The organism is Bartonella sp. bp_1 (genome assembly GCF_055808085.1).
Genome location: NZ_CM147851.1, coordinates 57,672 through 115,342 on the forward strand (window position 1 = coordinate 57,672; position 57,671 = coordinate 115,342).

Here is a 57,671-nt window from a genome sequence, read left to right on the forward strand (position 1 = left end):
ATTTCTTGTGTTTTCTGTGCCATGGTTGTTTCAATTTTGGCTTTGGCTTCATTATGGGCAGCCATGATCAGGTCTTCGAGAATTTCAGTCTCTTCCGGTTTGATTAGCGATGGATCAATTTTAATAGCACTGATTGTGCCCTGACCGCTCAGGGTTACGCTGACAAGGCCGCCGCCTGCTGTACCGGTGATTTCCATATTGGCCATTTCTTCTTGCATAGCCTGCATCTTGGCTTGCATTTCCTTGGCCTTTTTCATCATACCCATCATGTCGCGCATGCATTTCTCCTATTCATTATCGTTATCGTCATCACTCTCATCCATGACAAGAGCGTCGTTATGAGAATTTTCTTCGACTATAGTGCCTTGTTCATCGGCACGTAATCGAACATCAACAACTTTGGCGCCGGGAAAGGCATTGATGATGGCTTGGACCTCGGGATCGGCCCGCGCATCATCAAACAAGGCATCGCGCGCTTCGATTTCCTGTTCAGCAATCGTTTTGCCGCCGCCTTCATTGACAACGGAAATGGTCCAGCGCTCGCCGGTCCATTCGCGTAGATATTTGCCCATTTGTTGCGCAATATCCCGTGGTGCCCCTTCGGTTATTTCAATTTCAATGCGATCTGCACCAAAAGAAACCGGCCGAATAAATTCTTTTAACATGATCTTGAATTGGATTTCACGTTTTTCATCGGCAAGTTGCACCATGTCTATAATAGAATGGATGGCCGGGCCTGTGCTTGTTTGGACCCTTGCAGACGGCTCAACCGGTATTCCAGCTATGGCTGTATCGGTTTGTTGAGGAGAGATTGCATCAAGGTTACCATTGTCAATCACGCTGTCAGCCATATCAGTCGGCTCAGGTGGTGGAACGTCTTCGAAACGTGCCATTGGTGTCGGATCCATGGCCGGTTCGGCTGTTTCGTTGATGGCAAGATGCGGTTCTGTTTGAACCTGAGGTTGGAACTGGCTTTGACTGACCAGTTGCATAACCGGTTGCTGGGAGGAGGTTGCTGATGGTGTTATGTCATGATGTGGTGCATGGGAGGCCGCCCCGTCATTTTGTGTTGTCGAGGGCGTATGGTGGCTTGTCCCTACTCCGGATGTCTGTGAGGTTGTAGGGGGCGTCTGGGGCGCCATAATGGTCTGTTCCCCGTCCTTTAGACTTTTCAAGGCCTCGTCAAGGGTTGGAAGATCGGCGGCGTGGGCCAACCGGATCAACAGCATTTCGGCAGCCTGCATGGGGTTATTGGCGCTTTCGACTTCCTTGATGCCTTTAAGCAGCATTTGCCAATTGCGGGATAAAACCCGGATAGAGAGCTTCTGGGAGAATGTCAGGCCACGGCTTCTTTCTTCTTCGGATAAAGAAACATCATCGGCCATTTCAGGCGTAAAGCGCAGCCTTGTGATAAAATGGTTGAATTGTGCCAGCTCGTTTAACACGATCAGCGGATCAGCACCGCAATCATATTGGCTTTTGAATTCATGCAAGGTAGCAGCGATGTCGCCCTTCATAACCAGTTCGAAAAGATCGATAATGCGTGCACGATCAGCAAGACCAAGCATCGAGCGTACAACTTCGGCATCGACGCGGCCATCACCATGGGCGATAGCCTGATCAAGAATAGAGAGTGCATCACGCACAGAGCCTTCACCGGCACGCGCAATCATTGCCAACGCCTGATTGTCGGCTTCGACCTTTTCATTGTCGACGATAAATCGCAGATGCTTTGCCATGGTGGGCGATTCAATCCGGCGCAGATCGAAACGTTGACATCGTGACAGGACAGTAATTGGAACTTTACGGATTTCAGTTGTGGCAAAGATGAATTTGACGTGTGTCGGCGGCTCTTCCAATGTTTTCAGCAGGCCGTTAAAGGCCTGTGTTGAAAGCATGTGCACTTCATCGATAATATAAACTTTATAACGGGCCGAAACCGGTTTGTAACGGACCTGCTCTATAATTTCGCGAATATCATCAATGCCGGTGTGCGAGGCGGCGTCCATTTCGACAACATCCACGTGGCGGCCTTCCATAATGGCCTGACAATGTTCGCCGAGTTCTTTAAGATCCACTGTCGGCCGGTCGATTGTCGGTGTTTTATAGTTCAGAGCGCGCGCCAGAATGCGGGCTGTTGTGGTTTTGCCGACCCCGCGTACGCCTGTCAGCATCCATGCTTGCGCGATTCGGCCCGCTTCAAACGCATTGGTAAGCGTACGCACCATCGGTTCCTGACCGATCAGGTCATCAAAACTCTGTGGGCGGTATTTGCGGGCAAGAACGCGATAGGCTTTCTCTGCCGGGATGGTATCCATTAGAAATTATCCAGTCTTAATCAAGATCGTACAACATTGAACGGCTTAAAGCGCGGCGTCAATGATCTGTATGGATCAGACAGGGCTTATGCCCAAAAAGCGCGCTTGAATTTTTTTTCAAGATAGAATGTACCTCAATGTAGATTGCCATTCAGATCAGACTTGAGTGGCAAAAAGGTGGGAGGCTGGCACAATGACCCGTGCCGAGCTCGTTAGGGCTGCTTCCTTCCGGACCTGACCCGGTTGGCGAGTGGCGCGTCCACCACCAACCTCCCGCTCTCCATATCGTCAATTGCGCATAAAAAAGCAAGGGCATAGAGTAAAGAAACGTAAAAAGGAGAAAAATCCATGTCTTTCAAGCTTGATCCAAGATTGCAAAAGGATACTGTGCCGGTTGCAACACTTGCACTTTGTGAGCTACGTATGATGAATGACAGTCGGTGGCCTTGGCTTGTACTTGTTCCGCGAATTGCCGGAGCGGAAGAAATCCATCATTTGGAAACCGATGACCAGATCGAGGTGTTCAAGGAAATTGGCGATGTCGCCCATGGGCTTGAAGCCATTACGGGCTGTTACAAGATCAATATTGCTGCATTGGGTAATCAGGTACGCCAGCTTCATATCCACATTATTGCCCGCAATGAGGGTGATCCGAATTGGCCAGCACCGGTTTGGGGATTTGAAAAGGCGTTACCTTACGCGATAGACCAGCAGAAAAAATGGATTGAAATCCTTAAAAAAAGGTTCGACATCTGATGACATTTGAAAAAATTGCCTTTACGGGCAACAGGATCAACCGGCAATCGGAAAAACGCAGCGATGACTGTGTCGAAACGGCTTTGCAGAATCCATATGCATTTTTTATTGCCATCGGTCAGGGCGAGACGGTTTCTTATCAAAGGAAAACAATCGGCAGTACGCTTTTTTTAAATCGGGAATCCATAGAAGCTTTGTCTGGGGATTTGGATCAGGCTGTCTTGCTCGGCGATTATTCTCAAATGCCTGTTCTAGCCGTGCCTGTACCATTGGAAAAGGCGCTGCCTGATGGCTATAGCCGCAATGGTTTCCGTGATATTTATATCAATAATCTTTTTACGCCTGATGAAACAGGTGCTTTGGCTCAGGCGGCAGCCTTGTTGTCATGGCATCAAAACAATAGGTTTTGTTCGCGCTGCGGAAACAAAAGCCGGATGGCTGGCGGTGGCATCAAAAGGGTTTGTGACCAGTGCCAGACAGAGTATTTTCCGCGTACCGATCCGGTAGCAATCATGCTGGTGCATTATCAAGATAAATGCTTGCTGGCCAGAACGCCTAGTTTTCCCGCGGGACGTTATTCCTGTCTTGCTGGCTTTATTGAGCAGGGCGAGACATTTGAAGCGGCGGTGCGCCGTGAGAGTATGGAAGAAATGGGTGTTAAAGTGGGGCCGGTTACCTATCTTGCTTCCCAGCCATGGCCTTTTCCACATTCGCTTATGTTGGGGGCGCATGCACAGGCTTTATCGGATGAAATCAAAATTGATCATGACGAAATGGAAGATGGCCGCTGGTTTTCGAATTATGAAGTGCGTTTGATGATGCAAAATCACCATCCCGGTGGTTTACATCTCCCGCCGTCAGGGGCTATTGCGCATTATCTGATCAAAAGTTGGTTGGATAAATGACAATGCGCGAAGTCACTTTGTTATTATTTATATTTTGTTTTTTTCCATCAACTGTTTTAGCAGAAAACGCCAAGAATTCGGCAGAAGGTATCTCGATCGATTTCATTCAGTCGAGCGATGGCAATAATTTGTTTTGCAGCAACGATATGGCCGGCGAAATCAGGTTCGACGTCTATGGTGAAGGCGGCAAAATGCAGACGATAGTCCGTATTGAAGGTCGTTACCTGACAATCGAGACACAGACGGCGCGGTATGAATTGCCGTATTATATGAATTATGAAGCCCCTCAAAATGCTTATGAAGAACGCCATAAATATTATTATCATCGTACGGGTCTTTTCATTTGCACGGCATGTCAGGATGAACAAAAGAAAAAGGCTGATCGGGAATATGACCAATTGCTTAAAATATTAGATGCCGCCCATAAGCAGAATTATTGCCAGGGGTGGCAGGGGTTGTAGGCTGCTTTGGTCTGCGATAGAAGATAGGTCCTGTTTATAACGGGACAGTATTCCAGCATCATACAGAATTGGGATAAAATTTGGGGTCGCCATGATGATGATGGTCGAAACATTATGTGATTCTGCCCTATCTTGAAAAAATAGTTCTTTCCCGTTGCATACTTTAAAAAGTGCAATGCCGAAAAGCGATGCTTTCTGTTCTATATCTTGAGACAGAACATATTTTTTGTTCTATGTCGCAAGGGATTTTCTATGACTGTCGATTTTTCTGCATTGGCTGATAAGCTTAATAGCCAATTTTTAAATCTTTCTGTACTGCAAAGGCTGGCGCTTGCCGTCACTGAAATTCCCGGACGTGTTGTTTTTACGACGAGCTTCGGTCTTGAAGACCAGATGATAACCCATGTGCTGCTTACAGCACAGATTGATGTTGAAATTGTCACCCTTGATACAGGACGCCTTTTTCCGGAGACATATAAACTTTGGCATGAGACCGAACAGCGTTATGGTAAGCGTATCCGCGCCAAATATCCGCAAGCGGATGCGATTGAAAGCCTTGTTGAGGATCAGGGAATTGACGGTTTCTATTTTGGATTCGATATGCGTAAGGCATGTTGCAATATTCGTAAAGTCGAGCCGCTTGGACGTGCGCTAAAGGATGCGAGTGGCTGGATTACGGGGTTGCGTCAGGATCAGTCTGCCGCACGTCATGGCGGGGCTTTTGTCACTTATGATTCCGGTTATGATCTGCTCAAAATCAATCCGCTATATGATTTTGAGCGTGATGCGATTGTGCGTTTTACGCATGATCATGATGTGCCGGTCAATCGTCTGCATGATGAGGGATTTTTATCGATCGGATGCGCGCCTTGTACCCGTGCTGTCAAGCAGGGTGAACCCGAACGCGCTGGTCGATGGTGGTGGGAAAGTGAAAACGGCAAAGAATGCGGCCTTCACGTGGAAGGCAACGTTATAACATCGTTACGCGGCAAAGCAGAACACACTACAACCAAAACGGAATATAAATCATGACGGCCCGTACACACCTTCAGCGCCTTGAGGCCGAATCCATATTTATTATTCGAGAAGTGGCTGCAACGGCACAAAATCCGGTCATGCTTTATTCAATCGGCAAAGATTCTGCGGTTATGTTGCATCTTGCGGTAAAAGCATTCGCGCCGGGTAAAATGCCTTTTCCTTTGTTGCATGTCGATACAACATGGAAATTCCGTGAAATGATAGAGTTTCGCGATCGTGAGGTTGCCAGACTTGGACTTGATCTTATTGTCCATGTCAATCAGGACGGCATTGAGCAAGGGATCAATCCTTTTGTTTCCGGGTCACGCCTACATACAGATATCATGAAAACAGCTGCTTTAAAGCAGGCATTGGATAAATATAAGTTTGATGCAGCTTTTGGCGGGGCGCGTCGGGATGAAGAAAAAAGTCGTGCGAAAGAACGTGTTTTTTCTTTACGCAGTGCCGAACATCGCTGGGAACCTAAAAATCAACGTCCTGAACCATGGAAGCTGTTTAATACACGTAAAAATGCAGGCGAGAGTTTTCGCGTTTTTCCGCTTTCCAATTGGACCGAAAGCGACATATGGGAATATATTGCGCAAGAAGAAATTCCCGTTGTTCCTTTATATTTTGCAGCCAAGAGACCGGTCGTACGCCGTGATGGCATGATTATCATGCGCGATGATGAGCGTATGACATTGAAGGATAATGAACAGATTGAATATCTCAATATCCGATTTCGCACGCTTGGTTGTTATCCCTTGACCGGTGCCGTCCAGTCAGATGCCAGTGACCTCGCCTCTATTCGCGAAGAAATGCGTCTGTCTAGGACATCGGAACGTGAAGGCCGTGCCATTGATAAGGATGGCGGCGCATCCATGGAGCAAAAAAAGCAGGAAGGGTATTTTTGATGTCTGCTGTGGCATATGATCATAAGGCTTATGGATCGGTTGAAGATTCAAAGCCCAATACACTGCTGCGTTTTATTACTTGCGGCTCGGTGGACGATGGAAAATCTACGCTGATCGGTCGTATTCTCCATGATACAGGCTCGATTTATGCCGATCAGATGGATGGCTTCGAACAGGATTCAAAAAGGTTTGGTACAACCGGCGGTGATCTGGATTTCGCACTATTGGTTGACGGTCTTTCGGCTGAACGTGAGCAAGGTATTACGATTGATGTTGCCTATCGCTATTTCTCAACAAGCAGACGCTCGTTCATCATAGCGGATACGCCAGGACACGAACAATATACACGCAATATGGCAACCGGCGCTTCTCAAGCCGAATTGGCCATTATTCTTATCGATGCACGAAAAGGTGTTTTGCCACAAACGCGGCGGCATTCTTTTATCACTTCGCTGGTTGGTATCCGTTCTGTTGTCGTTGCTGTTAACAAGATGGACTTAGTGGACTATAGCGAGGATGCCTTTAACAAAATTGTCGAGGATTATCGCCAACTTTTACCGGCACTGGCATTCATTGATGTAAAATTCATTCCATGCAGTGCAAAACTGGGTGACAATCTGGCGAGTCTTTCGCTTAAAATGCCTTGGTATCAGGGGCCGTCACTGCTTGATTATCTCGAGACGGTTACCATTCCGACAGCCGATAAAAGCGATCAATCCTTTTCTTTGCCGGTTCAATGGGTTAATCGCCCCAATCTCGATTTTCGCGGATTTTGCGGTACTATTGCGAGTGGTGAAGTTCATACGGGAATGGATGTCATCTCGTTGCCAAGTGGAAGAAAAAGCAGGATCAAAGCGATTTATAATCCTGACGGTCTTATCGATAAGGCAGAATACGGCGATGCCGTTACGGTGACATTGGAAGATGAAATTGATGCCTCTCGTGGCGATGTTCTAGTTGCGGCTAATGATCAAGCAGAGGCTTCACGGCAAATTTGTGCCGATATATTATGGCTGGTCGAGCGTCCGGCCGTGCTGGATAAGCGGTTGCTGATAAAGCTTGCAAGTGCTGAGGTGGCGACCAAGCTTGTTCGTTTCAATTATAAAGTCGATATCCATTCATATGCGCATATTGAATCGCAAACGCTTGAAATGAACGAGATCGGCAATGTTGTCCTCAATGTTGAGCGTCCTGTCATTGCCCGCACATTTGAGCAGAATAAGGATCTCGGCGCTTTCATATTGATAGATCCTGTGACAAACGAGACGATAGCACTGGGATTGGTGCGTCATTATGCAGCCACCCCTCTTTTGGATGAGCAGCATAGTCAAAATGAACAGACATCTTTCACATCCAGACTGCTTGAACATTGGTTAGCCAAAGATATACAAAATCGCGCTTCAGTTTCTGCAATTGTGGCGGCACGCTTATTATCATCCGTATTGATAGGGGGTGCCATAGCAGCGACAGGAGCGGTGTTGGCCGGTGTCGGTATTGCTGCCGCCGATTTTTTCATACGCCCTTTTATTCAGCGCCTATTTTCCCGTTCCAAACAAGCTGATGATGAGGATTTGCATTCGGGTGCCGGTATTTAGACATAAGTTCCCTGTTTGCATGAATGGGCGTATGCGGTGTTCATGATGAATATGGCTTTTGCATATTCGTTATGACACGCTATCGTAAATAGGTGTCGATTACACGTCTCGACAAGCTGATTTAAGGGGCTCGATAAGCGGTGTCTTTTGCTTTATATCGCGCGGTCAGGGCTTGCCGGATAAACACCGACAATTCTGACTTCGGCAGAAAAGAAAGCCAGTTCTTCCAACGCCAATTTTACCATACGATCATCGGGATGTCCTTCAATGTCAGCAAAAAACTGGGTTGCATTGAATGAACCGCCTATTTGATAGCTTTCCAGTTTTGTCATGTTGACGCCATTGGTAGCAAAGCCGCCCATGGCTTTATAAAGTGCGGCAGGTACATTGCGGACGCGGAAGAGAAAACTGGTCATAATCTTTTCACCATTTTTAGGTGGTGGCGCATGCTGTTTGGTTCGTGAAAGAACAATAAAGCGTGTTATGTTGTTTTCTGCATCTTCGACATTGCGTTCGATAATATCAAGGCCGTAAAGTTTGGCGGCCAGTTCTGGCGCCAATGCCGCCATTGTGCGGTTTTTTTCTTCTGCGATATATTTGGCCGATCCGGCCGTATCGCCGCCAATAACGCCTTTCCATTTATTGTCACGTATGATTTTGCGGCACTGCCCCAAAGCATGGATATGGCTGATAACGGTGGTGATTTCTTCACGTTTGACACCGGGCAGTACCATGAGTTGAAAATGGATCGGCAGGAAATATTCGCCGATAATATGCAACTTTGATTGTGGCAGGAGATGATGGATGTCGGCAACACGGCCAGCCAATGTGTTCTCAATCGGAATCATGCCGAGATCGGCCTCGCCGGATTCCACTGCGTTTAAGGCATCTTCGAATGTCGCACAGGGTAAAGGCTCCATGTCGGGAAACATATTGCGACAGGCTGTATCGGAATTGGCGCCGAAGTCTCCTTGAAAAGAAATTTTATTGGTCTTTTTCATTTTGTTTTTCCTGCCAAAATTTCACGTGCGCGTTCAAGGTCCTCAGCCGTGTCGACACCCAATGGAACCGTGTCGACAATTTCTACATCAATACGCATATTGTTTTCCAATGCGCGTAACTGCTCAAGTTTTTCACGTTGTTCGAGTATTGAAGGCTTAAGCGAGACAAAACGTTCTAGAGCTTGTCGGCGATAGGCGTATAAGCCGATATGGTGATAGAGCGGGCCTTCGCCATAAGGTGCGGTTGCGCGGGTAAAATAGAGGGCACGAAGACGGTTGTCGCCCAGAGGCGTACCGACAATCTTGACCACATTGGGATTGTTTTTTTCTTCTTCACGTGTAATCAGCGCACCAAGCGTTGCAATGTCGGCTTCTCCCTCAATCAAGGGGGTAAGTGATTTTTTTATTGCTTGAGGATCAATGGTGGGCAGATCACCCTGTACATTGATAATGGCCTCAATTTTTTCTTGCGGGTCAATCATCTGTAGGGCTTCAAAAATACGGTCCGAGCCTGATTCATGGGCTTTCCCGGTCATAACTGCTTCAAAGCCGTGATTGATAACGCATGTGTGGATGGCTTCATCATCGGTCGCCACAACAATACGGCCAAGGCCGGCTTCGACTGCACGGGTGGCAACTTGCACAATCATCGGCTTGCCTGCAATATCGGCTAAAGGTTTGCCAGGCAGACGGGTAGACGCCATGCGGGCAGGAATGAGAATGACAGTTTCAAGCGCCATGAGAAAATCCGAACGTGACAATATGTGTCTGTTATAATTATTGCTTCATATAAACAAAAGCCCTAAGTTTCGGTGTAATTGGATTATTCTTCTCTGTCGGCGTATTTCATGAAACCTGCAACGATCAACCGGCTGATTTTATTGTGTCTCACGGCTCTCGTCATTGTGTTGGCGTTGCGGTATATGGGCGATGCCGTTTATGATAATCCACCGCCTGATACGCCAGCTTATGATATTGCGGGGGGCGCTGTGAGTGCATCGGCTGTGCCTGTTACGATCCATACGCTTGAAGAACGGTTGGCAAAAGCCGACATAACGCGCGGCAAGAAAATTTTCGGACAATGTACGCTTTGTCATACCGCGGATAAAGGAGGCATCAACCGCGTTGGTCCCAATCTTTGGGGTATTATAGACCGCACCCCTGCAGCGGTTGTCGGTTTCAATTATTCCAAAGCCATGCATGCTTTTGCGGCCAGCCATATTTGGAATGAAGCGATATTGGATTCCTATCTTCGCAGTCCTCAAACTGAGGTACGCGGTACGATTATGTCTTTTGCCGGAGTCAAAAAGGATAGTGACCGTGCCGATCTTATTTTGTATCTTCGTTCACTTTCCGATAAGAAGTGATCCTTAGGCTTTTTCGTGATTCGGTTACGATTGGGATGGGTGATTGAGATTATCGGTATTTGTTTTATTTGTTTTCATCTTGACCGGCTCGGCGCTGGCGCAGAATGCAACACAAGTGCCGGAGCCGCAGTGGCAGACATGGAATACATTAGCCGAACCATCCAAATATGGTGATAATTTTCGCCATTACGATTATGTCAATCCGGATGCTCCCAAGGGAGGGCGTCTCAATCTTGCAGCAACCGGCAGTTTCGATTCATTCAATCCTTATATTATTGGCGGTAATCCACCTGCCGGCCTACAGCCTTTTGGCGGCGGATTGCTTTATGATACATTGACGGATCAGTCGATGGATCAGGGGAGTGTGGCCTATGCCAATCTGGCGGAAGCCGAGATGGCGGCCAATGACCAGTCGTGGGTTAAATATCGTCTTAACCCCAAAGCGCATTGGCATGACGGGATGCCGATAACCGTTGAAGATGTTATCTGGTCATTTGAAACATTACGCAAGATTTCTCCTTATTATCGCCCCTATTATGAAGCCGTCGACCGGGTCGAGGTAAGCGGTGATAGAGAGGTAACATTTTTCTTTAAGGCCAAAGGAAATCGCGAATTGCCCAAGATTGTCGGTGATCTGGTAATCTTGCCAAAACATTGGTGGGAAGGGACAGATCCACAAGGGAACAAGCGTGATATTACCAAGCCGACACTGGAAATACCGCTCGGCTCGGGTGCCTATAAAATTGTAGGCTTTAATCCCGGCAAGACAATAGTCTGGAAACGGGTTGATGATTATTGGGGCAAAAATCTGCCGCAAAATGTCGGACGTAACAATTTTGACGAGATACGTTATAGTTATCTTCTTGATGCCAATTCGCAATGGGAAGCATTCAAAAAAGGCGGTATTGTCGATTTCCGTGCTGAAAACCAGATCCAGCGGTGGGTACAGGACTATACATTTCCTGCGGTCAAACGTGGCGCTGTGCTGCAAAAATCTTTCAAGGCGATTAATGGCACCTATCAAGCCTATTTCATGAATACACGATTGAAGAAATTTGCTGATATCCGCACAAGAAAGGCTCTTTTTTTGGCGCTTGATTTTTATAATATCAATCGTGCCCTTTATTTTGACCGTTATCAGCGTACCATGAGCTATTATGGGAATCAGGATATTTCAGCACGTGGCGTGCCGACAGGACGCGAGCTCGAAATTTTGAATGAATACCGCAAAACCCTGCCAGTAGAGGTTTTTGAGCAAACGTTCAGTGCACCTGATTATAGCGATAAGATCAAGGATCGTGAAAATCTCAATCAGGCTATGGCATTATTGAAAGAAGCGGGTTGGCAATTGCAAGGGGGCAGGCTTGTCGATGCGCAGGGACATCCTTTTGACATTGAAATATTGTTGCCATCGCCTGCTCTTGAGCGACCGGCGGCATTCTTCATTTTCAATCTCAAACGGCTTGGAATTAGTGCGACGATGCGCACAGTTGATGCCTCGCAATATCTCAACCGTCGTAATACATTCGATTTCGATATAATTGTAGAGGCGATTTTGCAGAGCAATTCGCCCGGTAACGAGCAATTCGATTATTTCGGTTCCCAGTCTGCCGATATAGTGGGCAGTCGCAATTATGCTGGCATTAAGAATCCGGTGGTCGATAAACTGATCACGCATCTTATCCACGCCCAGAGTCGTGAAGAAGTTGTTGCGACATCACGCGCAATCGATCGTGTTTTGTTGTGGGGATATTATTCCTTGCCGCAATGGACGATAGGAACCCAGAATGTTGCCTATTGGGATAAGTTCGGCATGCCACCTATGCAGCCCGAATATCGTGGTTTTGATTTTCTTTCATGGTGGATTGATCCACAAAAAGCCGCGGCTTTGCTTAAAAAATAACAGGTTTGTTGTGGTTTTATTTACTATAAAAGAGCCATATTGAATGGATGATTCGGATGAAGGATGTATTTGCGCTGATGGATAAGGAAGACGCATAATGGGTGCCTATATTCTGCGCCGTTTATTATTGATTATTCCAACCATGCTCGGTATTTTGACCGTGACTTTCATCATTGTCCAGTTTACGCCCGGCGGACCGGTTGAAACTATTGTGGCACAACTGCAAGGAACAGGAACCGGCGCTTTGGGGAATGTTACCGGCGGCGGCGGCGATATGGGGATTTCGGCTGAAGCTATTGGTGCCGGTGACAGCCAATATCGTGGCGCGCGTGGTATGGATCCACGCTTTATTGCGGCTTTGGAAAAGCAGTTCGGTTTCGATAAGCCGCCTTTGGAACGTTATTTCAAGATGATTGGCGATTTTATGCGCTTTGATTTCGGTCAATCCTTTTTTAAAGGACGCTCGGTTCTCGCTTTGATCAAGGATGCATTGCCGGTATCTATATCATTGGGACTTTGGCAATTGTTGCTGGCTTATGCCATTTCCATTCCGCTCGGTATCCGCAAGGCTGTCAAAGACGGCTCTGCCTTTGATGTGTGGACAAGTGGTCTGATCATTGTCGGTTATGCCATTCCGGGTTTCTTATTCGGTATCCTGCTTCTGGTCGTTTTTGCTGGCGGGTCATTTTTTGATTGGTTTCCTTTGTCGCATTTGACTTCAGACAATTTTGAAGAATTATCATGGGGAGGCAAGATACTCGACTATTTCTGGCATTTGGTATTGCCTTTGACAGCAATGGTGATTTCGTCTTTTGCGACAACGACATTATTGACCAAAAACTGCTTTCTGGAAGAAATCCGCAAACAATATGTGGTGACGGCGCGTGCCAAGGGACTGAGCGAAAAGTCGGTTCTTTACGGCCATGTTTTCCGTAATGCCATGTTGGTCGTGATCGCCGGTTTTCCTTCGGCCTTTATTTCTTCTTTCTTTGCCGGAGCGCTTTTGATCGAGACAACATTTTCACTCAATGGTCTTGGCGTATTGGGTTTTGAAGCTATTGTCAGCCGCGATTATCCGGTTGTTTTCGGTTCATTGTTCATTTTCTCGCTGATCGGTCTGGTCGTTAATCTTATTTCTGATCTCACCTATACATTGGTAGATCCGCGTATCGACTTTGAAAAAAGGGATGTGTGATGAGCGAGGCAATTCTTTCAACGCCGGTTAAAAAGATAAAACGGCCGTTTTTGACACCGCTCAATCAACGCCGCTGGCGCAATTTTAAAAAAAATCGTCGCGGCTGGTGGTCGATGTGGATTTTTATTTTTTTATGTCTGTTTTCGTTTGGTGCAGAATTTATTGCCAATGACCGGCCGATTATCGCTTCCTATAAGGGAGAATTGCTGTTCCCTGTCCTATTCGATTATCCGGACGAAAAATTTGGTGGTGAATTGGCGGTTGCCTATTTTCGTGATCCATTCATTGCCGATAAGATTAAAGCAGATGGCTGGGCGATCTGGCCGCCAATCCATTATTCTTATAATACGCCAAGCGAGAATACTCGTGCTTTGACGCCGCCTTTCTGGTTGCAGACCAAGGCTGAGCGCTGCGAACTTTATAAACAGGGCATAAATGATCCGGATTGCACATTCGGCAACTGGAATCTGTTAGGCACCGATGACCAGACACGCGATCTTTTTGCCCGTGTTCTTTATGGGTTTCGTGTTTCGATTATTTTTACGGTTATATTGACCTTCTTTTCAGCCATTATTGGCGTTGCTGCGGGTGCAGTACAGGGTTATTTCGGTGGCAAGGTCGATCTTTTCATGCAGCGCATTATCGAGATATGGTCGTCTGTTCCCTCACTTTATCTGATTATCATTATGGCGGCACTTTTGACGCAAGGATTCTGGGTGTTGTTGACGATAATGGTCTTATTCAGCTGGGTGGCCTTGGTGGGGGTTGTACGTGCCGAATTTTTGCGCGCGCGCAATTTTGAATATGTCAATGCGGCGCGTGCATTGGGTGTTTCCAACCGTACAATCATGATCCGTCATATGCTGCCCAATGCCATGGTGGCAGCGTTGACCTATCTGCCTTTTCTGCTGACGATGGGTATTTCGGCGTTGACTTCGCTTGATTATCTCGGTTTCGGTCTGCCGCCGGGCTCCGCGTCATTGGGTGAAGTCATGCGACAGGCAACCAATAATATCACCGCGCCCTGGATTGCGATTACCGGCTTTTTGACAATTGCCATCATGCTTTCATTGCTGGCCTTTATCGGCGAGGCAATCCGTGATGCCTTTGATCCGAGAAAGACTTTCCTATGAGTACGCTTCTTTCCGTCAAGGATCTGTCTGTTACTTTTACGCAGGATGGTAAAACTAGTTTGGCTGTCAACCGCGTTTCTTTTGATATTCATCCCGGCGAAACACTGGCTTTGGTAGGTGAATCGGGTTCGGGAAAATCGGTGACGGCACTTTCTGTCTTGAAATTGTTATCCTATCCGATGGCCGCCCATCCTTCAGGCGAAATCGATTTTAAAGGTATGGACCTTTTACATGCGCGTGAAGATCAATTGCGCAAAGTACGTGGTTCCGACATCAGCATGATTTTTCAGGAGCCGATGACCTCGCTCAATCCACTGCATAGGGTTGAGAAGCAGATTGGCGAGATTTTACGGCTCCATCAGGGGCTTTCAAAGGCGGCGGCTGAAAAACGAACCCTTGAATTGCTGGAACAGGTTGGTATCCGCGAGGCCGCAAAGCGTCTTAAATCTTTTCCTCATGAATTGTCAGGCGGGCAGAGGCAGCGCGTGATGATTGCTATGGCCTTGGCCAACAATCCGAAATTGCTAATTGCAGATGAACCGACAACGGCGCTTGACGTCACTGTGCAGGCGCAAATTCTTGAATTGCTCGACCGTTTGAAAAAAGAACGCAATATGGCGATGCTTTTTATCACGCATGATCTGGGCATTGTAAGGCGTATTGCCGATCGTGTCTGCGTTATGACCAAAGGCGAGATTGTCGAGCATGGTCGCACGGAAGAAATTTTTAATAATCCGCGTCATGCCTATACAAGAAAGCTTTTGGCTGCCGAGCCTAAAGGCAATCCGCCAAAAGTGGATGAAGAGGCGCAGGTGATACTTGAAGGTCAGAAAATGCGGGTGTGGTTCCCGATCAAGAAAGGCTTTCTACGCAAGACGGTTGGTCATATCAAGGCGGTCAACGATATCGATATCACGCTTCGTGCCGGTCAGACTTTGGGTGTCGTGGGTGAATCCGGATCGGGTAAAACAACATTGGGTCTGGCATTGACGCGCATGATTTCGTCGCAAGGGCGTATATTGTTCAAGGGCCAGTCGATTGATCAATACAGCTTCAGCCAAATGCGGCCGTTGCGCCGTCATATCCAGATTGTCTTTCAGGATCCCTTTGGTTCTTTGTCTCCACGTATGTCGGTAGGTGAAATCATTGCTGAAGGTTTGCAGATTCATGAACCGCAATTGTCATGGGAGGCCCGTGACGAACGTGTTATTGCGGCATTGGAAGAAGTCGAGCTTGATCCGGAAACACGCCACCGTTATCCGCATGAATTTTCCGGTGGTCAGCGTCAGCGTATTGCCATTGCCCGTGCTATGGTACTCAATCCGCAATTTGTCATGCTGGATGAACCGACCTCGGCACTTGATATGAGTGTTCAGGCGCAGGTTGTTGATTTGTTGCGGCGTTTACAGGAAAAGCACAATCTCGCTTATCTTTTTATCAGTCATGATCTGAAAGTGGTCAAAGCATTGGCCAACGACCTACTGGTTATGCGTAATGGCGAGATGGTCGAATATGGCCCAGCTGCAAAATTATTTGCCAAGCCGAAGACCGATTATACCAAAGCTCTGTTGGCAGCGGCTTTTGATATCAAGACTGTCACGCCATCATAAATTTTGTGGTGTCACGATGACGTGGTAGCGTTAGTTTGTCTGGCGTTTGTAGTGGATAATATCAAAGCGGGTATTCAGGCCGTCATAAAGAAGCAGGCGGCCGATCAGCGGTTCACCGATGCCACATATGAGTTTGATCACTTCCATGGCCTGAAGGGAGCCGATAACGCCGGGCAGAACACCGATAACGCCGACTTCGGCACAGGTCGGAACGAGCCCTTGCGGCGGCGGAGCAGGGAAAAGATCACGATAGGATGGATTGTTGTTTTCAAAAGGTTTGAGAACAGTCACCGAGCCATCAAAGCGGCCAATGGCTCCACTTACCAGTGTTTTTTTCGCGCTGGCACATTGATCGGCCAGTAGATAGCGGGTGGTGAAATTATCGCTGCCATCAACAATAATATCATAATCGGCAATGATAGGCTGGATGTTGTTTTCATTAAGACGGCAATGGTGTTGAATGACAATCACATGCGGATTGATCGCTTCTATACTTTTTGCTGCACTTTCGGTTTTTGGCCGATTAATGGATGAGGTGGCGTGGATAATCTGGCGCTGAAGATTGGAGAGCGAGACAATATCATCATCGACAATACCCAATGTACCGACACCGGCTGCCGCCAGATAAGCTAATATGGGGCTGCCCAGCCCACCGGCACCTATAACCAGAATGCGTGCTGCTTTAAGCTTCTGTTGTCCGGCCCCACCTATCTCCGGCAGGATGATGTGGCGTGCATAACGCTCTATTTCATGCTCATTCAATTTTTTATCGGCTTGCGTCATGTCTCAACCCTTGTCATATTCACTTTATATTTAGATGGGCATCAAGACGATGAAAAGCCCTAACTTGGATAGGAATATACAGGCATGAAAATCGCCATTCAGATGGATCATATCTCGACTATCAATATCAAAGGAGATACGACCTTCGCGCTAGCGCTTGAAGCGCAGGCACGTGGTCATGAACTCTATCATTATACGCCGGATCGTCTGTCCTTATGGGATGGTAAGGTTACAGCAAGGCTGGAGGCATTGCAGGTTCGTGATGTTGAGGGTGATCATTTTACTTTGGGCGCGCCGGTGCGCACGGATCTATCGACAATGGATGTCGTATTGCTGCGTCAGGATCCACCTTTTGATATGAACTATATAACAACAACCCATATATTGGAGCGTATTCACCCCAAAACACTGGTGGTCAATGATCCGATGTGGGTGCGCAATTCACCTGAAAAGATTTTTGTCACCGAATTTGCCGATTTGATGCCGGAAACACTGATTACCAAGGATGTCGAAGAGGTCCATGCTTTCCGCGCTCGATATGGCGAGATTATTATCAAGCCGCTTTACGGCAATGGAGGTGCCGGTGTTTTCCATCTCAAAAAAGATGACCGCAATTTGACATCCTTGTTGGAAATGTTCGAAGCCATGTATCGCGAACCTTTTATTGTCCAGCGTTATCTGAGCGAAGTGCGTGGCGGTGACAAGCGTATTATCCTAATTGACGGAGAACCGGCTGGTGCGATCAACCGTGTGCCGGCAGAAACAGATTCACGCTCCAATATGCATGTCGGCGGACGGGCGGAAAAGACCGCATTGACAACACGTGAAAAAGAAATTTGTGCCCGTATTGGCCCTTCTTTGAAAGCGCGCGGTTTTATTCTGGTCGGCATCGATGTGATCGGCGACTATATGACCGAGATCAATGTGACATCACCCACAGGTTTGCGCGAAATCAAACGCTTTGACGGCACCGATATCACCGCCCTTTTCTGGGACTGTGTGGAAAAGAAGCGCATCGTTTGAGCCCCGAAAAGTTGCAGACTTTTCGGGTAAGGCGAAAGAAGAAACAATGATTGGTTCAATCCTGTTGGGTTTATTTTTTCTCGGCCTAATGTTGAGTATCGGTTATGGTGTCGCGCAAAGCCGTATCACGATGATGGGCGGGGGTGCTGGTCTTATCTTGTTATTTACTTGCTTATGGGGTTTGGCTGGCGGGTTGGTTTTCCCGATAGTCATTATGAATTTGGAATCGTCTTTCTGTGTGGCCATTGTCTTCGCTGTTTCAGCTTTGGTCTTTGCTATTGTGCATGCTGTAGAAATTCTGGCTCAGCGCCGGTTAAATAACAGACTTCATATTTCAATCTCGGCAGCAATGATAAAGATGTTTCTTATCATGTTTGTGCCTTCGGTTATGGTCAATTTGGGTTTTACGGCATGGTTTTACTTTGATGGCAGTATTGCTATGGCTGCTGATCGTGACATTCCGACACCATTACCGGCTTATGAAAGAACTATTTTTATAGCGACCGGTTTGGCTTGGTTAGGCAGCCTGATTTGTGCACATATTTTCACGCTTCCACAAGAAGACAGCTATTTCATTTAATGCAGGGGAGAATACAGCCCATAGATTGTCGTGTGTCATGAAACTGTAATATAGATGTCATAGAGCGGTAACATAACGGACATAAATAGAAGGTGATATCTGGATATTCCGGAATCTTCAAGTTGATCCAGTGACGATAAGGAATTCGATGGATGAACAGATTGCTCATAAGCCTTGCCGCTTTGACACTCAGTGCAGCTTTTTCAACCGATATTGCTGTCGCCCGCGACCAGATTCAGATATCCGGTTCTTCCACTGTTTTTCCCTATGCCAAGATCGTAGCGGAAACTTTTGGTGAAATCTATCCGAATTTTAAAATTCCGGTGATTGAATCCGGCGGGTCCGGTGCTGGTATTAAAGAGTTCTGTCGTGGTATCGGTGACAATACGACTGATATTGCCAATGTATCACGTGCGATGAAAAAGAGTGAACTTAAGTCATGCTTTGATGCTGGCGTCACGCAGATTGAAGAGGTGCGTATCGGTTATGACGGCATTGTTTTGGCCACCGATATCAATGGGCCGGACTGGGAATTGGAGCCAGCTGATCTTTATAAGGCCTTGGCCGCCCAAGTCGTTATTGATGGTAAATTACAGCCCAACAAGGTTGCCAAGTGGAATGAAGTCAACAGTGCGTTGCCTGATTGGGACATTACGGTCTATATTCCTGGCGAAAAACATGGCACGCGTGAAGTATTTGAAGAAAAGTTGATGATAGACGGCTGTAAGAAAAGCGGTGCTTTTGAAGCTTTGCAAGCATCAGGCCTTGATGACAAGGCTGTTATAACCGCTTGTGTTGCCGTGCGAAAAGATGGCAAGGCTGTTGATATCGATGGCGATTATGCCGAGACATTGGCGCGTATTGATGCCAATAAGACCGGCGTGGGTTTGTTCGGTCTGGCTTTTTATGAAAATAATGCCGACAAGTTGAAAGCAGCAACAATTGCCGGCATTAAGCCTTCTACAGAAACCATTGCGGCTGGTGAATATTCGGTTTCCCGGCCTCTTTTTTTCTATGTTAAAAAAGCCCATTTGGGTTCGGTGCCGGGTTTGAAAGAGTATGTCGAGTTTTTCTTGTCTGACCAGATGATTGGTCCGGAAGGTCCTTTGGCTGAATATGGTCTGGTTGCTGCACCCGATAAAGAGCGGGACGCCCAGCGTGCCGCTTTTGAAAAAGGTACTGTGATGCAGTTGAATAAATAATACGAAATAAACCGGCGTATAGTCATATACGGCGGTCTTTTTATTGGTCGTGAATATGTTCTTGTCGTTTGTTGTTATTTTTATTGTTGTTCTAGGTTTTGCCGGCTTTAGCTTGTCGCGTTTTAAAGCGCACCGTATTGAGGCAGCTTCGGGTAGAATGCATTCCAGACCACATTATTATGGCTGGTGGACTTTTCTGCTGGGCGTTGTACCATCGGTTATTTTTCTGGGTTTGTGGTCGATTGGTTCTTCTATCTATGTTGAATATGAGGCCAGTCATCAAATTCCGGCGGTTGAGGCCGACGGGTCACCGGTCAATAAGAATGTTTCACTGGATGCTATCCATCGTCTGGCGCCTTTTGCCGCCACCCTGCCGGAAAGCCAGCGTTATGATACGTATGAGAATGTTCGCACCAATTTGATTGCGCATGGGGTGTTTCTTCCACAAGGTGCTTATAGTGGTTCGGTTTTCGTCGCTTACTCCCTTGGTTATCTGATTGATGAACTGAAGTGGATCGGCGCGTTGATGGCCGGTGTGATTGCACTGATCGGATTTGGAATTGGCTATATCCAGATTGGCAGCCGCAAACGCGCGCGTAACAATGTTGAGCGTATGGTGGTCTGGGGTCTGGTGACAGCTTCGGTAATCGCTATTTTTACAACGATCGGCATTGTGCTGTCGATGCTGTTTCAGACGGTTCATTTTTTCAACGCGGTGCCGCTTTCCAATTTCTTTTTCGGTACGGTTTGGGATCCACGATTTTCCGCGGCAGGCTCGGGTGGTGAAGTCGGTCAGTTTGGTCTGTTTCCGCTTTTGCTTGGCACGTTGTATATCGCTTTTGTTGCCATGCTGTTTGCCGTGCCGATCGGTTTGTTTTCGGCCGTTTATATGTCCGAATATGCCTCCCGTCGTTTAAGAGCCATTGTCAAACCACTATTGGAGGTCTTGGCAGGTATACCGACCATTGTTTATGGTTTGTTTGCGATGGCGATTGTCGGGCCGTTCCTACAGGAAATATCCATAGCGCTTGCCGGCGGGCAAGGGTTTATCATGCAGCGTAGTGTTTTGACGGCCGGTCTGGTCATGGCGATTATGCTCATTCCTTTCGTTTCATCTTTTTCGGATGATATTATTACGGCCGTGCCGCGTGCGTTGCGTGACGGTTCTTACGGGCTTGGGGCTACACAATCGGAAACTATTAAAAAGGTTGTTATGCCTGCCGCTCTTCCCGGTATTGTCGGCGCCTTGCTGTTGACGGCCTCACGTGCCATCGGCGAGACCATGATTGTTGTTATGGCAGCTGGTGCCGCCGCCCGCATTAATTTTAATCCGTTCGAGGATATGACAACGATTACTGCCAAGATTGTAAGCCAGATTACCGGTGATCTTGAGTTCAATTCACCGCAGACACTGGTTGCTTTTGCATTGGGCATGACACTTTTTGTGCTGACCCTATTGATGAATATGTTTGCACTATACATTGTACGTAAGTATCGGGAGCAATATGAATGAGTGAGGTTCAAAAAAAGCCGCGCCGCGATATCGGCCTCAAACGTCGCTATCGTGCCGAACGTCGTTTCCGTGCTTATGGTATTGCGGCCATTGGTATCGGTTTGTTTTTTCTGGCTGTATTGATTGGTTCGGTTGTTTCTTCCGGTTATTCGGGTTTTACCCAGACAACCATGACACTCTCGGTGCATCTGGATGAAAAAGTGATTGATCCTAAAGGTGAGCGCGCTACTAAGCCGAATGTTCTCATTACAGCCAATTATCCTTTGCTGGTGCGTAATGCTTTGGCCGAGAAACTGGGTGTTTCGATGAACGACCGTCAGGGATTGCGTGCCGTTAATCATATGTTCTCGGCAGGTGTGCGCAAGAAACTGCTTGATATGGTTATGCGTGATCCCACATTGATTGGGACAACACAGACTATCAAGGTGCTGGCGGCAGCCAATATTGATTCCGCTTATAAGGGACAGATTGATCTCTCGGTGGATGAAAGCAGGCGTAAGGTTTCCGACCAACAGGTTCAATGGATGAACAAACTCAGCCATGAAGGTGTGCTTTATAAAGCTTTCAATACAGGGCTTTTTACCTATGCAGCTTCAAGTCGTCCCGAAACGTCCGGTCTTGCCGTTGCCCTGATCGGCTCTGGCTATATGATGTTGACCGTTTTACTGCTTTCTGTTCCTATTGGTGTTGCAGCTGCGATCTATCTGGAGGAATATGCGCATAAAAATCGCTTCACCGATCTGATTGAGGTCAATATCAATAATCTGGCTGCAGTGCCGTCGATTGTCTTTGGCCTTTTGGGCTTGTCGGTTTTTGTCAATTTCATGCATTTGCCGCGCTCGGCATCGATTGTTGGCGGTTTGGTGCTGACCTTGATGACTTTGCCAACGATTATTATTGCGACCCGTTCCGCCTTGCGTGCTGTACCGCCTTCTATTCGTGCCGCGGCTCTTGGACTTGGTGCATCTAAAACCCAGACGATATTTCATCATGTCTTGCCTTTGGCAATACCGGGTATTTTGACCGGTACAATTATCGGCTTAGCACAGGCTTTGGGTGAAACAGCTCCTTTGCTGTTGATTGGTATGGTGGCTTTTGTAGCCAATATGCCGGTGACGCCGGGTGATCCGGCAACAGCCTTGCCTGTACAAATCTATATGTGGGCAGGGGAAGCTGAACGGGCTTATGGCGAACGGGCTTTTGCCGCCATTATTGTGTTGTTGCTGTTTCTGGCTGTGATGAATATTGCAGCTGTATTTTTGCGGCGCCATTTTGAAAGACGTTGGTAAATAGGCATTTTCCGAAAGTCTATGATTTTTGGATAAGATAATGCAGTGTGAAATTGAGGAATAATATAATGAATATCAAGATGCGTGGACAGGATGTAAAGGTTTTCTACGGCGGGAAGGAAGCGTTGCATGGGGTTAATCTTGATGTCGTTGAGAATGCTGTCACGGCACTGATTGGCCCGTCAGGGTGTGGGAAATCAACATTTTTGCGTTGCTTGAATCGCATGAATGATACGATTGAAGGTGCCAAGGTTACCGGTCTTATCACTTTGGATGATGAGGATATTTATGATCCTAGAATTGATGTGGTGGAGTTGCGTGCACGTGTGGGGATGGTATTCCAGAAAGCCAATCCTTTTCCCAAGTCGATCTATGAAAACATCGCTTATGGTCCACGTATTCATGGATTGGCTAAAAATAAAGCCGATCTTGATGTTATTGTCGAGCAGAGCCTGACCCGTGCCGGTCTGTTTGAAGAGGTCAAGGACCGCTTGAATGATACCGGTACAGGTTTATCAGGCGGTCAGCAACAGCGTTTATGTATTGCGCGTGCCATTGCTGTCTCACCGGAAGTGATCTTGATGGATGAACCTTGTTCGGCGCTTGATCCGATCGCAACAGCGCGAGTGGAAGAGCTGATTGATGATTTGCGACAAAATTATACAATTGTGATTGTCACTCATTCGATGCAGCAGGCGGCACGTGTATCACAATATACGGCCATGTTCCATCTTGGTAATCTGGTCGAGATGGGGGAGACTGAAATGATCTTCACCGCACCTAAAGAACAGCGCACACAGGATTATATTACCGGCCGCTTTGGTTAAGCTGCTGCTATAAGGAGATTAAGATGTCTACCAATCATATTGTACGATCATTTGATGATGAATTAAAAGACCTTGAAGCCCGTATTGCCGAAATGGGCGGGCATGCGGAACGGATGATCGAACGTTCGGTCACATCAATTATCAATGATGATTTGACGCTTGCGACCGAAGTTATTGAAGAAGATAAAATACTGGATATCGCCGAGCGTGAAATTGATGAAAAAGCGATTGCCATTATCGCCAAACGTCAGCCTATGGCGGTGGATTTGCGTGAAATTATCGGTGCCATCCGTATTTCTGCCGATCTGGAACGCATTGGGGATATGGGTAAAAATATTGCCAAACGTACGGTGACTATTTCTGAAGTTCGGCAGCCTGTAACGTTCTACCGCGGGCTGGAAGCTTTTTCGACCCTCGCCTTGAATCAGCTCAAGGAAGTGCTCGATGCCTATGCAAGCCGCTCGCTGGAAAGAATTGATAGTGTGCGTGAACGCGATAACGAAATCGATGCCATGTATACGTCGCTATTTCGTGAACTTTTGACCTATATGATGGAAGACCCGCATAATATTACCGCTTGTACGCATCTGCTTTTTTGCGCCAAGAATATCGAGCGCGTCGGTGATCATGCTACAAATATTGCCGAGACATTGCACTATATAATCACGGGCGATTATCTGGATAATGAGCGTCCGCGTGATGATCATAGCCATGAAATTAAAGCGGATGATGCCTGACTTGAAGGCAGCATAGGCAGGATGACAGATTATGCAGCGTAAATCGGTAATTACCGTCGTGGAAGACGAAGAGGCAGTTGCCACGCTTTTGCGTTATAATCTGGAAGCAGAGGGATATGTTGTCCAGACCATTGATGATGGAGAGGACGCAGAACTCGAGCTTTACAATAATATTCCTGATCTGTTGATACTGGACTGGATGTTGCCGCGGCTTTCCGGCATTGAGCTTTGCCGTCGGTTGCGTCATCGCAAGGAAACCAGAAACTTGCCTATCATGATGTTGACGGCCCGTGGCGAGGAGGATGAACGCATACGCGGTCTTAATGTCGGCGCTGACGATTTCATGGTCAAGCCCTTTTCGATGGCCGAATTGTTGGCGCGCATCAAAGCGTTACTGCGGCGCAGCTGTCCCGATATGCTGGCTGATCGATTGGAAGTCCATGGTCTTGTATTGGACCGGTTAAGCCACAAGGTTTTTCGTGGCAGGGATGAATTGCATTTGGGGCCGACAGAGTTCCGTCTGCTTGAATTTTTTATGCGTGCGCCAGGGCGCGTCTATTCGCGTGCCCAGCTTTTGGATGGTGTCTGGGGCAACGACAATTTTGTCGATGAGCGCACGGTTGATGTCCACATACGTCGTTTGCGCAGCGTCATCAATCAGGGTGATCAGGACTTAATTCGCACTGTACGCGGTACCGGTTATGCTTTCGGTTAGGGGCGTTGCGGACATATAAGGGACGCGATTTTATCCACGGGTAGAATATAGCCGTCGTCCAGCATGTTTTCATCCAGATTTGTGATGTGTACGGCCTGTTCGATAATGTAGCCATTCTTGTCTCGTGTAAGGGCTGATTGTGGCCAATAGCTGATGAGCTTTTTATTGCAATCTATCTGTCTTTGTTCAATCAATGTGGATGGCGGAAGTCCTCCTTTGCCTTCGGCGGGCGTTGCTTCTCGTGTGACAGTTTTGAGATAGAACAGAATAAAATTTTCTCTGTTTGTTTTATGTGTATGCATGTCGACAAACATTGTTTGGCGATTAATATCCTCGTTGGTGATCTGTTGCCATTTTGGTGTGGTAGGCTCCCATTTTATATTGGTAAAAACTGTGGCGAAGTTCTCATGATGATAATTGGCATCAAGAAGGGTATCGGCATCTGTTTGTAGGCTGGTAATATATTCTTCATTGTCTTTAAATGTTTTGCGCAAATAGGTAGCGATCATCTTTTTATCGTTCTTGCTTTTGGCATGATGCAAAATAATATATGGGTCTTCAGGAATTTGGCTCCCTACTTCATAAGAGTCTTGCGTAAGTATGTCATGCAGATAGGCATATTCCAGTGGATCACGTTCAATTGGTAGCATGGTGTTTTCTGTCTTTGCGCCACATAAAAATGCTGCGCCATGTTCATCCGCATCTTTATCTTCATAATTGCGATAGGGGCTGCTGTCGGTCTCAGGAACTGCAACATTCTCGGCGTTATGGAATTGATGATAAAAATGATACTTGCTCTCGTCAGGATTTTTCTCATATTCATGCATGGTTGCAAACCCTTCGAGAATAGTCATTTTATGCGGGATGTTGCAGTCGATTCTGTATTTCATTTGAAATGTATCCTGCCAGCCTGGTCCGGTTAATTCTAAATAGTCTGAAGATATACCAAATGTTTTGATTTCAATCTGGCTATCGTTGATGCGCTGGAAGGTGTTGCGGTCGTAAAAAAGAGGCGTATAGCTTGAAGCATTAAAGATCCACCAACGGATTTCAGGATGCTGGAAAAAATTAGGCTTCTGCTGTTCTTGTGCGGATGCAGAATTCGAAAGAGCCAGAAAGACGATTAAAGTTGCGATGATTTTCATGTGTCATTGCCTTTGCAAACTTTTGTCATGTTTGGTTTGTGAAGGTGGATAATCAGTTCGAATCATAGATTAACAGCTTCTTAAACTTTTACCCTTAGAAGAGATAGAAACAAGGCTGCAATTATAAAATGACAGCCGATGATGAAACAAGGGTTACGGGCCTGCCGGCTTTATCGGCAGATGGAGCGATATGGTCAAAACGCTGGATTTTTTTCGATACTTCAAGATAAGCGGGCTTTTTATCGTGCTTGCTGCAACGCTTCTGGTAACGGGGTGCGCTTCCAATAAAAGCAGATCCTTGATCGGCAATGGCCGTAATGTACCTTTATCAGAGCGTCAGTGTCTTGAGCGCGTTATGTATTTTGAATCCAACCGTTCAAGTCGTGAAGGTATGATCGCTGTCGGTACGGTGGTCATGAACCGCGTTAATTCTTCAGCCTATCCTGACACGATTTGTGGTGTTGTCGGCCAGAAAAATCAGTTTGCACCGGGTGTATTAAGTAAGCCGATGACAGAAAAAGCATCTGTCGCCCGGGTTAGAGAAGCGGCTGATGCGGTGTTGCGCGGTGAGCGTGACAAGAAGGTCAAGAGTGCCATGTTCTTCCATACAGTCGGCTATTCTTTCCCTTACAAGAATATGCATTATGTACGAGTTGCCGGTGGTAATACATTCTATGAAAAGCGTGGTCGTGACGGCCAATTGCAGCAGCCGGTCAATGATAGCCAGTATAATGTAGCCCTTGCCTATGCGCAGGATAAAAAGATGGGTTTGCCATCAATGTCACTGGTAATGCAGGGACCATCGGTTGAAGCGGCAGCACCGACTATGGTGGCGCAGGCTGATTATACCCCGACGCCAATGTCCAAGCCACAGGATGCGACGCCGATCATGGTTGGTTATGCATCATCATCGGCAGGCAAGAAGGATGAGATTGCCGCCTTGTTGTTGGCGCAGGAACAAGGCCAGTTCTGATTATTTTATGACTCTACTGTCAAAGCCGGTTTTCCATAAGGAGACCGGCTTTTTTTATTTCCATCTTTCAAATAGCTGCATGATTACATAGATAGAGGTACGGCATTTGTAATTTTAAAGGGAAATAGAATGAGCACGCACGATATAATTGATTCGGTAAAACTCGACCGTTTGGCAGAAATTTCCGTGAAGGTTGGTCTGGGGCTGCAGCAAGGTCAGGATCTGGTTTTAACGGCACCAATTGCCGCTCTGCCATTGGTGCGCCGGATTGCCCATCATGCCTATAAAGCCGGAGCCGGAGTGGTTACCCCTTTTTTTGGGGACGAAGCTTTGTCTCTGGCACGTTTTGAAAATGGTTCTGAGGAAAGTTTCGACAAAGCAGCCGGCTGGCTTTATGAAGGTATGGCCAAGGCGTTTGAAAATGGTGCGGCGCGCCTTGCGGTTGCAGGAGACAATCCATTACTTTTATCACAACAAGATCCGAATAAGGTTTCTCGTGTCAATCGTGCAACCTCTAAGGCTTATCAGCCGGCTTTGGAGAAAATTGCCGGTTTTGATATTAATTGGAATATTGTTTCCTATCCCAATCCAAGTTGGGCCAAGGTGATGTTTCCCGATCTTTCTGAAATCGAAGCAACGAAAATGTTGGCTGATGCCATTTTTTCAGCATCCCGTGTCGATAATGATGATCCGGTTGCTGCCTGGGCGGCGCATAATGCCAATCTGAAGAAACGTTCAGGTTGGCTCAATGACCAGCGTTTTGCTAGTCTGCATTTTACCGGTCCAGATACCGATCTGACAGTTGGTCTTGCCGATGAGCATGAATGGCATGGGGGGGCATCCAAAGCCAAGAACGGTATTGTCTGTAATCCCAATATCCCGACGGAGGAGGTCTTTACGACGCCACATGCAATGCGTGTTGACGGTTATGTCCATTCGACCAAGCCTTTGTCGCATCAGGGGACTTTAATTGACGAAATCGAAATGCGTTTTGAGGGTGGGCGTATTGTCGAGGCCCGCGCCGCCAAGGGTGAGCAGGTCCTTCATCAGGTGTTGGACACGGATGAAGGCGCCCGCCGTCTAGGCGAAGTGGCTTTAGTCCCGCATTCTTCACCGATTTCTGCAAGCGGCCTTTTATTTTATAATACGCTTTTTGATGAGAATGCCGCCTGTCATATTGCATTGGGGCAATGTTATTCAAAATGTTTTTTGAATGGCGCCAATCTGTCTCCTGATGAGATTGCCAAGCGTGGAGGCAATAAAAGCTTGATCCATATTGACTGGATGATAGGTTCGGGTGAAATCGATATTGACGGTATTAAATCAGATGGCTCTAAAGTACCGGTTTTCCGCAAAGGAGAATGGGCCTGATTTATAGATTTGATGCAATCATTTCAACGGGTGGTTTGTCGTGTTTGATAATTGCAGGATATAAAACAAAAAGGTCGGGGGGTCCCGACCTTCCGTTTTCCATTGCTGCCAGTACATCCGTGGTCAGCGCTGGTATGCGATAATGTATTATTGACGCAGAATGGTTGAAAAATTATGAATATTCCCTGTGGTATATATATAAATGCCTGAGCTTCCTGAAGTTGAAACCGTGCGGCGCGGATTAGAGCCCGTACTTGAAGGTGCCATCATTGAGAAGGTTAAGCTTAATCGTGCTGATTTACGTTTTCCATTTCCTGATGGTCTTGCAGAGACATTGCAGGGGCAGACAATCATAGCGATTGAACGGCGGGCAAAATACCTTCTGATCCATCTTGATTGTGACCAGACACTTATCAGTCATCTTGGTATGAGCGGTTCATGGCGTATAGAAGATAGGCCTTTGGCAATCGATTATCATCCTAAAGGCAAGCTTGCCGTCCACGACCATTTTATCATGCAGGTTGGAAAAGCGGGTAAAATCCTTGATGTCATTTATAATGACCCGCGCCGGTTCGGTTTTTTGCTTTTATGGGCAACCGGCCAATTAATGGATCATCCTATGCTTGCAAAGCTTGGGATAGAGCCAACAGGCAATATGTTGGATGGCAATTATCTGCAACAGACATTTAAGAATAAGAAAGCGCCGCTTAAAGCTGCACTTTTAGATCAATCGATTATTGCAGGACTCGGCAATATTTATGTTTGCGAGGCTTTATGGCGTGCACGGCTTTCACCGCAACGCCCGGCGCAGACTTTGGCGGGTTCTTCGAAAACCGTGCATGCAAAAGCTGATAATCTGGCTACCCATATCCGCTCCGTCATTGCCGATGCGATCCATGCCGGTGGTTCATCTTTGAAGGATTATGTCCATGCCGATGGCAGTTTGGGCTATTTTCAGCATAATTTTAGTGTTTATGACCGTGAAAATGAACCTTGTCCTTGTTGTGGCAACCCGATTAAACGGATTGTACAATCTGGACGCTCGACCTTTTATTGTGACGTATGTCAAAAATAATCATCATGGCTTGCAAATTGTGTATCCATCCGTAAAGTCACGTGGATAAGTGAGGTTTATCATGATTGAAAAAGTCCTTTCCCGTCTCGATAATAATTTTGATGAAAGTCTGGAGCGGCTTTTTGCATTATTGCGGCATCGTTCCATTTCGACAGATCCTGCTTATAAGGATGACTGTCGTAAGACCGCGGATTGGCTGGTGGAGCAATTGGTACAGATCGGTTTTACGGCGTCACGTCGTGATACAGCCGGTCATCCGATGGTTGTTGCCCATCATGAAGGACCTTCGGATAATTGTCCGCATGTCCTTTTTTATGGCCATTATGATGTCCAGCCGGTTGACCCTTTAGAATTATGGCAGGATGATCCTTTTGACCCCAAAGTTAAAGAACGCGATGGTGTAAAGATTATCAGCGCGCGGGGCGCATCGGATGATAAAGGACAGCTGATGACCTTTGTCGAGGCTTGTCGCGCCTTTAAGCAGGAGACAGGTTGTCTGCCGGTTAAGGTGACTATTCTTTTCGAGGGCGAGGAGGAATCCGGCTCGCCATCGCTCAAACCTTTTTTGGAGGCGCATGCGGATGAGCTGAAGGCTGATATTGCGCTTGTTTGTGATACCAATATGTGGGATTGCGATACGCCATCAATTACAGTTGGATTGCGAGGTCTGGTTGGTGAAGAGGTGATTGTCAAGGCGGCCAATCGAGACCTCCATTCGGGCTATTATGGTGGTGCGGCGGCTAATCCCGTTCATATTCTTTCCAAGATCATTGCTAATTTGCATGATGATAAAGGAGGGGTAACTTTGCCTGGTTTTTATGACGGGGTAGAGGAAACACCCCGACAGGTTTTGCAATCATGGAAAGAGTTGGGTGAATCAGCACAAAGCTTTTTGTCTCCCATTGGGCTTTCGCACCCTGCCGGCGAAGAGGGACGCGATATATTAGAATTGACATGGGCGCGCCCGACAGCGGAAGTTAACGGTATCTCCGGCGGTTATGAAGGGGATGGATTTAAGACTGTGATCGCGGCCCGGGCATCGGCCAAGATTTCTTTTCGGCTGGTGCATAAGCAGGAACCATTGAAAATCCGCGATACATTCCGCTCTTTTGTTAAAGCGCAAATTCCTTCGGATTGTTCGGTTACATTTATAGATCACGGGGCTTCACCGGCTATTCAGCTCGATTATGATTCGCCTTATATATTGGCGGCAAAAAGTGCATTGAGTGATGAATGGCCAAAAGCAGGTATTTTGACGGCTTCTGGCGGTTCGATCCCGATTGTTGGCGATTTCAAGTCGATATTGGGAATGGATTCGGTGCTTGTCGGTTTTGCGCTGGGGGATGATGCTATCCATTCTCCCAATGAAAAATATAATCTGACTTCATTTCATAAAGGGCAGCGCTCATGGGCGCGTATTCTGGCAAAACTTGCTGGAAAAGGAGAATAATTATGACGGATATCCGTGTTCATCAGGGCGATTTGCCTGATCTTTCCCGTTATCAGGTTGAAAGTGTTGCTATTGATACCGAAACGTTAGGGCTTAATGTCCATCGTGACCGTTTGTGTGTGGTGCAGATTTCATCTGGTGATGGTACTGCGGATGTCATCCAGATTGCTAAGGGACAAAAAAAGGCACCTAATCTGGAAGCTTTGCTGAAAGATCGTTCCATTACCAAGATTTTCCATTTCGGGCGTTTTGATCTGGCTGTGCTGGCTTATACATTCGGTATCATGGCCTCACCCGTTTTTTGTACCAAGATCGCATCCAAGCTGACGCGCACCTATACCGATCGACATGGTCTGAAGGACATATGTAATGAATTGCTGGATGTTAATCTTTCCAAACAGCAGCAGTCATCTGATTGGGCGGCCGAGACGCTTTCCCGGGCACAACTTGAATATGCAGCCAGTGATGTTCTTTATCTGCATCGTCTGAAAGATGTACTGGAACAAAGATTGGAACGTGAAGGTCGGCAAAAAATGGCAAAATCATGTTTTGATTTTCTTCCCATGCGTGCCCAGCTTGATATTTCAGGCTGGCCGGAGACCGATATTTTTGCTCACGCATGAGTGATGCTTTATGGTTATTGAATCGTTAATCCAATAGAAACAAATAGTTACGTATCGTTTTTATGGGTTTTTATATTCTGCTAGGGTTGCTAAAAACGGATTCCCATCGTTGTGATATTTTTACTACAGTATTTTCTTAGGTAAGGATTATATTCATCTCAATCGCAAGTTCCTTTGCATGGAGTAGAAAAATGAAAATTAAATATCTTATTGCCGCATCTGCTGTTGCTATGATTGCTACCACAGGCGCACAAGCCGCCGACATTATCCAGTCACCTGAGCCTGCTCCGGTTATGGCTGCCCCTGTATTCTCATGGCAGGGTGCCTATATTGGTGCCCAGATCGGTGGTCGTTGGTCTGATACGGATGTTAAAGCCCGTACTCAAAATTTTGGAAAAACATTCTCTCCTGATCCATCAGGCTTCATGGGTGGTGTTTATGCCGGTTACAACTTTGACCTGCAAAACAACATCATTCTTGGTATCGAACAGGACTTCACTTGGGCTGATATTGATGACTCAAGCAGCACTTCCTACAGCAACGGTATGAAGGTTCGCGGCAAGGTTAAAGAAAACTGGGCCGGTGCAACACGTGCCCGTATCGGTTATGCCGCTGATCGCTGGATGCCTTATTTTGCAGCCGGTGTTGCTTATGCCGATCTTGATTCAAGTGTTCGTACAACGCTTAATAATGTTAAGGTTGACAGGTTGTCGAAGAGCGGTAGCGATACTTTTGTAGGTTATACACTTGGTGCCGGTGTTGATTATGCCATCACTAACAATGTTATCCTGCGTGGTGAATATCGCTTTACTGATTATGGTGATGAAAGCTACAGCACCGATAACGGCAAATATAAAGTTGATTATAAGACCAATGACGTTCGCGTCGGCGTTGCTTATAAGTTCTAATCTGATCCAGATTGGTTAATTGGAATGGCGGGTCTTTGACCCGCCATTTTTATTTGGCAAATTGTATTTTCGGCATCGTTTTTCGTTAACCAATTCTTTACCGTGTTGTATGGAAAAGCCTCAAAAAGGTTTTGAAACAGCACTTTTATGTGTCGCGCGATGAAAAGGTTACCTTGCATTAACTTTCCTCTTTTTAAGGTGATGGCAATCCAATTTTCATTGATGGAGTTTAAGTAAATGAAATTGAAATCACTTCTCGTTGCTTCTGTATTGGGCGCTGTTGGCGTTTCAGGCGCACAGGCTGCAGACGTTGTCCAGTCCTATGATCCGGCTCCTGGTATGGCTGCTCCTATGTTTTCATGGCAGGGTTTTTATGCCGGTGGTCAAATCGGTTATCGCTGGGCTTCTACGGACGTCGATGTCAAGGGACGTAATTATCAGGATGGTCTTGGCAAATCGGTCTCTCCTGATCCGTCAGGTTTTATGGGTGGTATTTATGCCGGCTTTAACTATGACCTGCAGAACAATATTATTCTTGGTCTGGAACAGGATTTTACCTGGTCTGATCTTGATGAAGGTGACAGCGACAGCTTGAGAGCCGTCAATGGCAGTGTACATGGCAGTATGGAAGAAAAATGGGCCGGTGCAACACGTATCCGTGCCGGTTATGCTGCTGATCGCTGGATGCCTTATGTTGCCGGTGGTTTGGCTTATGCAAAGGTTGATTCCGATGCCGGCATCTATCGCAATAATGTTAAGGTTGCAGGTACAAGCGATGATAAGACAATGGTCGGTTATACCTTAGGTGCCGGTCTTGATTATGCATTGACTGATAATGTTATTCTTCGCGGAGAATATCGCTTTAGTGATTATGGCGATAAGGATTTCAAAGGCGATGACGTAAAATACAATATCGATTACAAGACCAACGATCTGCGTCTTGGCGTTGCCTATAAATTCTGATTTTTTGATTGGAATGAAAGCCCCGCAATTATTGCGGGGCTTTTTTTATTTATGTCTGTTAAAAAACAGTTTCCTTTGTCTTTTTGGTTCTGTAAAAGCATGACCATGAATTTATATTGTCTCATCGCTATTATACGAATTAGTTGCCCGGCCTTGCGCGCAGCTTGATGCATGATGCAAGCGCTGCAGGGACCGGGTTTGTTACCTGCCGATTCAAACGAAAACTATTGCCGACAGGACTTTCCTTATGAGCGAGACATCTACAACAGTTGATTATTCTAAAACTCTTTATTTGCCCCAGACCGATTTTCCAATGCGTGCAGGTTTGCCGCAAAAGGAGCCTGAACTGGTCAAACGGTGGGAAGAGATGGATCTTTATGCGCAATTGCGCAAACAATCCAAAGGCCGCCCACTTTATGTGCTACATGACGGTCCGCCCTATGCCAATGGCAATATCCATATCGGTCATGCACTGAACAAGATTTTGAAAGATGTAATCACTCGTTCTTTCCAGATGCGCGGTTTTGATTCCAATTATGTGCCGGGTTGGGATTGCCATGGCTTGCCTATTGAATGGAAGATTGAAGAAAAATATCGCGCAGCCGGTAAAAATAAGGATGAAGTGCCGGTTAATGAATTCCGTCAGGAATGCCGTGAATTTGCCAAGCATTGGATCAATGTCCAGACAGAAGAATTCAAACGGCTCGGCATTGTTGGAGACTTCAAGAATCCTTATACAACTATGGCTTTTCACGCCGAAGCGCGTATTGGTGGCGAGTTGATCAAATTTGCCATGTCCGGTCAGCTATATCGTGGCTCCAAACCTGTTATGTGGTCTGTTGTCGAGCGGACGGCTCTGGCCGAGGCCGAAGTTGAGTATCATAATGTCGAATCCGACATGATCTGGGTCAAGTTCCCGGTCCAGCAGACCAAAAGCGATGATTTGCAAGATGCTTTTGTGGTGATCTGGACAACAACACCATGGACCATTCCGGGCAATCGTGCGGTTTCTTATTCATCTCGTATTGCCTATGGGCTTTATGAAGTGGTGGCTGCTGAAAATGATTTTGGCCCGCAACCGCAAGAAAAGATGATTTTTGCCGATGCATTGGCACAAGCTTGTGGTGAAAAAGCCAAGCTTGAAATGAAGCGCCTGCGTGATATCAAGCCGGACGAATTGGCTGATATGGTGTTGGAGCATCCATTAAAGGGATTCGGCGGGGGATATCTATTCCATGTGCCTTTGCTTGACGGGGATCATGTTACGGATGAAGCGGGCACAGGGTTTGTCCATACGGCCCCCAGCCATGGTCGTGAGGACTTTGATGTCTGGATGGCTAATGGCAAGCAGTTGACAGAGCGTGGCATTGATCCGTCTATTCCTTTTCCGGTTGATGATGCCGGTTTTTATACCGCTGATGCGCCAGGCTTTGGCTCCGACCGAGAAGGCGGTGCGGCCCGTGTGATTGATGACAATGGTAAGATGGGGGATGCTAATAAGAGCGCGATTGCTGCACTTATTGCCCATAATCATTTATTTGCCCGTGGCCGGTTGAAGCATGACTATCCCCATAGCTGGCGTTCGAAAAAACCGGTTATTTTTCGTAATACACCGCAGTGGTTTGTCTATATGGACAAGGATCTGGGTGATGGTACAACCTTGCGGAAACGTGCTTTGAAAGCCGTTGAAGATACCCGTTTTGTTCCGGCTGCCGGTCAAACACGTTTGAATGCCATGATGGCAGACCGCCCTGATTGGGTTTTATCACGTCAGCGTGCTTGGGGTGTGCCAATTTGTATTTTTGTCAATGAAGAAGGCGAAATATTAAAGGATGAGGCCGTTAACCGGCGTATTATCGAGGCTTTCGAGGCAGAAGGTGCGGATGCATGGTTTGCTGATGGTGCCCGGGAGCGCTTTCTGGGGGCACGGGCCAGTGAGGATTGGAATCAGGTCAAGGATATTCTTGATGTCTGGTTTGATTCAGGCTCGACCCATACCTTTACCTTGGAAGATCGTCCTGATCTTAAATGGCCTGCCGATGTCTATCTGGAAGGCTCTGATCAGCATCGCGGCTGGTTCCATTCTTCTATGCTGGAAAGCTGCGGCACACGGGGGAGAGCGCCTTATGATACTGTAATTACCCATGGCTTTACGCTGGATGAGCAGGGTAAAAAAATGTCGAAGTCACTTGGCAATGTTGTCGTACCGCAACAGGTCATGGATACATCAGGTGCCGATATTTTGCGTCTTTGGGTGATGACGACCGATTATTGGGAGGATCAGCGCCTTGGCAAAAATATCATCCAGACCAATGTCGACAGTTATCGTAAATTGCGTAATGTCATGCGCTGGATGTTGGGCACATTGGCCCATGACGAGGGTGAGACCATTGCCTATGACAATTTGCCAGATCTTGAAAAGTTGATGCTGCATCGCCTTTATGAATTGGGTGAATTGGTCAATAATGCGTATGATACTTTCGATTTCAAAAAAATCACCCGTGCATTGATCGATTTTTCAATTGTTGAGCTTTCTGCTTTCTACTTTGATATTCGCAAGGATTCGCTTTATTGCGATGCGCCTTCATCCATGAAGCGTAAGGCAGCTTTGCAGGTGGTGCGTGAAATTTTTGAGCGGATGGTGACATGGCTGGCACCAATGCTGCCCTTTACCGCCGAAGAGGCATGGCAGGCGCGTAATCCTGATAGCCGTTCGGTTCATTTTGAACAGTTTCGTACGACGCCGTCTGAGTGGAAGAATGAGGCGTTGGCTGTGCGCTGGCGCAAAGTCAAGCAGGTTCGCAAAGTGATTACTGGTGCTTTGGAGTTGGAGAGAGCCGACAAGCGTATTGGCTCGTCATTGGAGGCTGCACCCATTGTCTATATTGCGGATAAGGATTTGTTGGCAGCGGTTGAAGGCATTGATATGGCCGAAATTGCAATTACCAGCGATATTATTGTGACGAATGGGCAGGCACCGCAAGATGCATACCGACTGGATGATGTACAGGGCGTAGCCGTAAAGCCTGAACGGGCAACTGGCAAAAAGTGTGCCCGTTCGTGGCGATATACACAAGATGTAGGCAGTGATCCGTCCTATCCTGATGTATCGGCACGTGACGCTGCGGCCCTTCATGAGCTGCACAGTTTGGGCAAGTTATAAATTTGGTTGTTGAACATATGAGGCATATTAACAGTGATGTTATTTCGTGCATTGCCGTTAATGGTGCTTCGTGTTATTGAGCTGCCTTGGTGTCGCCGGATTTTGATGTCAGGCTGCACGTTTATATGGTAGATTCTAGTATTTGAAAAACGGCTTTGGCCGGGAAGACGGATAAGCAGTGAAGAAAACGAAAGCGGTCATTCTAGCAGCATCAGCCGGATTAACGGCGCTTACCCTTTCCGGTTGTGGTGTTTCCGGTCCTACTTATGGTACCGATAAGACCTCAACCCAGCAATTGTGGAGTGACCTCTCCAATATGACGGCTTTGAAATCAGACAATCAGAGCGGAAAAATTGATACAAAGCCACGCCCTGATTTGGTTCCGCCATCCAGAGAAACCATGAAGAGCCTGCCGCAGCCGCAAGAAAATGTAGCGCAGACCGGTGCGCCGGATTGGCCGGAATCACCTGAGCAGCGTCGTCAGCGTTTGCGTGATGAAGCAACTGCCAATCAGGATAATCCCAATTACGTGCCGTCGATTAAATCCCGTCCAAGTCCGGCCAATTATATGGATACGGATGTAATCGGGCTTGATGGTATGCATCGTGGGGAAGACCAGATGAATACAAAGGCTGCTAAGGCCCAGCGTGCGGAATATATGCGTCGCAAGCAGGAAAACTCCGGTGGTACAGCCAATAACCGTAAATATTTGAGCGAACCGCCTTTGACCTATCGTGAACCGGCTGCCACAGCCCCGGTCGGCGAAAAGGGTGAGGATGAATCGGTAAAAGAACGCCAAAGAAAAGCGGCTATGAAAGGTAAATCCGATAAAAAGTGGTATTGGCCGTTTTAAATTATGCAGCGATTAAGCTGTAGGGCTTGGATTGCTTGTGTAAATGCAGCCAGTGGTATGATATAGAAATTTTATATCATCTCTAAGGACATTTTGCGCGTTGGCGGCGCAAAGGCCGTGTCCAGTTTTGCCAGATTTTCTGCCGTTAAAACGATGTCTAGTGCCTTGTGGTTCTCGCTGACATGCTGGACTGTTGCCGCTTTGGGAATAGCAATTATATCGGGTTTTGTTAAAACCCAGTTGAGTGCAATCGCTGCCGCTGTCGTCTGGTGGATGCTTGCAATGTCGGCAAGCACCGGATTGGATAATAATCGACCTTGTTCTATCGGAGAATAGGCCATAAGCGGAATCTGCTTTTGGCGGCACCATGGAAAAAGATCGAATTCAGGGCCGCGGCGGGTCAAATTATAAAGAATCTGGTTTGTAGCAATAGATGAATGGCGGGCATATTGAGCAAGCTCTTCCATGTCTATTGTATCAAAATTACTGACGCCCCAAGCACCAATTTTGCCGGTATCAATCAGCGTTTCGAAAGCTGTCACCGTTTCTTCCAATGGATAAGCACCCCGCCAATGTAATAGATAAAGGTCGATATGGTCACACCCTAGCGCTCTAAGGCTACGTTCGCATGCTTTGATTGTGCCATTATAGGAAGCGTTGGAAGGCAGGACTTTTGAAACGATAAATACTTTATCTCTTTGGCCCTGTATGGCTTGTGCTACAATACGTTCAGCGCCGCCATTGCCATACATTTCAGCCGTGTCAATGAGTGTCAGTCCTAAATCGATTCCCTGTTTGAGGGCGGCAATCTCCTGTTGCCGCAAGGCTGCATCCTCGCCCATTTTCCATGTGCCTTGTCCCAGTGCCGGAACAATTTTGTTATTGGGCAATGTAATAGTTTTCATGTTGCTATTGCCTTGCGTTTTTGTGCAAAAAACGATTTCAAGAGGGCGCTTGAGCGTTGTTCGCCAAGGCCTGTGTAGATTTCAGGAGCATGATGGCAGGTGTTTTGGTTAAAAAATCTCGGGCCATGATCTACGGCGCCACCTTTGGGATCTTGGGCGCCATAATAGAGACGGCGGATCCGTGCGAATGATATGGCACCGGCGCACATGGCGCATGGTTCCAATGTAACATAGAGATCACATTCAGGAAGACGTTCAGAGCCTAATTTTTCACATGCCATGCGGATGGCACGTATTTCAGCATGGCCTGTTGGGTCATAGCTGGCGCGGATCAGGTTGCTTGCCGCTGCAATCAGTTGTGAGCCGTGCATGATAACTGCCCCGACAGGGACTTCGCCTGATAAGGCGGCCTTGGCGGCTTGATCGAGCGCCATATCCATCGGGGTTGATGCTATGTTTTTTCTATTCATACGCCCTTATAGGGTGCGTGAAAAACAACGACAAGTGTTGTCTGATAGAATTTAATTGGCATTGATGCATGAAAACGATTCCCTGATATGGAAAAATGGTCTAGATGCATTGTTGAATTCTATTTTGGCCGCATTTTGAGGAAAACGAGCATGGAAAAACGTGATATGAAAAAGGACGTTAAACGCTCGCGCCCGATGCCGGAAAAACATTCGGGACCAAAAGAGCGGGTTCATAGTGAAAAAACGGATGAAGCAGAAAAGGGCGAGCGGATTGCCAAACGCCTTGCCCGTGCCGGTATTGCGTCTCGTCGTGATGCTGAAATGATGATTTCGGCAGGTCGCGTTGCTGTTAATGGCAAGAAACTGGATTCCCCTGCGATTAATGTTATGCGTGATGATGTCATTACTGTAGATGGTAAGCCGCTACCGCAGGCAGAACGGACGCGTTTATGGCTTTATCATAAACCGGCCGGTCTGGTGACAACCAATCGTGATCCGGAAGGGCGTCCGACTGTTTTTGATAATCTGCCTGTGACAATGCCGCGGGTCTTGTCTGTAGGGCGACTGGATATTAATACAGAAGGTCTATTGCTTTTGACCAATGATGGCGGTCTGGCCCGTGTGCTGGAACTGCCATCTACAGGCTGGGTACGTCGTTATCGTGTGCGTGCACATGGCCGCGTCAAGCAGAGTGATCTGGATGGATTGAAAAATGGTATTGCCGTTGACGGTGTTTTCTATGGTGCGGTTGATGCATCTATTGAACGCGAACAGGGGTCCAATGTTTGGCTGTCTGTCGCCTTGCGGGAAGGTAAAAATCGCGAGGTTAAAAACATTCTAGGGGCTCTTGGTCTGAGTGTGACGCGATTGATCCGTATTTCTTTCGGTCCTTTCCAGCTTGCCGATCTGGAAGAAGGCGCGGTTCAGGAATTAAAAGGGCGGGTTTTGCGTGACCAGTTGGGAGAACGTCTGATCGAAGAGGCTAATGCCGATTTTGATGCGCCGATTCTTAATCCTTTTTCCAATGCGCCGGTCAAGGCTTCATTTGAAGATAGTCCGGTTGAACAGAATGATTGGATTTCATCGGCACCGGTTGAACCGAGACGTAAAAAAGGCGAATTCGGAGATAAGGGCCGGGATCGTCCGGGTGCCAAGCCTTTTGCGAGAGATGGCGGTGGTAAGCCGCGAGGCAGGGATGCAGCAAAGACGGGTGATGAGGCACAGGAACAGGAGCGTCTTGTCAGTCGCAGCGAGCGTTCCCGCAGTACTAATGTATGGATGGCACCGGGAGCTCGTCCGCAAGGTGCCAAATCCAAAAAACGTTTTGTGCGTGATGAAAATACAGGTCCGCGCAAACGGACAGAATACGCTCAGGATAATACGACGCGCGGGCGCGATGAACGTTCACCGCGCGATGATTTTAAAGCTAAGAGCGAACGTCCGGCACGTGGTGAAGCGCGTGGGCGCAGTGATTATGGCGAGCGGGCAGAACGTGCGCCGAGGAGTGATTATAAGCCGAGAGGCGAGCGTCCGGCACGTGGTGAAACGCGTGGGCGTAGTGATTATGGCGAGCGGGCAGAACGCGCACCGAGGAGTGATTATAAGCCGAGAGGCGAACGTCCGGCACGTGGTGAAGCGCGTGGGCGCAGTGACTATGGCGAGCGGGCAGAACGCGCACCGAGGAGCGATTATAAGCCGAGAGGCGAACGTCCGGCACGTGGTGAAACACGTGGGCGCAGTGATTATGGCGAGCAGGCAGAACGCGCACCGAGGAGTGATTATAAGCCAAAAGGTGAGCGTTCCGTAAGAGGTGATTATAAATCCCGTGATGAACGATCCGCGCAAGGTGAACGCAAATGGACACCGCGTGATAAGAGCGCGCGTGATTCAACGGATAGTCGTCCACAGCGTGATGGTTATAAAGGTGGCGGTAAGGATGGTTCTATGAAGGGACGCGATAATCGCGAGCGTAAACCATTCAATCGTGATGGCAAACCTGCTTTTAAAAGTAGTGATGGCAAACCTGCTTCGGGTCGTCCGTCAGGCAAAGGAGCCCCACGTGCGGATCGTCGGCGGTAAATTCTCAGGGCGTTCACTTGCTACGCCTTCTATCAATATCATTCGACCGACAACCGATAGGACCCGCGAAAGCCTGTTTAACATACTGGCCCATCGTGAGGCTGGTTTTTTTGAAAACAAGCGTGTGCTTGATCTTTTTTCCGGCACCGGTGCTCTGGGGCTTGAGGCCGCGTCACGTGGTGCTAAGGCTGTGGTATTTGTCGAACAGTCTGTTGAGGGACGTGGCCTGATCCATCAAAATATTGAGGCTTTCGGGTTACAGGGGATGGGGCGTATTTTACGCCGCGATGCAACCATGCTTGGCGATATTGGTACAATGATGCCGTTCGATCTTGTCTTTGCTGATCCGCCTTATGGCAAGGGCTTGGGTGAAAAAGCTTTTCTTTCGGCATTACAAGGTGGTTGGCTCAACAAGGAGGCGACGCTTGTTCTGGAAGAAAAAGATGATGCCACGATAAATTTACCTGAAAATTTTATTTTAGAAGATGAGCGCCATTATGGTGGCACAATTATACGTATTTATCGGTTGAGTGATTTGGTCTGAAGGCACTGATCAGGTGTCGGATATGAAAAAAGAAAACCGCGAAAGGTTTGCCGTGTCTAAAATATTGCGAAATCTGACCATGGGTGTAGCGCTTGGTGTTGTTGCTTTGTCTTTGGTGCCTTGCCAAGGCTTCGCTGCCGATGGGGGGGTATCATCAACCCAAACAACGACGAAACAAAAACTGCCGGATATCCATCAGTCCGGTCCTGCCAAGACGTTTACGCTGGAAAATGGTTTGCAAGTGGTCGTGATAGAAGATCATCGCGCACCGGTGGTGACGCAAATGGTCTGGTATAAGGCCGGTTCTGCTGATGAACCGAAAGGACGCACTGGCATTGCCCATTTTCTCGAGCATTTGATGTTCAAAGGAACCAAGATCCATCCTGAGGGTGAATTTTCCAAGTTCATTTCAAAGATAGGCGGTGAGGAAAATGCTTTCACTTCCTATGATTATACGGCCTATTATCAAAGTGTTGCTACCCAGTATCTGCCACAAATTATGGCTTTTGAGGCAGATCGTATGACCAATCTGGTTTTGACAGATAAGGTGATTGTGCCGGAACGTAACGTTATCATTGAAGAGCGACGTATGCGCACAGATAATTCGCCTGATGCAATGCTGGATGAAGAGGCGCGCGCAACTTTATTTCTCAATCATCCCTATCATAATCCGGTTATTGGCTGGAAACAGGAAATGGAGCAGTTGAATCGTGATGATGCGATCACCTTCTATTCCAAATTTTATACGCCTAATAATGCTATTTTGGTTGTTTCGGGTGACGTGACGGCAGAACAGGTACGTGAATTGGCCATGACGACTTATGGTCCGATAGCAGTGCGCGCCAATCCGGGCGAGCGGATGCGTCCGCAAGAACCTGTGTCGAGAACATCACGTCTTGTAACGATGCGGGATCCACGTGTGAGTGAGCCGAGTTTCCAACAGATGTGGGTCGTGCCATCCTATCATAATGGTAATCGTGATACACATGAAGCGGCAGCCCTTGACCTTCTGGGTGAAATTCTGGGTGGTTCCAATCGCAGCCGTCTTTACCAGAAATTGGTTGTCGACAAGGGTATCGCTGCATCGGTACAGGCTGGATATGGCGGTGATGCGGTCGATGATGGTGTTTTTTACCTCTATGGTATGCCGCGTGGCGGGGCATCGCTGGATGAATTGCATCAAGCTGTATTGGCTGAACTTCATGATATTATCTATAAAGGCGTAAGCGAGAAGGAGCTTGATCAGGCCCGCAACCGTTTTGTTAAGTCGATGATTTTTTCAGCCGATAATCCTTCAGGTCTGGCGCGTATTTATGGGGCGGCCCTTTCGGTTGGCATGACGGTGGATGATGTAACAAAATGGGCGGATCGGTTAAACGCTGTTACGACTGCTGATATCAAGCATGTTGCCGGAAAATATCTTAAAGCCGATACGGGTGTGACAAGCTTTCTTTTGCCACCGTCTCAAGATAAACCTGCCGTTGGCCCTTCAGAGAAAAAAGGAAAATAGTCATGCGTTTTATAGCCTCTATCAAGGTTGCCGCCCTGACATTTGTGACTTTTCTTCTGGTGATGCCATTGGGATTTGCCAATGCAATCGACATCAAGGATGTCAAATCGTCTAAAGGTATACATGCATGGTTGGTTCAGGATGAATCCGTGCCAATTGTAGCGATCCAGTTTTCTTTCGCCGGTGGTAATGCACAAGATCCAAACGGCAAGGAAGGATTGGCTGCTTTGATGAGCGGTCTTTTTGATGAAGGCGCGGGCAATATCCGTTCCGAGGCATTTCAGGCCCGTCTTGATGATCTGGGCGCTGAAATGAGTTTTCGTGATAGCCGCGACCGTATAATGGGCAGTATGCGCGTTCTTGCCAAGAATCGTGATGCGGCTTTCAATCTTTTGGCGCTTGCTGTGCAGAAGCCCCGTTTTGATCAGGATGCGATTGATCGTATCCGATCGCAAATTATTACTGGCTTGAAAGCGGAAGAAAAAGACCCTTCCACTATTGCCCGCGACCGCTTGAATGCTTTGGTTTATGGCAAGCATCCTTATGGACGCCGTGCAAATGGAACAGTTGACAGTCAGGAAAAGATTACCCGCGATGATCTCGTCAAAGCGCATAGAGCGATGATGGTTCGTGAAGGGTTGCACATCGGGATTGTCGGACCGATATCTGAAAAGGAAGCCGGTGAAATTCTGGACAAGGTTTTTGGACCGTTGCCTGAAAAAGGCAAGTTGACGGTGATCAAGGATGCCAAGCTTAATTTAGGTGGCATGGCAAATGTTCCTTATGATTTACCGCAAACCCAGATGACACTGGTTTATCCCGGTCTTTATCGTTCCGATCCTGATTTTTTTGCCGCGTATTTGATGAATCATATATTGGGCGGGTCCGGTCTTACGTCGCGGCTTTTTGAGGAGGTACGTGAAAAACGTGGTCTGGCCTATTCGGTTGGTTCCAACTTATCTATATATGATCACGCGGCCGCTTTTGTTATTTATACTGGTACACAAGCAGAAAAAGCCGAAAACTCGTTGAAAACCATTCGTGAAGAAGTGAAAAAAATGGTGAGTGATGGTGTTTCCCAAGAAGAGCTGGATGACGCCAAAAGTTATGTTATTGGGGCTTATGCAGTCCAGAATATGGGATCATCTACCCAGATTGCCTCGACGCTTGTTGCATTGCAGGATCAGAATTTACCGATTGATTATATCAATAAGCGTGCTGATGAGATCAATGCTGTGAGCCGTAAAGATATCAAGGCCGTGGCTAAAAAACTATTGAGTGGTGAACCGGCACTGTTGGTCGTGGGACCAGCTAAAAATTGATAGATCCATTCTTACAGATGGCGTTTGTTGGAAGGTACAGATTTGACAAAAATCGGACTGGCATTGGGTGGCGGTGGTGCGCGGGGGCTGACGCATATCCATGTTATTGCAGCTATAGAAGAGCTTGGTCTTGATATTAATGCTATTTCGGGTTCTTCTATTGGTGCCTTGATTGGTGCAGGCTATGCGGCGGGTATGGATTCCCGTCAGTTGGAAGATTATTTTTTAGCCCGTTTTTCCAAACCTATGGATGTTTTGTCGCGGTTCTGGTCATTAAAGCCGACATCTATCAAAGAACTATGGCAGCGTGGTGTAAAACTATCGCAGTTCAATCTTGAAATTATTCTGGATGGCTTCCTACCTGATATCATTCCACAAGATTTTTCAGCACTTAAACGTCCTTTTTGTGCGGTGGCTGCCGATTTGACAGCGGCTGAAGTGGTGGAGATGAAGGGTGGGGCCTTGCGTTCGGCCATTGCTGCATCAGCTGCTATTCCTGGTTTGTTTAAGCCTGTGTTGCGTGATGGAAAATTGCTGGTTGATGGTGGTGTCTGTAATCCGGTACCTTTTGATTGTATGCCGTCTCCGGTTGATAAGGTTATCGGTGTGGATGTTGTCGGTTTTTCAGGTGAAAAATTTGATAACCACTTTCCTTCGACCATTGAGAGTCTGTTGGCTGCTAGTTTGGTCTCGCAGCAGGCTTTGATCCGTGCCCGCCTGATTGCCAAGCATATTGATTTGCTTTTGCGTCCACCGGTAAATGGTATTTATGTACTGGATTTTCTAAAGGCCAAGGATATTCTTGTCAGAACGGCCTTTTATAAGGAAGATGCCAAGAAAGAGATTGCAGCCATGATGGAGAAAACCGACTAAAGCAGCCAAAAACAGTTTATGAATGGCAAAAGCGGGTTGCAGCCGTTAGGAATGGCTTTATAGCTTGATCAGGAGAGGTTTTATTACGTTTGTCAAAAAAGCTGAAAACGTAAAAAGGATGATGGATGAGCGAGCAGAATCTGATTGATAAGGCTGCAGCACTTGTTGAAGCTGCAAAGCGTGCGGGTGCTGATGATGCAGATGCGGTGGTGGTGCGCGGCCAGTCAACGAGTGTTTCTGTGCGTCTTGGCAAGATTGAAGCGACCCAGTCGGCACAAAGTGATGATTTTACCTTGCGTGTTTTTATTGGTAAAAAGCTTGCCAGTATTTCAGCCAATATGTCGGGTGACGTTGAAGTTTTGGCGCAACGGGCTGTGGCCATGGCAAAAGTTGCACCGGAAAATCCTTATGAAGCATTGGTAGATGCCTCACGTCTTGTTAAGACGCCAAAAAATCTCGATCTTTTGGATGATTATGTTCCCGAAAGTCGTGAATTGGGTGATGATGCGCTGGCTATTGAAGAGGCAGCCCTTGCCGTTCATGGGGTCAGCAATTCCGGTGGTGCATCGGCTTCTTATGGCAGTGGTGGACTGGTTCTTGTAACCAGTCGCGGTTTTGCCCAACACTATTGTTCCAGTCGTTTTTCACGGAGTTGTAGTGCTGTCGCCGGCGAAGATACGGGCATGGAACGTGATTATGATTACACAACGGCTTTGCATTTCTCCGATCTTGATGATGCTACGGAAGTTGGCCGTCGTGCCGGCGAGCGGGCAGTACGCCGATTGGGTGCGCGCAAGGCCAAAACTGCAACGCTGGATGTCGTTTTTGATCCGCGTATGGCACGTGGGATCGCTGGACATATTGCATCTATGGTCAATGGTGCATCGGTTGCGCGCAAAACCAGTCTGCTTGGTACGATGATGGGGCGGCCTGTCATGAAAAAGGGTGTGTCGGTTAGCGATAACCCGCTAAAAGTACGGGGTTCTTCTTCACGACCTTTTGATGGTGAAGGGGTGGAAGGCATGCCGCTGACCCTGATTGAGGATGGTGTGTTGAAGACATGGTTGCTGTCGTCATCTGCCGCGCGTGAGCTTGGATTAAAGACCAATGGACATGGTGTGCGTTCGGCTTCGTCGGTCAATCCGGCAAGTAGCAATTTTGCCATAGAACCGGGTGATATATCCGCGCAGGACATGATCAAGAATATTAAATACGGCTTTTATGTCCATGAACTATTTGGCCATGGTGTTGATCTGGTAACAGGTCAATATAGCCGTGGTGCATCGGGTTTTATGATCGAGGATGGCGTGCTGACCTATCCGGTTAGCGAAGTGACGCTTGGTTCGGATCTATTGCATATGTTGGGGCATCTGACACCGGCAAATGATATTGACCGGCGTTATGGCATTGCTGCCCCAACCCTTTTGATAGAAGGGATGACTCTTGCCGGAAGCTGAAAATCTTGAATCCGATATGACCCTTCTATATGCGGCGGCCAAAGAGGCTGGGCGCATTGCAATGGGCTATTTTCGTCAAGATCCGCAAATCTGGATAAAGAATGATACATCGCCGGTCACCGAGGCAGATCTTGCTGTTGATACCTATTTGAAAGAATTTTTGCTGAGGGAACGCCCCCATTATGGCTGGATATCAGAAGAGACAGCGGATGATCGGGACGCCTGTATTTATGAGCGTTCCTTTGTTGTCGATCCGATTGACGGAACGCGTGGTTTTATCGACGGTAGCCAGGAATGGTGCATTTCTATTGCCATCATTGAAAATGGTGTGCCTGTTTCGGGCGTGCTGGAGTGTCCGGTCAAAGGACATTTCTATCAGGCCATTAAAAATGGTGGCGTACAGATGAATGGCAAAGCCATCAGCGTTGAAAAGACCGATGGTCATTCTCCGATGTTGTCCTGCACATCATCTTTGGCCCGCAAACTGCCGAAGGATATAAAGGAAACATTTGAGATCAGTCCTTATATTCCATCCTTGGCCTATCGTCTGGCTCTGGCGGCACGTGGCAAGCTCGATGTTGTTCTTGTGCGTCCCAATTGTCATGATTGGGATATTGCAGCGGCTGATCTTATTATGTCTGAAGCTGGCGGCGTTTTATGCGATCTTGAAGGACAACGGGTTCAATATGGTGAACGGCCTTATAGCCACGATTTTTTGATCGCAGCAGCCGAGCCAGAGATAAAAAATATGATAGATATTGTTCGGGCCCATCAGTTAGGGTAATCAATCGCTTAAAGCTGGGCTTAACAAAATAATTAGGAGGTCGATATGAGTGAAACAACAGAGAAAAAACAACTTCTGCATCTGGTATTGGGTGGTGAGTTGAAAAGTCTCGACAGCAACGAGTTTCGTGATCTTAATGCACTTGATATTGTCGGTGTTTTTCCCGATTACAAATCGGCGGAAACCGCATGGCGCGCCAAGGCGCAAGGCAGTGTAGACAATGCATTGCAGCGTTATTACATTGTCCATCTGCACCGTTTGCTCGATCCTGAAAGCAAGGATGACGATTAAACCGTCCTTTTGTTTTTATATGCTATAGGGATGATGTTTTTTCACCAATATGACAGAGAAAAAAAAGAAAAAAGATACAGTTCTGAAAAGGCTTTGGCGAAAAATACGCCAGCCTTTGCAGGACTCGCGCGTTTTCAAGGCCATGCTTGTATGGTTGATGGCCAATTATCTGCGCTTTGTCTATTGGACCAATCGCAAGGTGAAAGGTTCTGCCGATCCGCGTAAGGCGCACGAGGCTTATAATCCGTTTATTATCACTTTCTGGCATGGCCGTCATATTATGGGGCCGTTTCTGCGTCCTAAAGGGGAAAGCATTATTGCTATGTTTTCACGCTCTGCCGATGCTGAACTCAATGCACAGGTCGGTGAAAAGTTAGGCCTTGATACGGTGCGCGGTTCAGGAGGGCGCGGTAAGAAAGGGCGTAATCCCGACAAGGGAGGGGCGCGGGCGTTGCTGACGCTTAAGAATGCGCTTAAATCAGGAAAAACAACAGCCATGATTGCCGATATTGCACATGGTAAAGCACGTGAAGCGGGTAAGGGCATTGTCCTTTTAGCAAAATTGTCCGGCCGTCCAATTGTGCCTTATATCTACGCTTTCTCACGTGAGAAAATTCTAGAGAACACATGGGATAAAACAGCCATTCCACTGCCGTTTGGGCGTTCAATCTTTTTGATGGGGGATGCCTTTTATGTGCCCGAAGATGCGGATGATGATCTGTTGGAAGAAAAACGGCTACAATTGAGCGACGAGATGAATCGTCTGACCAAGAAAGCCTATGACTGCTTGCACACCAAGGGTGCATCGGTGAAATGAAACAGTTGAAAGCTAAAATGGTACTTGGTGCCTATCGTACAATGGGCCTTCTAGCACGTCCATTTCTTACACCTTACCTCGGATTGCGTGCGTCACGCGGCAAGGAGGATCGTAATCGGCGTAAAGAACGGTTCGGGCGTCCTTCAAAGCCGCGCCCGCAGGGGCCGCTTGTATGGTTACATGCTGCAAGTGTTGGTGAAACTGTCGCTTTAATTCCGATGATCGATTATATGTTGTCGGCCCATATCAATATCTTGCTGACAACGGGCACGGTGACATCAGCGTCACTGGTACAAAGCCGCTTCGGATCACGTATTATCCATCAATATCATCCATTGGATTTATCCTATGCGGTAGCACGTTTTGTCGATTATTGGAAACCCGATTTGGCCATTGCCTGTGAATCGGAAATATGGCCGTTGCGCATTGAGACACTCCATGCACGTAAAATACCGCAAATTCTTGTCAATGCGCATTTATCTGGGCGTTCTTTCTCACGTTGGCAGAAGCGCCCGGCCTTGGCCAAATTTATTTTTTCAAAACTCAATATGGCGATTGGCCAGAATGACGCAGATGCCAAAAATTATGCAGCGCTTGGTGTGAAGACTGTGGCTGTTGCGGGTAACTTGAAGGCAGATGTTGCGCCTGTAGGCAATGCATTGGAGCTGGACCAATATTCTCAGGCATTGGGGGGACGGCCTGTATGGGCGGCGGTCTCGACTCATCAGGGAGAAGAAAATATAGCCGCCGAGGTACATTTGGCCTTGAAAAACCATTTGCCAAATTTACTCACGATCATTGTACCACGTCATCCTGAACGTACAGATGCCATTATTGAACAGCTGACGGGCAAGGGACTTGTCATTGCACGTAAAAGTATGGGGGATTACCCGAAGGCGGAAACCGATATTCTGCTTGGAGATACGATTGGTGATATGGGGCTTTATTTACGGTTGGCGAAGGTTGCTTTTATCGGTAAATCCCTAAGTGATGAAGGTGGACATAATCCACTTGAGCCTGCTTTGATCGGGACGGCTATTCTGAGTGGCCCGCATGTTGAAAATTTTGCGGATGCCTATGCAAAGCTGACGGCATGTGAAGGTGCGCGTATTGTGGACGATGCAACGCAGCTTGCTGTGCAGGTCAATTTACTTTTGACCCAGTCTGGGCAGCGGGAAGCCATGGTTGCGGCAGCACGTGATGCCGCAGCCCAGATGAGCGGTGCCTTGCAGCGGACATTACATGTTCTTGAGCCGTTTCTGCAGCCTCTGATTATGACATTCCAATTAAATAATGAGGATGCAGAATAATGGTTGCCGATAATCCGGAGTTTTGGTGGCATAAATCAGGTTTTCTGCGTTATCTCTTGTCCCCTTTTTCTTTTATTTATGGACGGGTTGCGGCTCGACGTATGGAAAAGAAAGATGTTCCGCAAATCGATCTTCCGGTTTTATGTATCGGTAATTTCACCTTGGGGGGGGCTGGCAAAACACCTGTCGCGATTGCGGTCGCCAAGGCAGCTCATGCCTGTGGTCTGAAACCGGGCATTGTGTCGCGTGGTTATGGTGGTAGCCATCAAGGTATACATCTGGTCGATTTGGAGCATGATCGTGCGCGTGATGTTGGTGATGAACCGCTTCTACTGGCACGTCATGCCACTGTTGCCATATCGGTGGATCGTTTGGCAGGCGCCAAGCGGTTAAAGGAAAACGGTTGTGATTTCATCATTATGGATGATGGTTTTCAAAGCCGTCGGTTGCAAATGGATTATGCATTGATTGTTGTTGATGCATTGCGTGGCATTGGCAATGGTGCGGTTTTTCCTGCAGGACCTTTGCGGGCACCTTTGCTTAGCCAGTTGTCCTATACAGACGGACTTCTGGTGATTGGTGAAGGGGCAGGCGGGGATGCTATGATCCGTATGGGGGCGCGTGCAGCCAAGCCGTTACAGTTTGCAAAACTGGAGCCGCAGGCTTCGCATGATATTAATGGCGTGGCACTATTAGCATTTGCCGGTATTGGTAATCCGCAAAAGTTTTTCCGCTCGCTCAGCGAGATGGGTGGGTACGTACAGGATACGCGTATCTATGCGGATCATCATTTTTTTACCGATTATGACCTCAATGATATGCGCGGAACGTGTGAGGCTAAAGGACTGCGTCCGGTCACGACGGCCAAAGATTTTGTTCGTATCAAGACGGATCATCAGACGGATAAGTTGCCTGATCTGATCGTTGCGGATGTCGAAGTGGCTTTTGAGGATGACGGATTTTGCAATCGTCTGATCGACGAAGTCTTGGAGCGTTTTAGACTTCGCCAGTTGAAATAGTTTTTCAGGCCTTGGTTGATCCAAGCAAAGGGCGTAAATGCGGATTGCATTCCAGCTCACGTTCATAGGAAATCTGGCAATTGGCATAAGCCTCTTGGCGCTCGAAACTCCAATAGCGCAAGTCATCAAGGGGAATTTTTTCGCCGCTTATTGCACAAACAACATAGGAACCATGTTGAATGATTTGGTAATCTCCGCTTTGATAGTGGAGCTTGGCCTCACGTTCATTGCCTGAAAACATCATTTTCCCTTTCGATCTATAGAAACTTAGCCATTTCTTATCGACGGTTCAAGAATTATCATCACTGTTTTGCGAAGAGTTTTTCAATATGGTCTAATTTCAGTTCGATATAGGTTGGGCGTATATTTGAACCCCAGAAAGTTGTATGACTTTCTGGATAAGGTAAAAATGATAGCAACATGGCCGCCCTATATGGTCACCGTTTTGCGAAGAGTTTTTCAATATCGTCCAATTTCAGTTCGATATAGGTCGGGCGCATATTTGAACCCCAGAAAGTTGTATGACTTTCTGGATAAGGTAAAAATGATAGCAACATGGCCGCCCTATATGGTCACCGTCTTCCAAAGAGTTTTTCAATATCGTCCAATTTCAGTTCGATATAGGTCGGGCGGCCGTGATTGCAGGTGCCGGAACCGGGGGTCGCTTCCATTTCGCGTAATAGCGCATTCATTTCATCGGCTTTAAGAATACGGCCTGAACGTACCGAGCCATGACAGGCCATTGTGGCGGCAACATAATCCAGCATGGATTTAAGGCCGTCAACGCTGTTATTGTCGGCAACTTCGTCGGCCAGATCCTTGATCAGGCTTTGTACATCCATTTCTCCCAGCATAGTGGGTGTTTCGCGCACGGCTATGGCGCCGGGGCCGAAAGGTTCAATGACAAGGCCGAAACGCTTCAATTCATCGGTGTATTCAACAAGACGGGATGCATCTTCTTCCGATAGTTCAACAATTTCAGGAATAAGCAGCATTTGTGTTGCGAGGGGTTTGTCATAAAGTGCGTTTTTGAGTGCTTCATAGACCAAGCGTTCATGAGCGGCATGTTGGTCAACAATGACAAGGCTGTCTTCAGTCTGGGCAACAATATAGTTTTTATGAATTTGAGCCCGTGCCGCGCCGAGAGGATGAGCCAGCATTTCAGGGGAAGGCGTATCTATAGTGTCGATATTGCCGCTGGGCATAGTGAAATCACCCAATTCGGGTGTTGTACTTTCAGCAAAGCCTTGCGGCTTGGAAGGTGCCTGTTTTTCAGTATTGAAAAGCGGCTCATGGAAAGAATGATGCTGTTGTAAGGATGATTGTCGTTTGAAATTGAAAGTAGACGGCGTATAGGCCATTTTATTGGGTGCTATATTCGGTATGGAGGCGGGTTTGAAAGCCTTGAGCATAGCATCCGCACCGGTTGTTGTCGGACGTATGCCGGCCTGGGCAAGGGCTTCGCGGATGGCGCCGATGATGAGGCCGCGGATCAGGGCACCATCGCGAAAACGCACATCGGCCTTTGCCGGATGGACATTGACATCAACATCGGCGGGTTCGAGCGTTAAAAATAGGACAGCAATGCCGTGACGATCACGTGCAATGGCATCCATAAAGGCGGCGCGTATCGCACCTGCAATCATCTTGTCACGTACGGGACGGCCATTGACATAAACAAACTGGTGCATGGCATTGCCACGATTATAGGATGGAACACCGATAAAACCGGTAAGTCTGACATTTTCGCGGATAGCGTTGATCGGCAGGCTGTTTTCGATAAAATCCGGCCCCATAATTTGGCCGATCCGTTGGAGACGGGCTTTGGAATCGGTGCCGGTTGCAGGTAGATCGAGCGATGGGCGGTCACTGCCGGAAAGTGAAAAACGGATATGGGGAAAGGCAATCGCCGTACGTTTGATAATATCGGTAATGGCCAGCGTTTCGGCGCGTTCGCTTTTCATGAATTTAAGCCGTGCCGGTGTGACATAAAACAGATCACGGACCTCAACAATGGTCCCCAGATTGCCGGCAGCCGGTTTGGGGCCATCCATGCGCCCGGCATTGAGGCTGATTTGGGCCGCTTCTAGCGCATTTGCAGGGCGCGAGGTGATTTCAAGCTTGGCTACGGAACCGATGGAAGGCAAAGCCTCTCCGCGAAAGCCGAGAGAGCGGATGTCATGGACATCGTCGCCCATTTTTGATGTACAATGGCGTGAAACTGCCAATGCCAGCTCATCTGCCGGAATGCCATTGCCATCATCACGCACCCGCATGAGTGATTTGCCGCCACCGGCAGTAACAATTTCGATGCGGGTACTATCCGCATCAATCGCATTTTCTATCAACTCTTTGATAACGCTGGCAGGACGTTCAATCACTTCGCCGGCGGCGATTTGGTTGATAATTGTTTCGGATAGGTGGCGTATTGTCATGACATATTCTTATAAGGATTCGTCAGACAAAAATAGATGGAACAATCCAAGAGATGGCGGATACAAACAATATTATAATGGGCAAGTTGAAGTTGCTTAGGCCCACATGGGTGTCGCATATGGCTGCGCCCCCATGTGGATATAGTGTTCTCAAGTCTATAAGTTTTGTAGACTTCTATGGTAAGCCGTAAAATAGATATGGCTGTGTGCGTTACTATTTTGCTTTGTCGAGGGCCTGTTTGATATCCTCTAAAAGATCATCTGTATCTTCAAGACCGGTTGAAAAACGCAACAAACCATCAGTAATACCGAGAAGCTCACGTTGATCAGGCGCGACACTTTGATGGGTTGTTGTTGCCGGATGAGTGATGATTGAACGTGAATCGCCCAGATTATTGGAAATCAAGGGTACGGTCAGGGCGTTACAGAAATTGAATGCCGCCTGTTTGCCGCCTTTCAGCTCAAAGGCCACTATGCTTGAGCCGCCTGTCATCTGGCGTTTGATAATATCCGCTTGTGGATGATCGCTCCTTCCCGGATAGATGCATTTGGAAACAGCAGGATGTTCGACAATCATATCGGCAATTTTTGCAGCTGAGCGGGTCATCTGTTCAACCCGTATGGGGAGCGTTTCCAAACCTTTGAGCATCAGCCATGCATTAAATGGGCTCATCGAGGGGCCAGTGTGGCGGAAATAATCATGAAGGTTTTCTTTAATCCAGTCTTCCGATGACAGGATGATGCCGCCAAGACAACGGCCCTGACCATCAATGTGTTTGGTGGTTGAGTAGACGACAACATCGGCACCAAGCGCAATCGGTTTCTGATAGAGCGGTGTGGCAAAGACATTATCGACAATAACAATAGCACCAACAGAATGGGCAATATCGCACACACCTTTGATATCAACGACTTCCAATGAAGGATTTGCCGGGCTTTCAAAAAATATGCCGCGTGTATTGGGACGCATCGCCTTTTGCCAGTTTTCAAGTTTTGATCCATCGATAATGGAAACCTCGACGCCGAAGCGCGGCAAGACTTTTTCGATAATATAGCGGCAGGAGCCGAACATAGCCTGTGCGGCAACAAAATGGTCGCCTGCCTTGACAAAGCACAAAATCGCATTGGCAACAGCCGCCATACCGGATGCAACGGCGCGTGCGCTTTCAGCACCTTCCAAAGCGCACATGCGCTTTTCAAACATATCCGTAGTAGGGTTGGCATAGCGCGAATAGACAAAACCGGGATCGGAACCGTCAAAGCGTGCTTCTGCGTCTTGGGCTTTTGCATAGGCAAAGCCTTGCGTTAGAAAGATTCCTTCCGACATTTCGCCATAGGCCGAACGGGTTGTGCCGCGATGCACCATTTCAGTTGCCAGACGATATTTATGATCGGGTTTCAAAGTCATTGTCATGCCTCTTTAAATAACAAGATTTCCAATAGGAATATCTTTTAAAGACGCCAAAAAACCGTTTAGGAAACACGGCCTTTTAGCAATCAGATTAACGTGGCTGCAAGCCGGCCGGCCAAATCACCACGGGATAAATATTTCATAAGCCTTGAAGGCGCTTGCGTCAATCTGTCATAAGGGTAAAGAGAATATGATGAAATGGTGAAGGATCGAAAGGCTAAAGCAATGACGCGTCAATCCGGCATTCTGGCCGATAAAGATATCGGCGCATTGTTTGAAAGCGGTGTTCTTGAAAGTGCCCGCCCTCTGGATGATGACCAGATACAGCCAGCTAGTCTTGACTTACGCTTGGGTGAAAAGGCCTATCGTGTACGGGCCTCTTTTTTGCCAGGGGCGGTCAAAAAAGTTCAAGACAAGCTCGAACATCTTAAATTGCATGAAATTGATCTGCGAGATGGTGCTGTGCTTGAAACTGGCTGCGTCTATATTGTGCCGCTGCTTGAAACACTAGCTTTACCGATAGAGCTTTCAGCATCGGCCAATCCGAAAAGCTCGACCGGTCGGCTGGATATTTTTACCCGTGTGATGACGGATCATGCGCAGGAGTTTGATAAGGTAATTGCAGGTTATCACGGGCCACTTTATCTTGAAGTTAGTCCGCGTACTTTTCCGATTGTCGTACGTACCGGTTCGCGTCTGTCACAAATTCGTTTCCGCCGTGGTAATAGCCAGCTTGATGAACAAGCTCTGGCAGCATTGCACCAGTCGCAGATATTGGTTTCCGATCAGGTGCCGAATATTAGTGGTGGCGGCATCGGTGTATCTATTGATCTGAGTGGCGATAAGGATGGTCTTGTAGGGTATCGCGGCAAACATCATACCGGTGTGGTTGATGTCGATAAGCGGGCAAATTGTCATGTACTTGATTTTTGGGAGCCAATTTATGATCGGGGCCAGCGTGAGTTGGTGCTTGATCCTGATGAGTTCTATATCTTGGTCTCACGCGAGGCGGTGCATGTGCCACCGCTTTATGCCGCTGAAATGACCCCTTTTGATCCGTTGGTTGGTGAATTCCGCGTCCATTATGCCGGATTTTTCGATCCCGGTTTTGGTAATGATGCTGCTGGCGGTAAAGGTGCACGTGCGGTATTGGAGGTGAGAAGCCACGAAGTGCCGTTTATTCTTGAACACGGCCAGATTGTTGGCCGGCTGGTTTATGAGCATATGCTCAACGAACCCAAGGCGCTTTATGGCAAGGACCGCGGCTCCAATTATCAGGCACAGGGATTGAAGCTTTCCAAACATTTTCGTTGATTTGTTCTTGACAGAATCGGCTGTCACGTGATGGATGAGCGTGCGCGGGTATGATGTAATGGTAGCCTGTCAGCTTCCCAAGCTGAACGCGCGGGTTCGATTCCCGCTACCCGCTCCAATAATGATTTGCTTGAAATCCGGAGAATATCCGGCTGCTATAAAAAATATCGCAGCCGGAAAGAAAAATTGCCTATTCGGCCAGCCATTTTTTGATGGACTGGATGATGGTGTCGACCGAGATGCCATAGCGGTCATGAAGTGTTGGCAAAGCGCCTGCATCAAGGAACTGATCGGGAAGTGCGATCTGTTTGAAACGGGGTGCGTGGCCTTTTGTCAGCAAGGCGGTTGCAACCGCTTCGCCCAGACCGCCGATTTTCGTATGGTTTTCGGCAACAATCACCAGACGCCCACCTTTGGTTGCTTCGTGGATGATTGTTTCGGCATCAAGCGGTTTGATGGTCGGGACATGTAATACGGCAATGTCGGCATCACCGCCGGCCATTTTTTCAGCAACTTCCAGTGCTCGCATGGTCAGCAAGCCGCTTGAGATGATGAGGACATCCCGTCCGTCGCGGATGGTTTTGGCTTTGCCCCATTCAAAGGTGTAATTGTATTCATCTAGAACAGCAGGTACTTTGCCGCGTAGCAGCCGCATATAAACGGGGCCCTGATAGGCAGCCATATGCGGAACGACCTGTTCGATTTCGCACGCATCGCATGGATCGATTACTGTCATGTTGGGAATAGCCCGCATCAGTGCAATATCTTCGGCTGCCTGATGGCTGGGGCCATAACCGCTAGTAAGGCCTGGGAGGGCACAAGCAATTTTAACATTGAGCTTTTCTTCGGCGATGACCTGATGAATGAAATCATATGCACGCCGTGTTGCAAATACTGCATAGGTGGTTGCAAAAGGAATCAGACCTTCTTTTGCCATGCCGCCAGCTGCGGCCATCAATAATTGTTCGGCCATGCCCATCTGATAGAAACGTTGCGGGTTGGCCTGAGCAAAAATGTGTAGATCTGTATATTTTGCAAGATCTGCTGTCAGGCCAACAATGCGCGTATCTTGTTCGGCAACTTTGTTTAGCGCATGTCCAAAGGGAGCGGCAATGGTGCGCTGGCCCTCTGAGGCGATAGAGGCAATCATTGCCGATGTGGTGAGGCGTTTTTTGGTTTGTGTGATCTCGCTCATGGTTGAGCCTCCTTCCATGCGTCATCCAATAGGCGTATGGCCTGTTGCCATTCGTTTTCATCGACGCGGATAAAATGGTTTTTTTCACGTTGTTCGAGAAAGGGAACACCCTTGCCCATCAATGTATCAAACAGGATGACGCGCGGCTGATCACCAACATGGCTGCGTGCATTGTCGAAGGCAGCCAGAACATCGGCTATTGCATTGCCATCAACGCGCTGGGTATACCAGCCAAAGGCTTTCCATTTATCGGCAATAGGTTCAAAAGCGAGGATATTGCCCGATGGGCCGTCGGCCTGTTGTCGATTGATGTCAACCAATGCAATCAGGTTGGATAGTTTGTGATGTGAGGCGGACATGGCGGCTTCCCAAGTAGAGCCTTCGTCCAGTTCCCCATCCGACATCGAGTTGTAGACAAAGGCGGAATTTCCCTTATGGCGTAGCGCCAGCGCCATGCCGACACCGATTGCCAGACCATGCCCCAGTGAGCCACCGGAAATTTCCATGCCTGGGGTATAACTTGCCATGCCCGACATTGGCAGCCGGCTATCGTCGCAGCCATAGGTT

At 47.6% G+C, this 57,671-nt stretch carries 53 protein-coding genes, 1 tRNA gene, 1 other RNA gene and 1 riboswitch (2 of these 56 cut by a window edge); of the genes, 41 read left to right on the forward strand and 14 right to left on the reverse strand.

What is annotated here, in order from left to right; translation table 11 throughout:
- From ACYZ97_RS00295 to ffs, 3 genes are all read right to left on the reverse strand, one after another.
- Positions 1 to 278, reverse strand: partial view of a YbaB/EbfC family nucleoid-associated protein gene (locus ACYZ97_RS00295; RefSeq protein WP_473299322.1) — the 5' portion only. Its footprint begins 46 nt before the window's first position; only the first 278 of its 324 coding nucleotides appear in the window; its start codon is at positions 276 to 278; the stop codon falls past the left edge of the window.
- A 9-nt stretch (positions 279 to 287) separates the two neighbouring features.
- Positions 288 to 2,318: a DNA polymerase III subunit gamma/tau gene (locus tag ACYZ97_RS00300; RefSeq protein ID WP_473299324.1), complete on the reverse strand. Its 2,031-nt coding sequence runs from the start codon at positions 2,316 to 2,318 to the stop codon at positions 288 to 290.
- A 177-nt stretch (positions 2,319 to 2,495) separates the two neighbouring features.
- Positions 2,496 to 2,592, reverse strand: an RNA gene (gene ffs, locus ACYZ97_RS00305) — signal recognition particle sRNA small type.
- Between the two features lie 74 nt (positions 2,593 to 2,666).
- Here ffs and ACYZ97_RS00310 point away from each other — a divergent pair.
- The 6 genes from ACYZ97_RS00310 to cysN all read left to right on the forward strand — a co-directional run bounded on the left by ACYZ97_RS00310 (position 2,667) and on the right by cysN (position 7,966).
- A complete protein-coding gene (locus ACYZ97_RS00310; protein WP_473299326.1) occupies positions 2,667 to 3,074 on the forward strand; it encodes an HIT domain-containing protein in 408 nt (135 codons plus the stop codon).
- Positions 3,074 to 3,979: an NAD(+) diphosphatase gene (nudC, locus tag ACYZ97_RS00315; protein ID WP_473299327.1), complete on the forward strand. Its 906-nt coding sequence runs from the start codon at positions 3,074 to 3,076 to the stop codon at positions 3,977 to 3,979. The genes ACYZ97_RS00310 and nudC overlap by 1 nt, the downstream gene beginning before the upstream one ends.
- 2 nt (positions 3,980 to 3,981) lie before the next feature.
- Positions 3,982 to 4,440 (forward strand): hypothetical protein, encoded by a 459-nt coding sequence (locus tag ACYZ97_RS00320; protein ID WP_473299328.1) that lies wholly within the window; start codon positions 3,982 to 3,984, stop codon positions 4,438 to 4,440.
- Positions 4,441 to 4,692: 252 nt separating this feature from the next.
- Positions 4,693 to 5,472: a phosphoadenylyl-sulfate reductase gene (locus ACYZ97_RS00325; RefSeq protein ID WP_473299329.1), complete on the forward strand. Its 780-nt coding sequence runs from the start codon at positions 4,693 to 4,695 to the stop codon at positions 5,470 to 5,472.
- The gene (gene cysD / locus ACYZ97_RS00330; RefSeq protein WP_473299330.1) at positions 5,469 to 6,371 is read left to right on the forward strand and encodes a sulfate adenylyltransferase subunit CysD; all 903 of its coding nucleotides are present in this window, start codon (positions 5,469 to 5,471) and stop codon (positions 6,369 to 6,371) included. The genes ACYZ97_RS00325 and cysD overlap by 4 nt, the downstream gene beginning before the upstream one ends.
- Positions 6,371 to 7,966: a sulfate adenylyltransferase subunit CysN gene (gene cysN, locus ACYZ97_RS00335; RefSeq protein ID WP_473299332.1), complete on the forward strand. Its 1,596-nt coding sequence runs from the start codon at positions 6,371 to 6,373 to the stop codon at positions 7,964 to 7,966. The genes cysD and cysN overlap by 1 nt, the downstream gene beginning before the upstream one ends.
- A gap of 152 nt (positions 7,967 to 8,118) precedes the next feature.
- Here the strand turns inward: cysN and ACYZ97_RS00340 are convergent, their stop codons facing one another.
- Both ACYZ97_RS00340 and ACYZ97_RS00345 read right to left on the reverse strand, forming a co-directional pair.
- Positions 8,119 to 8,967: a prephenate dehydratase gene (locus ACYZ97_RS00340; RefSeq protein ID WP_473299334.1), complete on the reverse strand. Its 849-nt coding sequence runs from the start codon at positions 8,965 to 8,967 to the stop codon at positions 8,119 to 8,121.
- On the reverse strand, positions 8,964 to 9,707 hold the full coding sequence (locus ACYZ97_RS00345) for a 3-deoxy-manno-octulosonate cytidylyltransferase (RefSeq protein WP_473299335.1): 744 nt from the start codon (positions 9,705 to 9,707) through the stop codon (positions 8,964 to 8,966). Before ACYZ97_RS00345 ends, ACYZ97_RS00340 begins: the two co-directional genes overlap by 4 nt.
- A gap of 108 nt (positions 9,708 to 9,815) precedes the next feature.
- Here ACYZ97_RS00345 and ACYZ97_RS00350 point away from each other — a divergent pair, with 108 nt between their 5' ends.
- The 5 genes from ACYZ97_RS00350 to ACYZ97_RS00370 all read left to right on the forward strand — a co-directional run bounded on the left by ACYZ97_RS00350 (position 9,816) and on the right by ACYZ97_RS00370 (position 16,175).
- A complete protein-coding gene (locus ACYZ97_RS00350; RefSeq protein WP_473299336.1) occupies positions 9,816 to 10,334 on the forward strand; it encodes a c-type cytochrome in 519 nt (172 codons plus the stop codon).
- Positions 10,335 to 10,377: 43 nt separating this feature from the next.
- Positions 10,378 to 12,237, forward strand: a complete 1,860-nt coding sequence (locus tag ACYZ97_RS00355; protein WP_473299338.1) for an extracellular solute-binding protein — start codon at positions 10,378 to 10,380, stop codon at positions 12,235 to 12,237.
- Positions 12,238 to 12,334: 97 nt separating this feature from the next.
- Complete coding sequence (locus ACYZ97_RS00360; protein WP_473299339.1) at positions 12,335 to 13,432, forward strand: microcin C ABC transporter permease YejB; 1,098 nt, start codon at positions 12,335 to 12,337, stop codon at positions 13,430 to 13,432.
- Positions 13,432 to 14,565: an ABC transporter permease gene (locus tag ACYZ97_RS00365; protein ID WP_473299341.1), complete on the forward strand. Its 1,134-nt coding sequence runs from the start codon at positions 13,432 to 13,434 to the stop codon at positions 14,563 to 14,565. Before ACYZ97_RS00360 ends, ACYZ97_RS00365 begins: the two co-directional genes overlap by 1 nt.
- Positions 14,562 to 16,175 (forward strand): ABC transporter ATP-binding protein, encoded by a 1,614-nt coding sequence (locus tag ACYZ97_RS00370; protein ID WP_473299343.1) that lies wholly within the window; start codon positions 14,562 to 14,564, stop codon positions 16,173 to 16,175. The genes ACYZ97_RS00365 and ACYZ97_RS00370 overlap by 4 nt, the downstream gene beginning before the upstream one ends.
- Positions 16,176 to 16,205: 30 nt before the next feature.
- Here ACYZ97_RS00370 and ACYZ97_RS00375 read toward each other — a convergent pair whose 3' ends face one another.
- Positions 16,206 to 16,958, reverse strand: a complete 753-nt coding sequence (locus tag ACYZ97_RS00375; RefSeq protein ID WP_473299345.1) for a molybdopterin-synthase adenylyltransferase MoeB — start codon at positions 16,956 to 16,958, stop codon at positions 16,206 to 16,208.
- 84 nt (positions 16,959 to 17,042) lie between these two features.
- Between ACYZ97_RS00375 and gshB the strand changes: the two genes are divergently transcribed.
- From gshB to phoB, 8 genes are all read left to right on the forward strand, one after another.
- Positions 17,043 to 17,981: a glutathione synthase gene (gene gshB, locus ACYZ97_RS00380; protein WP_473299346.1), complete on the forward strand. Its 939-nt coding sequence runs from the start codon at positions 17,043 to 17,045 to the stop codon at positions 17,979 to 17,981.
- 46 nt (positions 17,982 to 18,027) lie between these two features.
- A complete protein-coding gene (locus ACYZ97_RS00385) occupies positions 18,028 to 18,561 on the forward strand; it encodes a hypothetical protein (protein WP_473299347.1) in 534 nt (177 codons plus the stop codon).
- Positions 18,562 to 18,713: 152 nt separating this feature from the next.
- Positions 18,714 to 19,763 (forward strand): PstS family phosphate ABC transporter substrate-binding protein, encoded by a 1,050-nt coding sequence (locus ACYZ97_RS00390; RefSeq protein WP_473299349.1) that lies wholly within the window; start codon positions 18,714 to 18,716, stop codon positions 19,761 to 19,763.
- 55 nt (positions 19,764 to 19,818) lie between these two features.
- Positions 19,819 to 21,276 carry a phosphate ABC transporter permease subunit PstC gene (gene pstC / locus ACYZ97_RS00395; RefSeq protein WP_473299351.1) on the forward strand — a complete coding sequence of 486 codons (1,458 nt, stop codon included), beginning with the start codon at positions 19,819 to 19,821 and terminating at the stop codon, positions 21,274 to 21,276.
- Positions 21,273 to 22,565, forward strand: coding sequence for a phosphate ABC transporter permease PstA (gene pstA / locus ACYZ97_RS00400; protein ID WP_473299353.1), 1,293 nt, complete (start codon positions 21,273 to 21,275; stop codon positions 22,563 to 22,565). The genes pstC and pstA overlap by 4 nt, the downstream gene beginning before the upstream one ends.
- Positions 22,566 to 22,633: 68 nt before the next feature.
- Positions 22,634 to 23,392 carry a phosphate ABC transporter ATP-binding protein PstB gene (pstB, locus tag ACYZ97_RS00405; protein WP_473299355.1) on the forward strand — a complete coding sequence of 253 codons (759 nt, stop codon included), beginning with the start codon at positions 22,634 to 22,636 and terminating at the stop codon, positions 23,390 to 23,392.
- A 23-nt stretch (positions 23,393 to 23,415) separates the two neighbouring features.
- Positions 23,416 to 24,129 carry a phosphate signaling complex protein PhoU gene (phoU, locus tag ACYZ97_RS00410; RefSeq protein WP_473299356.1) on the forward strand — a complete coding sequence of 238 codons (714 nt, stop codon included), beginning with the start codon at positions 23,416 to 23,418 and terminating at the stop codon, positions 24,127 to 24,129.
- Between the two features lie 31 nt (positions 24,130 to 24,160).
- The gene (gene phoB, locus ACYZ97_RS00415) at positions 24,161 to 24,844 is read left to right on the forward strand and encodes a phosphate regulon transcriptional regulator PhoB (protein ID WP_473299358.1); all 684 of its coding nucleotides are present in this window, start codon (positions 24,161 to 24,163) and stop codon (positions 24,842 to 24,844) included.
- Here the strand turns inward: phoB and ACYZ97_RS00420 are convergent.
- Positions 24,841 to 25,989, reverse strand: a complete 1,149-nt coding sequence (locus ACYZ97_RS00420; protein WP_473299360.1) for a hypothetical protein — start codon at positions 25,987 to 25,989, stop codon at positions 24,841 to 24,843. The genes phoB and ACYZ97_RS00420 overlap by 4 nt on opposite strands.
- Positions 25,990 to 26,179: 190 nt before the next feature.
- Between ACYZ97_RS00420 and ACYZ97_RS00425 the strand changes: the two genes are divergently transcribed.
- The 9 genes from ACYZ97_RS00425 (at position 26,180) to ACYZ97_RS00465 (ending at position 37,368) form a co-directional block, all read left to right on the forward strand.
- Entirely contained in the window at positions 26,180 to 26,962 is a 783-nt protein-coding gene (locus tag ACYZ97_RS00425) for a cell wall hydrolase (RefSeq protein WP_473299362.1), read from the forward strand.
- Positions 26,963 to 27,091: 129 nt separating this feature from the next.
- Positions 27,092 to 28,333 carry an aminopeptidase gene (locus ACYZ97_RS00430; RefSeq protein WP_473299363.1) on the forward strand — a complete coding sequence of 414 codons (1,242 nt, stop codon included), beginning with the start codon at positions 27,092 to 27,094 and terminating at the stop codon, positions 28,331 to 28,333.
- Between the two features lie 202 nt (positions 28,334 to 28,535).
- Complete coding sequence (gene mutM, locus ACYZ97_RS00435) at positions 28,536 to 29,408, forward strand: bifunctional DNA-formamidopyrimidine glycosylase/DNA-(apurinic or apyrimidinic site) lyase (RefSeq protein ID WP_473299364.1); 873 nt, start codon at positions 28,536 to 28,538, stop codon at positions 29,406 to 29,408.
- A gap of 61 nt (positions 29,409 to 29,469) precedes the next feature.
- The gene (locus ACYZ97_RS00440; protein WP_473299366.1) at positions 29,470 to 30,858 is read left to right on the forward strand and encodes a M20/M25/M40 family metallo-hydrolase; all 1,389 of its coding nucleotides are present in this window, start codon (positions 29,470 to 29,472) and stop codon (positions 30,856 to 30,858) included.
- Positions 30,859 to 30,860: 2 nt separating this feature from the next.
- On the forward strand, positions 30,861 to 31,481 hold the full coding sequence (locus ACYZ97_RS00445; protein WP_473299367.1) for a ribonuclease D: 621 nt from the start codon (positions 30,861 to 30,863) through the stop codon (positions 31,479 to 31,481).
- 191 nt (positions 31,482 to 31,672) lie between these two features.
- A complete protein-coding gene (locus ACYZ97_RS00450) occupies positions 31,673 to 32,389 on the forward strand; it encodes an outer membrane protein (protein ID WP_473299369.1) in 717 nt (238 codons plus the stop codon).
- Positions 32,390 to 32,626: 237 nt separating this feature from the next.
- Positions 32,627 to 33,352 carry an outer membrane protein gene (locus tag ACYZ97_RS00455; RefSeq protein ID WP_473299371.1) on the forward strand — a complete coding sequence of 242 codons (726 nt, stop codon included), beginning with the start codon at positions 32,627 to 32,629 and terminating at the stop codon, positions 33,350 to 33,352.
- A gap of 247 nt (positions 33,353 to 33,599) precedes the next feature.
- A complete protein-coding gene (ileS, locus tag ACYZ97_RS00460; RefSeq protein ID WP_473299373.1) occupies positions 33,600 to 36,515 on the forward strand; it encodes an isoleucine--tRNA ligase in 2,916 nt (971 codons plus the stop codon).
- 178 nt (positions 36,516 to 36,693) lie between these two features.
- Entirely contained in the window at positions 36,694 to 37,368 is a 675-nt protein-coding gene (locus ACYZ97_RS00465; RefSeq protein WP_473299375.1) for an LptM family lipoprotein, read from the forward strand.
- Between the two features lie 71 nt (positions 37,369 to 37,439).
- Here ACYZ97_RS00465 and ACYZ97_RS00470 read toward each other — a convergent pair whose 3' ends face one another.
- On the reverse strand, positions 37,440 to 38,273 hold the full coding sequence (locus tag ACYZ97_RS00470) for an aldo/keto reductase (RefSeq protein WP_473299377.1): 834 nt from the start codon (positions 38,271 to 38,273) through the stop codon (positions 37,440 to 37,442).
- Complete coding sequence (locus tag ACYZ97_RS00475) at positions 38,270 to 38,743, reverse strand: nucleoside deaminase (protein ID WP_473299379.1); 474 nt, start codon at positions 38,741 to 38,743, stop codon at positions 38,270 to 38,272. Before ACYZ97_RS00475 ends, ACYZ97_RS00470 begins: the two co-directional genes overlap by 4 nt.
- Before the next feature lie 150 nt (positions 38,744 to 38,893).
- Here ACYZ97_RS00475 and ACYZ97_RS00480 point away from each other — a divergent pair, with 150 nt between their 5' ends.
- The 11 genes from ACYZ97_RS00480 to lpxK all read left to right on the forward strand — a co-directional run bounded on the left by ACYZ97_RS00480 (position 38,894) and on the right by lpxK (position 50,749).
- Positions 38,894 to 40,822, forward strand: a complete 1,929-nt coding sequence (locus ACYZ97_RS00480; protein WP_473299381.1) for a pseudouridine synthase — start codon at positions 38,894 to 38,896, stop codon at positions 40,820 to 40,822.
- Positions 40,803 to 41,366 carry a 16S rRNA (guanine(966)-N(2))-methyltransferase RsmD gene (gene rsmD, locus ACYZ97_RS00485; protein WP_473299383.1) on the forward strand — a complete coding sequence of 188 codons (564 nt, stop codon included), beginning with the start codon at positions 40,803 to 40,805 and terminating at the stop codon, positions 41,364 to 41,366. The genes ACYZ97_RS00480 and rsmD overlap by 20 nt, the downstream gene beginning before the upstream one ends.
- Positions 41,367 to 41,388: 22 nt before the next feature.
- Positions 41,389 to 42,876: a M16 family metallopeptidase gene (locus ACYZ97_RS00490; protein WP_473299385.1), complete on the forward strand. Its 1,488-nt coding sequence runs from the start codon at positions 41,389 to 41,391 to the stop codon at positions 42,874 to 42,876.
- A gap of 2 nt (positions 42,877 to 42,878) precedes the next feature.
- Complete coding sequence (locus ACYZ97_RS00495; protein WP_473299387.1) at positions 42,879 to 44,198, forward strand: M16 family metallopeptidase; 1,320 nt, start codon at positions 42,879 to 42,881, stop codon at positions 44,196 to 44,198.
- 42 nt (positions 44,199 to 44,240) lie between these two features.
- Positions 44,241 to 45,071 carry a patatin-like phospholipase family protein gene (locus ACYZ97_RS00500; RefSeq protein WP_473299389.1) on the forward strand — a complete coding sequence of 277 codons (831 nt, stop codon included), beginning with the start codon at positions 44,241 to 44,243 and terminating at the stop codon, positions 45,069 to 45,071.
- A gap of 125 nt (positions 45,072 to 45,196) precedes the next feature.
- Entirely contained in the window at positions 45,197 to 46,528 is a 1,332-nt protein-coding gene (locus ACYZ97_RS00505) for a TldD/PmbA family protein (protein WP_473299391.1), read from the forward strand.
- A gap of 16 nt (positions 46,529 to 46,544) precedes the next feature.
- Positions 46,545 to 47,312 carry a 3'(2'),5'-bisphosphate nucleotidase CysQ gene (locus ACYZ97_RS00510; RefSeq protein WP_473300585.1) on the forward strand — a complete coding sequence of 256 codons (768 nt, stop codon included), beginning with the start codon at positions 46,545 to 46,547 and terminating at the stop codon, positions 47,310 to 47,312.
- 45 nt (positions 47,313 to 47,357) lie between these two features.
- Positions 47,358 to 47,603, forward strand: a complete 246-nt coding sequence (locus ACYZ97_RS00515; RefSeq protein ID WP_473299392.1) for a DUF4170 domain-containing protein — start codon at positions 47,358 to 47,360, stop codon at positions 47,601 to 47,603.
- A gap of 49 nt (positions 47,604 to 47,652) precedes the next feature.
- Complete coding sequence (locus ACYZ97_RS00520; protein ID WP_473299394.1) at positions 47,653 to 48,420, forward strand: lysophospholipid acyltransferase family protein; 768 nt, start codon at positions 47,653 to 47,655, stop codon at positions 48,418 to 48,420.
- Entirely contained in the window at positions 48,417 to 49,730 is a 1,314-nt protein-coding gene (gene waaA, locus ACYZ97_RS00525; protein ID WP_473299396.1) for a lipid IV(A) 3-deoxy-D-manno-octulosonic acid transferase, read from the forward strand. The genes ACYZ97_RS00520 and waaA overlap by 4 nt, the downstream gene beginning before the upstream one ends.
- Positions 49,730 to 50,749 (forward strand): tetraacyldisaccharide 4'-kinase, encoded by a 1,020-nt coding sequence (lpxK, locus tag ACYZ97_RS00530; RefSeq protein ID WP_473299398.1) that lies wholly within the window; start codon positions 49,730 to 49,732, stop codon positions 50,747 to 50,749. Before waaA ends, lpxK begins: the two co-directional genes overlap by 1 nt.
- Positions 50,750 to 50,753: 4 nt before the next feature.
- Here lpxK and ACYZ97_RS00535 read toward each other — a convergent pair whose 3' ends face one another.
- From ACYZ97_RS00535 to ACYZ97_RS00545, 3 genes are all read right to left on the reverse strand, one after another.
- Positions 50,754 to 50,990 carry a DUF2093 domain-containing protein gene (locus ACYZ97_RS00535; protein WP_473300586.1) on the reverse strand — a complete coding sequence of 79 codons (237 nt, stop codon included), beginning with the start codon at positions 50,988 to 50,990 and terminating at the stop codon, positions 50,754 to 50,756.
- 331 nt (positions 50,991 to 51,321) lie between these two features.
- Positions 51,322 to 53,184 carry a DNA mismatch repair endonuclease MutL gene (gene mutL, locus ACYZ97_RS00540; RefSeq protein WP_473299400.1) on the reverse strand — a complete coding sequence of 621 codons (1,863 nt, stop codon included), beginning with the start codon at positions 53,182 to 53,184 and terminating at the stop codon, positions 51,322 to 51,324.
- 214 nt (positions 53,185 to 53,398) lie between these two features.
- Positions 53,399 to 54,592 carry an O-succinylhomoserine sulfhydrylase gene (locus ACYZ97_RS00545; RefSeq protein WP_473299402.1) on the reverse strand — a complete coding sequence of 398 codons (1,194 nt, stop codon included), beginning with the start codon at positions 54,590 to 54,592 and terminating at the stop codon, positions 53,399 to 53,401.
- Between the two features lie 62 nt (positions 54,593 to 54,654).
- Positions 54,655 to 54,732, reverse strand: a riboswitch (SAM riboswitch).
- 88 nt (positions 54,733 to 54,820) lie between these two features.
- Here ACYZ97_RS00545 and ACYZ97_RS00550 point away from each other — a divergent pair.
- Positions 54,821 to 55,909, forward strand: coding sequence for a 2'-deoxycytidine 5'-triphosphate deaminase (locus tag ACYZ97_RS00550; RefSeq protein ID WP_473299404.1), 1,089 nt, complete (start codon positions 54,821 to 54,823; stop codon positions 55,907 to 55,909).
- Between the two features lie 44 nt (positions 55,910 to 55,953).
- Positions 55,954 to 56,027: transfer RNA gene (locus ACYZ97_RS00555), tRNA-Gly, on the forward strand.
- Positions 56,028 to 56,099: 72 nt separating this feature from the next.
- Here ACYZ97_RS00555 and ACYZ97_RS00560 read toward each other — a convergent pair.
- Together ACYZ97_RS00560 and ACYZ97_RS00565 are read right to left on the reverse strand one after the other, a co-directional pair.
- Positions 56,100 to 57,104 carry a transketolase family protein gene (locus ACYZ97_RS00560; protein ID WP_473299406.1) on the reverse strand — a complete coding sequence of 335 codons (1,005 nt, stop codon included), beginning with the start codon at positions 57,102 to 57,104 and terminating at the stop codon, positions 56,100 to 56,102.
- Positions 57,101 to 57,671 carry the 3' portion of a transketolase gene (locus ACYZ97_RS00565; protein WP_473299408.1) on the reverse strand. It continues 302 nt past the right edge of the window, so only the last 571 of its 873 coding nucleotides appear in the window; its start codon lies beyond the right edge, outside the window; the stop codon is at positions 57,101 to 57,103. The genes ACYZ97_RS00560 and ACYZ97_RS00565 overlap by 4 nt, the downstream gene beginning before the upstream one ends.

Coding starts and splice junctions, on each gene's coding strand:
- ACYZ97_RS00310 (WP_473299326.1), top strand. CDS start 2,667: ATGTCTTTCAAGCTTGATCCAAGATTGCAAAAGGATACTGTGCCGGTT.
- ACYZ97_RS00560 (WP_473299406.1), bottom strand. CDS start 57,104: ATGAGCGAGATCACACAAACCAAAAAACGCCTCACCACATCGGCAATG.
- pstA (WP_473299353.1), top strand. CDS start 21,273: ATGAGTGAGGTTCAAAAAAAGCCGCGCCGCGATATCGGCCTCAAACGT.
- ACYZ97_RS00350 (WP_473299336.1), top strand. CDS start 9,816: ATGAAACCTGCAACGATCAACCGGCTGATTTTATTGTGTCTCACGGCT.
- ACYZ97_RS00450 (WP_473299369.1), top strand. CDS start 31,673: ATGAAAATTAAATATCTTATTGCCGCATCTGCTGTTGCTATGATTGCT.
- mutL (WP_473299400.1), bottom strand. CDS start 53,184: ATGACAATACGCCACCTATCCGAAACAATTATCAACCAAATCGCCGCC.
- ACYZ97_RS00425 (WP_473299362.1), top strand. CDS start 26,180: ATGGTCAAAACGCTGGATTTTTTTCGATACTTCAAGATAAGCGGGCTT.
- ACYZ97_RS00385 (WP_473299347.1), top strand. CDS start 18,028: ATGATTGGTTCAATCCTGTTGGGTTTATTTTTTCTCGGCCTAATGTTG.
- ACYZ97_RS00490 (WP_473299385.1), top strand. CDS start 41,389: ATGAAAAAAGAAAACCGCGAAAGGTTTGCCGTGTCTAAAATATTGCGA.
- ACYZ97_RS00430 (WP_473299363.1), top strand. CDS start 27,092: ATGAGCACGCACGATATAATTGATTCGGTAAAACTCGACCGTTTGGCA.
- ACYZ97_RS00375 (WP_473299345.1), bottom strand. CDS start 16,958: ATGACGCAAGCCGATAAAAAATTGAATGAGCATGAAATAGAGCGTTAT.
- gshB (WP_473299346.1), top strand. CDS start 17,043: ATGAAAATCGCCATTCAGATGGATCATATCTCGACTATCAATATCAAA.
- ACYZ97_RS00440 (WP_473299366.1), top strand. CDS start 29,470: ATGATTGAAAAAGTCCTTTCCCGTCTCGATAATAATTTTGATGAAAGT.
- ACYZ97_RS00475 (WP_473299379.1), bottom strand. CDS start 38,743: ATGAATAGAAAAAACATAGCATCAACCCCGATGGATATGGCGCTCGAT.
- phoB (WP_473299358.1), top strand. CDS start 24,161: ATGCAGCGTAAATCGGTAATTACCGTCGTGGAAGACGAAGAGGCAGTT.
- ACYZ97_RS00505 (WP_473299391.1), top strand. CDS start 45,197: ATGAGCGAGCAGAATCTGATTGATAAGGCTGCAGCACTTGTTGAAGCT.
- ACYZ97_RS00370 (WP_473299343.1), top strand. CDS start 14,562: ATGAGTACGCTTCTTTCCGTCAAGGATCTGTCTGTTACTTTTACGCAG.
- ACYZ97_RS00390 (WP_473299349.1), top strand. CDS start 18,714: ATGAACAGATTGCTCATAAGCCTTGCCGCTTTGACACTCAGTGCAGCT.
- ACYZ97_RS00480 (WP_473299381.1), top strand. CDS start 38,894: ATGGAAAAACGTGATATGAAAAAGGACGTTAAACGCTCGCGCCCGATG.
- mutM (WP_473299364.1), top strand. CDS start 28,536: ATGCCTGAGCTTCCTGAAGTTGAAACCGTGCGGCGCGGATTAGAGCCC.
- ACYZ97_RS00495 (WP_473299387.1), top strand. CDS start 42,879: ATGCGTTTTATAGCCTCTATCAAGGTTGCCGCCCTGACATTTGTGACT.
- ACYZ97_RS00535 (WP_473300586.1), bottom strand. CDS start 50,990: ATGTTTTCAGGCAATGAACGTGAGGCCAAGCTCCACTATCAAAGCGGA.
- ACYZ97_RS00550 (WP_473299404.1), top strand. CDS start 54,821: ATGACGCGTCAATCCGGCATTCTGGCCGATAAAGATATCGGCGCATTG.
- ACYZ97_RS00420 (WP_473299360.1), bottom strand. CDS start 25,989: ATGAAAATCATCGCAACTTTAATCGTCTTTCTGGCTCTTTCGAATTCT.
- ACYZ97_RS00365 (WP_473299341.1), top strand. CDS start 13,432: ATGAGCGAGGCAATTCTTTCAACGCCGGTTAAAAAGATAAAACGGCCG.
- ACYZ97_RS00510 (WP_473300585.1), top strand. CDS start 46,545: ATGACCCTTCTATATGCGGCGGCCAAAGAGGCTGGGCGCATTGCAATG.
- ACYZ97_RS00515 (WP_473299392.1), top strand. CDS start 47,358: ATGAGTGAAACAACAGAGAAAAAACAACTTCTGCATCTGGTATTGGGT.
- ACYZ97_RS00545 (WP_473299402.1), bottom strand. CDS start 54,592: ATGACTTTGAAACCCGATCATAAATATCGTCTGGCAACTGAAATGGTG.
- ACYZ97_RS00325 (WP_473299329.1), top strand. CDS start 4,693: ATGACTGTCGATTTTTCTGCATTGGCTGATAAGCTTAATAGCCAATTT.
- ACYZ97_RS00445 (WP_473299367.1), top strand. CDS start 30,861: ATGACGGATATCCGTGTTCATCAGGGCGATTTGCCTGATCTTTCCCGT.
- cysD (WP_473299330.1), top strand. CDS start 5,469: ATGACGGCCCGTACACACCTTCAGCGCCTTGAGGCCGAATCCATATTT.
- lpxK (WP_473299398.1), top strand. CDS start 49,730: ATGGTTGCCGATAATCCGGAGTTTTGGTGGCATAAATCAGGTTTTCTG.
- ACYZ97_RS00520 (WP_473299394.1), top strand. CDS start 47,653: ATGACAGAGAAAAAAAAGAAAAAAGATACAGTTCTGAAAAGGCTTTGG.
- ACYZ97_RS00470 (WP_473299377.1), bottom strand. CDS start 38,273: ATGAAAACTATTACATTGCCCAATAACAAAATTGTTCCGGCACTGGGA.
- waaA (WP_473299396.1), top strand. CDS start 48,417: ATGAAACAGTTGAAAGCTAAAATGGTACTTGGTGCCTATCGTACAATG.
- ACYZ97_RS00455 (WP_473299371.1), top strand. CDS start 32,627: ATGAAATTGAAATCACTTCTCGTTGCTTCTGTATTGGGCGCTGTTGGC.
- pstB (WP_473299355.1), top strand. CDS start 22,634: ATGAATATCAAGATGCGTGGACAGGATGTAAAGGTTTTCTACGGCGGG.
- nudC (WP_473299327.1), top strand. CDS start 3,074: ATGACATTTGAAAAAATTGCCTTTACGGGCAACAGGATCAACCGGCAA.
- ACYZ97_RS00360 (WP_473299339.1), top strand. CDS start 12,335: ATGGGTGCCTATATTCTGCGCCGTTTATTATTGATTATTCCAACCATG.
- ACYZ97_RS00320 (WP_473299328.1), top strand. CDS start 3,982: ATGCGCGAAGTCACTTTGTTATTATTTATATTTTGTTTTTTTCCATCA.
- ileS (WP_473299373.1), top strand. CDS start 33,600: ATGAGCGAGACATCTACAACAGTTGATTATTCTAAAACTCTTTATTTG.
- ACYZ97_RS00345 (WP_473299335.1), bottom strand. CDS start 9,707: ATGGCGCTTGAAACTGTCATTCTCATTCCTGCCCGCATGGCGTCTACC.
- cysN (WP_473299332.1), top strand. CDS start 6,371: ATGTCTGCTGTGGCATATGATCATAAGGCTTATGGATCGGTTGAAGAT.
- ACYZ97_RS00300 (WP_473299324.1), bottom strand. CDS start 2,318: ATGGATACCATCCCGGCAGAGAAAGCCTATCGCGTTCTTGCCCGCAAA.
- ACYZ97_RS00340 (WP_473299334.1), bottom strand. CDS start 8,967: ATGAAAAAGACCAATAAAATTTCTTTTCAAGGAGACTTCGGCGCCAAT.
- phoU (WP_473299356.1), top strand. CDS start 23,416: ATGTCTACCAATCATATTGTACGATCATTTGATGATGAATTAAAAGAC.
- pstC (WP_473299351.1), top strand. CDS start 19,819: ATGTTCTTGTCGTTTGTTGTTATTTTTATTGTTGTTCTAGGTTTTGCC.